The organism is Fodinicola feengrottensis (genome assembly GCF_039530045.1).
Lineage (GTDB): Bacteria > Actinomycetota > Actinomycetes > Mycobacteriales > HKI-0501 > Fodinicola > Fodinicola feengrottensis.
Genome location: NZ_BAAANY010000007.1, coordinates 134,086 through 191,756 on the forward strand (window position 1 = coordinate 134,086; position 57,671 = coordinate 191,756).

General features: G+C 67.3%; 49 protein-coding genes, 1 tRNA gene and 1 pseudogene (1 of these 51 running past the window's edge). 20 read left to right on the plus strand and 31 right to left on the minus strand.

Annotated elements, in window-relative coordinates; genetic code table 11:
- Positions 1-1,235 (plus strand): hypothetical protein (locus ABD301_RS08945; RefSeq protein ID WP_344308822.1); only part of this gene is annotated, 1,235 nt, incomplete at its 5' end.
- A gap of 45 nt (positions 1,236-1,280) precedes the next feature.
- Here the strand turns inward: ABD301_RS08945 and ABD301_RS08950 are convergent.
- The 7 genes from ABD301_RS08950 to ABD301_RS08980 all read right to left on the minus strand — a co-directional run bounded on the left by ABD301_RS08950 (position 1,281) and on the right by ABD301_RS08980 (position 8,198).
- Entirely contained in the window at positions 1,281-4,058 is a 2,778-nt protein-coding gene (locus tag ABD301_RS08950; RefSeq protein ID WP_344308824.1) for an ATP-binding protein, read from the minus strand.
- 3 nt (positions 4,059-4,061) lie between these two features.
- The gene (locus ABD301_RS08955; RefSeq protein ID WP_344308826.1) at positions 4,062-5,096 is read right to left on the minus strand and encodes a hypothetical protein; all 1,035 of its coding nucleotides are present in this window, start codon (positions 5,094-5,096) and stop codon (positions 4,062-4,064) included.
- Between the two features lie 220 nt (positions 5,097-5,316).
- Positions 5,317-5,814, minus strand: coding sequence for an HNH endonuclease (locus ABD301_RS08960; RefSeq protein WP_344308828.1), 498 nt, complete (start codon positions 5,812-5,814; stop codon positions 5,317-5,319).
- Between the two features lie 83 nt (positions 5,815-5,897).
- Positions 5,898-6,191, minus strand: coding sequence for a WhiB family transcriptional regulator (locus ABD301_RS08965; protein WP_344308830.1), 294 nt, complete (start codon positions 6,189-6,191; stop codon positions 5,898-5,900).
- Positions 6,192-6,230: 39 nt separating this feature from the next.
- A tRNA-Arg gene (locus ABD301_RS08970) sits at positions 6,231-6,302 on the minus strand.
- Between the two features lie 352 nt (positions 6,303-6,654).
- The gene (locus ABD301_RS08975) at positions 6,655-7,599 is read right to left on the minus strand and encodes a hypothetical protein (RefSeq protein ID WP_344308832.1); all 945 of its coding nucleotides are present in this window, start codon (positions 7,597-7,599) and stop codon (positions 6,655-6,657) included.
- A complete protein-coding gene (locus ABD301_RS08980) occupies positions 7,596-8,198 on the minus strand; it encodes a hypothetical protein (RefSeq protein ID WP_163573519.1) in 603 nt (200 codons plus the stop codon). Before ABD301_RS08980 ends, ABD301_RS08975 begins: the two co-directional genes overlap by 4 nt.
- Positions 8,199-8,337: 139 nt before the next feature.
- Here ABD301_RS08980 and ABD301_RS08985 point away from each other — a divergent pair, with 139 nt between their 5' ends.
- The gene (locus ABD301_RS08985) at positions 8,338-12,438 is read left to right on the plus strand and encodes a type IV secretory system conjugative DNA transfer family protein (RefSeq protein WP_344308835.1); all 4,101 of its coding nucleotides are present in this window, start codon (positions 8,338-8,340) and stop codon (positions 12,436-12,438) included.
- Between the two features lie 57 nt (positions 12,439-12,495).
- On the opposite strand, the gene ABD301_RS08990 is transcribed toward ABD301_RS08985, so the two are convergent.
- Positions 12,496-13,149: a hypothetical protein gene (locus ABD301_RS08990; protein ID WP_163573524.1), complete on the minus strand. Its 654-nt coding sequence runs from the start codon at positions 13,147-13,149 to the stop codon at positions 12,496-12,498.
- Positions 13,150-13,296: 147 nt separating this feature from the next.
- On the opposite strand from ABD301_RS08990, the gene ABD301_RS08995 reads away from it, so the two are divergent.
- On the plus strand, positions 13,297-14,010 hold the full coding sequence (locus ABD301_RS08995; protein WP_344308837.1) for a class I SAM-dependent methyltransferase: 714 nt from the start codon (positions 13,297-13,299) through the stop codon (positions 14,008-14,010).
- Between the two features lie 6 nt (positions 14,011-14,016).
- Here the strand turns inward: ABD301_RS08995 and ABD301_RS09000 are convergent, their stop codons facing one another.
- The 4 genes from ABD301_RS09000 to ABD301_RS09015 all read right to left on the minus strand — a co-directional run bounded on the left by ABD301_RS09000 (position 14,017) and on the right by ABD301_RS09015 (position 18,698).
- Complete coding sequence (locus ABD301_RS09000) at positions 14,017-14,391, minus strand: nuclear transport factor 2 family protein (RefSeq protein WP_344308839.1); 375 nt, start codon at positions 14,389-14,391, stop codon at positions 14,017-14,019.
- A 34-nt stretch (positions 14,392-14,425) separates the two neighbouring features.
- On the minus strand, positions 14,426-15,154 hold the full coding sequence (locus ABD301_RS09005) for a helix-turn-helix transcriptional regulator (RefSeq protein WP_344308841.1): 729 nt from the start codon (positions 15,152-15,154) through the stop codon (positions 14,426-14,428).
- Between the two features lie 95 nt (positions 15,155-15,249).
- The gene (locus ABD301_RS09010) at positions 15,250-16,992 is read right to left on the minus strand and encodes an ABC transporter ATP-binding protein (RefSeq protein WP_344308843.1); all 1,743 of its coding nucleotides are present in this window, start codon (positions 16,990-16,992) and stop codon (positions 15,250-15,252) included.
- Positions 16,989-18,698 (minus strand): ABC transporter ATP-binding protein, encoded by a 1,710-nt coding sequence (locus ABD301_RS09015; RefSeq protein ID WP_344308845.1) that lies wholly within the window; start codon positions 18,696-18,698, stop codon positions 16,989-16,991. The genes ABD301_RS09010 and ABD301_RS09015 overlap by 4 nt, the downstream gene beginning before the upstream one ends.
- Before the next feature lie 154 nt (positions 18,699-18,852).
- Between ABD301_RS09015 and ABD301_RS09020 the strand changes: the two genes are divergently transcribed.
- The 4 genes from ABD301_RS09020 (at position 18,853) to ABD301_RS09035 (ending at position 21,552) form a co-directional block, all read left to right on the plus strand.
- Entirely contained in the window at positions 18,853-19,158 is a 306-nt protein-coding gene (locus ABD301_RS09020) for a hypothetical protein (RefSeq protein ID WP_344308847.1), read from the plus strand.
- Positions 19,159-19,400: 242 nt separating this feature from the next.
- On the plus strand, positions 19,401-20,048 hold the full coding sequence (locus ABD301_RS09025; RefSeq protein WP_344308849.1) for a hypothetical protein: 648 nt from the start codon (positions 19,401-19,403) through the stop codon (positions 20,046-20,048).
- Positions 20,049-20,233: 185 nt separating this feature from the next.
- Positions 20,234-21,166, plus strand: a complete 933-nt coding sequence (locus tag ABD301_RS09030) for an NmrA family NAD(P)-binding protein (RefSeq protein WP_344308851.1) — start codon at positions 20,234-20,236, stop codon at positions 21,164-21,166.
- Positions 21,163-21,552 (plus strand): PPOX class F420-dependent oxidoreductase, encoded by a 390-nt coding sequence (locus ABD301_RS09035; protein ID WP_344308853.1) that lies wholly within the window; start codon positions 21,163-21,165, stop codon positions 21,550-21,552. The genes ABD301_RS09030 and ABD301_RS09035 overlap by 4 nt, the downstream gene beginning before the upstream one ends.
- Before the next feature lies 1 nt (position 21,553).
- On the opposite strand, the gene ABD301_RS09040 is transcribed toward ABD301_RS09035, so the two are convergent.
- Together ABD301_RS09040 and ABD301_RS09045 are read right to left on the minus strand one after the other, a co-directional pair.
- Positions 21,554-22,105 (minus strand): putative glycolipid-binding domain-containing protein, encoded by a 552-nt coding sequence (locus tag ABD301_RS09040; RefSeq protein ID WP_344308855.1) that lies wholly within the window; start codon positions 22,103-22,105, stop codon positions 21,554-21,556.
- A gap of 88 nt (positions 22,106-22,193) precedes the next feature.
- Positions 22,194-23,450, minus strand: a complete 1,257-nt coding sequence (locus ABD301_RS09045; protein WP_344308857.1) for an MFS transporter — start codon at positions 23,448-23,450, stop codon at positions 22,194-22,196.
- A gap of 329 nt (positions 23,451-23,779) precedes the next feature.
- On the opposite strand from ABD301_RS09045, the gene guaA reads away from it, so the two are divergent.
- The 3 genes from guaA (at position 23,780) to ABD301_RS09060 (ending at position 28,277) form a co-directional block, all read left to right on the plus strand.
- Entirely contained in the window at positions 23,780-25,342 is a 1,563-nt protein-coding gene (gene guaA / locus ABD301_RS09050) for a glutamine-hydrolyzing GMP synthase (RefSeq protein ID WP_344308859.1), read from the plus strand.
- Positions 25,343-25,468: 126 nt separating this feature from the next.
- On the plus strand, positions 25,469-26,893 hold the full coding sequence (xylB, locus tag ABD301_RS09055) for a xylulokinase (protein WP_344308861.1): 1,425 nt from the start codon (positions 25,469-25,471) through the stop codon (positions 26,891-26,893).
- Between the two features lie 577 nt (positions 26,894-27,470).
- Positions 27,471-28,277 carry a CDP-alcohol phosphatidyltransferase family protein gene (locus tag ABD301_RS09060; RefSeq protein ID WP_344308863.1) on the plus strand — a complete coding sequence of 269 codons (807 nt, stop codon included), beginning with the start codon at positions 27,471-27,473 and terminating at the stop codon, positions 28,275-28,277.
- 167 nt (positions 28,278-28,444) lie between these two features.
- On the opposite strand, the gene ABD301_RS09065 is transcribed toward ABD301_RS09060, so the two are convergent.
- From ABD301_RS09065 to ABD301_RS09085, 5 genes and pseudogenes are all read right to left on the minus strand, one after another.
- The gene (locus ABD301_RS09065; protein ID WP_344308865.1) at positions 28,445-29,692 is read right to left on the minus strand and encodes a phosphatidylserine decarboxylase; all 1,248 of its coding nucleotides are present in this window, start codon (positions 29,690-29,692) and stop codon (positions 28,445-28,447) included.
- Positions 29,693-29,745: 53 nt separating this feature from the next.
- Positions 29,746-30,528 (minus strand): alpha/beta hydrolase, encoded by a 783-nt coding sequence (locus ABD301_RS09070; protein ID WP_344308867.1) that lies wholly within the window; start codon positions 30,526-30,528, stop codon positions 29,746-29,748.
- A gap of 94 nt (positions 30,529-30,622) precedes the next feature.
- A pseudogene (locus ABD301_RS42345) lies at positions 30,623-31,048 on the minus strand (alpha/beta fold hydrolase); the annotation flags it as partial.
- Between the two features lie 12 nt (positions 31,049-31,060).
- Positions 31,061-31,363: a hypothetical protein gene (locus ABD301_RS09080; RefSeq protein ID WP_163570636.1), complete on the minus strand. Its 303-nt coding sequence runs from the start codon at positions 31,361-31,363 to the stop codon at positions 31,061-31,063.
- Positions 31,350-32,816 (minus strand): PspC domain-containing protein, encoded by a 1,467-nt coding sequence (locus ABD301_RS09085; RefSeq protein WP_344308871.1) that lies wholly within the window; start codon positions 32,814-32,816, stop codon positions 31,350-31,352. The genes ABD301_RS09080 and ABD301_RS09085 overlap by 14 nt, the downstream gene beginning before the upstream one ends.
- 182 nt (positions 32,817-32,998) lie before the next feature.
- Here ABD301_RS09085 and ABD301_RS09090 point away from each other — a divergent pair, with 182 nt between their 5' ends.
- On the plus strand, positions 32,999-34,225 hold the full coding sequence (locus ABD301_RS09090) for a PspC domain-containing protein (protein ID WP_344308873.1): 1,227 nt from the start codon (positions 32,999-33,001) through the stop codon (positions 34,223-34,225).
- On the plus strand, positions 34,225-34,887 hold the full coding sequence (locus ABD301_RS09095) for a response regulator (protein WP_344308875.1): 663 nt from the start codon (positions 34,225-34,227) through the stop codon (positions 34,885-34,887). Before ABD301_RS09090 ends, ABD301_RS09095 begins: the two co-directional genes overlap by 1 nt.
- On the opposite strand, the gene ABD301_RS09100 is transcribed toward ABD301_RS09095, so the two are convergent.
- From ABD301_RS09100 to ABD301_RS09125, 6 genes are read right to left on the minus strand one after another with little or no spacing between them, the layout of a single operon-like run.
- Positions 34,880-35,671 (minus strand): HAD family hydrolase, encoded by a 792-nt coding sequence (locus tag ABD301_RS09100; protein WP_344308877.1) that lies wholly within the window; start codon positions 35,669-35,671, stop codon positions 34,880-34,882. The genes ABD301_RS09095 and ABD301_RS09100 overlap by 8 nt on opposite strands.
- Complete coding sequence (locus ABD301_RS09105; protein ID WP_163570622.1) at positions 35,668-36,669, minus strand: SIS domain-containing protein; 1,002 nt, start codon at positions 36,667-36,669, stop codon at positions 35,668-35,670. Before ABD301_RS09105 ends, ABD301_RS09100 begins: the two co-directional genes overlap by 4 nt.
- 3 nt (positions 36,670-36,672) lie before the next feature.
- A complete protein-coding gene (locus tag ABD301_RS09110; protein WP_344308880.1) occupies positions 36,673-37,917 on the minus strand; it encodes an MFS transporter in 1,245 nt (414 codons plus the stop codon).
- Complete coding sequence (locus tag ABD301_RS09115) at positions 37,914-38,363, minus strand: adenylyltransferase/cytidyltransferase family protein (RefSeq protein WP_163570617.1); 450 nt, start codon at positions 38,361-38,363, stop codon at positions 37,914-37,916. The genes ABD301_RS09110 and ABD301_RS09115 overlap by 4 nt, the downstream gene beginning before the upstream one ends.
- 5 nt (positions 38,364-38,368) lie before the next feature.
- Positions 38,369-39,448 carry a tetratricopeptide repeat protein gene (locus ABD301_RS09120; RefSeq protein ID WP_344308883.1) on the minus strand — a complete coding sequence of 360 codons (1,080 nt, stop codon included), beginning with the start codon at positions 39,446-39,448 and terminating at the stop codon, positions 38,369-38,371.
- The gene (locus ABD301_RS09125; RefSeq protein ID WP_344308885.1) at positions 39,445-40,062 is read right to left on the minus strand and encodes a LicD family protein; all 618 of its coding nucleotides are present in this window, start codon (positions 40,060-40,062) and stop codon (positions 39,445-39,447) included. The genes ABD301_RS09120 and ABD301_RS09125 overlap by 4 nt, the downstream gene beginning before the upstream one ends.
- Positions 40,063-40,694: 632 nt before the next feature.
- On the opposite strand from ABD301_RS09125, the gene ABD301_RS09130 reads away from it, so the two are divergent.
- Complete coding sequence (locus tag ABD301_RS09130) at positions 40,695-41,954, plus strand: DUF222 domain-containing protein (RefSeq protein WP_344308887.1); 1,260 nt, start codon at positions 40,695-40,697, stop codon at positions 41,952-41,954.
- A 543-nt stretch (positions 41,955-42,497) separates the two neighbouring features.
- On the opposite strand, the gene ABD301_RS09135 is transcribed toward ABD301_RS09130, so the two are convergent.
- Both ABD301_RS09135 and ABD301_RS09140 read right to left on the minus strand, forming a co-directional pair.
- The gene (locus ABD301_RS09135; protein WP_344308889.1) at positions 42,498-43,946 is read right to left on the minus strand and encodes a M36 family metallopeptidase; all 1,449 of its coding nucleotides are present in this window, start codon (positions 43,944-43,946) and stop codon (positions 42,498-42,500) included.
- Between the two features lie 286 nt (positions 43,947-44,232).
- Positions 44,233-46,512: a glycoside hydrolase family 3 N-terminal domain-containing protein gene (locus ABD301_RS09140; RefSeq protein ID WP_344308891.1), complete on the minus strand. Its 2,280-nt coding sequence runs from the start codon at positions 46,510-46,512 to the stop codon at positions 44,233-44,235.
- A 237-nt stretch (positions 46,513-46,749) separates the two neighbouring features.
- Between ABD301_RS09140 and ABD301_RS09145 the strand changes: the two genes are divergently transcribed.
- Positions 46,750-47,913 (plus strand): macrolide family glycosyltransferase, encoded by a 1,164-nt coding sequence (locus tag ABD301_RS09145; protein ID WP_163570597.1) that lies wholly within the window; start codon positions 46,750-46,752, stop codon positions 47,911-47,913.
- 748 nt (positions 47,914-48,661) lie between these two features.
- Positions 48,662-48,874 (plus strand): hypothetical protein, encoded by a 213-nt coding sequence (locus ABD301_RS09150; protein ID WP_163570594.1) that lies wholly within the window; start codon positions 48,662-48,664, stop codon positions 48,872-48,874.
- Between the two features lie 39 nt (positions 48,875-48,913).
- Here ABD301_RS09150 and ABD301_RS09155 read toward each other — a convergent pair whose 3' ends face one another.
- Genes ABD301_RS09155 through ABD301_RS09165 form a run of 3 tightly spaced genes read right to left on the minus strand, consistent with a single transcriptional unit; the run spans position 48,914 to position 51,152 of the window.
- Positions 48,914-50,086: an ROK family transcriptional regulator gene (locus ABD301_RS09155; RefSeq protein ID WP_344308895.1), complete on the minus strand. Its 1,173-nt coding sequence runs from the start codon at positions 50,084-50,086 to the stop codon at positions 48,914-48,916.
- A 3-nt stretch (positions 50,087-50,089) separates the two neighbouring features.
- Entirely contained in the window at positions 50,090-50,824 is a 735-nt protein-coding gene (locus tag ABD301_RS09160; RefSeq protein ID WP_163570668.1) for a PIG-L family deacetylase, read from the minus strand.
- A gap of 55 nt (positions 50,825-50,879) precedes the next feature.
- On the minus strand, positions 50,880-51,152 hold the full coding sequence (locus ABD301_RS09165) for a chorismate mutase (RefSeq protein WP_279581656.1): 273 nt from the start codon (positions 51,150-51,152) through the stop codon (positions 50,880-50,882).
- Between the two features lie 296 nt (positions 51,153-51,448).
- Here ABD301_RS09165 and pcrA point away from each other — a divergent pair, with 296 nt between their 5' ends.
- Positions 51,449-53,866 carry a DNA helicase PcrA gene (pcrA, locus tag ABD301_RS09170; RefSeq protein WP_344308901.1) on the plus strand — a complete coding sequence of 806 codons (2,418 nt, stop codon included), beginning with the start codon at positions 51,449-51,451 and terminating at the stop codon, positions 53,864-53,866.
- Complete coding sequence (locus ABD301_RS09175) at positions 53,863-54,306, plus strand: HIT family protein (protein ID WP_279581655.1); 444 nt, start codon at positions 53,863-53,865, stop codon at positions 54,304-54,306. Before pcrA ends, ABD301_RS09175 begins: the two co-directional genes overlap by 4 nt.
- 162 nt (positions 54,307-54,468) lie before the next feature.
- On the opposite strand, the gene ABD301_RS09180 is transcribed toward ABD301_RS09175, so the two are convergent.
- The gene (locus tag ABD301_RS09180; protein WP_344308904.1) at positions 54,469-55,155 is read right to left on the minus strand and encodes a M23 family metallopeptidase; all 687 of its coding nucleotides are present in this window, start codon (positions 55,153-55,155) and stop codon (positions 54,469-54,471) included.
- Between the two features lie 429 nt (positions 55,156-55,584).
- Between ABD301_RS09180 and icmB the strand changes: the two genes are divergently transcribed.
- The 3 genes from icmB to sucC all read left to right on the plus strand — a co-directional run.
- Complete coding sequence (icmB, locus tag ABD301_RS09185; RefSeq protein ID WP_344308906.1) at positions 55,585-55,995, plus strand: coenzyme B12-dependent isobutyryl CoA mutase small subunit; 411 nt, start codon at positions 55,585-55,587, stop codon at positions 55,993-55,995.
- A 70-nt stretch (positions 55,996-56,065) separates the two neighbouring features.
- Positions 56,066-57,361, plus strand: a complete 1,296-nt coding sequence (locus ABD301_RS09190; RefSeq protein WP_344308908.1) for a hypothetical protein — start codon at positions 56,066-56,068, stop codon at positions 57,359-57,361.
- A 196-nt stretch (positions 57,362-57,557) separates the two neighbouring features.
- Positions 57,558-57,671, plus strand: the 5' end (the start) of a protein-coding gene (gene sucC / locus ABD301_RS09195) for an ADP-forming succinate--CoA ligase subunit beta (protein ID WP_344308911.1). The gene runs 1,053 nt beyond the window's last position; only the first 114 of its 1,167 coding nucleotides appear in the window; the start codon lies at positions 57,558-57,560; its stop codon lies off the right edge, out of view.

The window sequence follows — 57,671 nt, forward strand, 5'->3', positions numbered from 1 at the left end:
GGCTGAGCGGCACTGGTCTGCTGGCGCATTTCACCGGCGGCACCGCTTCGATCATCATCACCGGCATCGTGGTCTGGTTAGTGGCCGTGCTGATGCGTGCCCGGCGGCCCTGGCTCACCATTCTGACCTGCTGGTTGATCAACTTCGTGGCGGTCGGAATAGGCACCAGCCTGGCCCCCAACTACGCCCTCGTGATCGGCTGCGTGGCCATCGCCGGTTACCTTTACTGGCGGTCCGGCGCGCTGCTGCAGATCGTCGACAAGATGCGCGGCCAGGCGTATCAGAACCGTGTCCTGGACGATGCCTCGGACGCGCAGCGGGAGACCTTCGAACAGCTGCGCGGGGTCAGCAAGGACATGCAGCTGCTGTACAACCTGCAGGCGCCGGCCGACTTCGGCGCGGTGCTGCCGGTTGACGCGCTGGTGGTCGGCCCTACCGGCGTCTACACCGTTTTCGCCGTCGACGCCCTCGGTCGCGTACGGGTCAACGTGCACGCTCGCAGCCGGGTGTCTGTCGAGGGGCGGAGCATCGACAAGCTGCTGTACGACATCGCCTCCACAGCTTTCGCGATTTCCGAGGCGCTGCGGGTGGAAGTCACCCCGGTCGCGTCGATGGTCGGCGCCACCTTTCCGGCCGAATACCCGGGAATCATTCCGATCTCCACCTCCCCGAAATCCGCGAACGGGGTGGTCGAGCTGACTCTGCTCGACCCGCATTTGCTGGTGGATCGGCTTTATTACGGCGATTCCGTCTACACCACCGGCCAGATCGCGACGATCATCCACCGCGCCCGTGGCCTGCAGCACCGGACCGACGGCGGCAAGGACTACGTCCCGAGCCATGTGGACATCCGAAAATCCAACGCCCAGCGGGTACGCCCCACCGAGACTTTGGACGACAGCAGCATCCTGGACGAGGTGGCCGACGTTTTCTCGGCGACATCCACCGGCGGGGACGTGCATCCCACCGGCTCCCAACAGGACGATTACACGCCCGGCACGGAAGTTTCGTGGACCGACGACTCCGGCTCGTGGGATGGCTGGGTGTGTACGACCGGTGTCGTCGCGCTGGCGGACGTACCAGATGGGGCGTTGGACACCACCTTGTCGGTCGGCGACCACGTCGTGTGGATCGTGTCCAAAACCGAGTGGGAACGCGCCAGCGACGACCACCGCGAGCCCGACCCCGCCCTCATGCAGCCGGTACGCGTCAACAGCCTCCGCGCCAGCCACTAAACTCGCGAACGTAACGAAACGGTTCAGCACCGTTACCTTCGCGACCTAGGGGTGGGGAACGCCGTTCGCGCTGCCGTCGAATGAAGTGGTGACGTTTTCGAAGGTGTCCGATTCCAGGGCGTGCCGGACTGTCGACACCCAGCGCTGTGCGTACGCCCTTCCGGTCGGTGTCCAGTTTTGTGGTGGGTAGGCCAAACAAAAGGCGTGGACGAACGTGCAGAGCTGGTAGTCGGTGACGTCGGCGTCGTGGACCAGGCTGTGCGGCGGCAGGCCCGCGTAGTCGACGAGGTGGCGTACGAGCGAGCCGCCGGTGAAAAGTGCTCTCGCGCCGGCGGGGTCCGCAGACACCCGCGGTTTGCAGACCGGACACCAATGGCAGCGGTGCCGGGTCGGGTCATTCTCGACGGTTTTGGTCAGTGCGGCGGTGAGATCGGCCGAGCTGGCGGTGAATTCGCGGTGCCTGCGGCGGATTTCGTCGTCATCGGCGAGCGGCGCTTCGGGCCGGCCAAGGGCGGCGGCATGCTCGGCCCGTACGTCCGGAACCCGGATCGTCACGGCCTGCTCGAGATTGTGGTGGGACACCAACGCTTCGAACGGCCGCAGTGAGGCGGCAGCGGTGACCTGGTCGGGGTGCAACGACATCGTCGCGCCGAGCAGCCGGCGGTCGTCCTGCGCGACCGTACGATGGAGCACCTTCAGGTTGGTGATTTTGTACGCGTCCGCAGCGACCCGGCCGACCTGCTGATCGAGCAGCACATAACTTTGCCGGTATTTGCGGTCTTCGGCGAGCCCCTGGGCGATTCGCTCGGCGGCCGCGGACCGAAGGTCGTTGGTTGTTCCTGTCGTACGGGGAAAAACGCGGTGTGCCTCTTCCAGCAGCACGACATGCGGAGGATCTTGTGGCTGGCGAGCGAACCGGACGTGACCGCGCATCACGTTGATCAGCAGCAAAATCAGAAGAGACTGTTCTTTGGCGTTCTCGCCGACCGCGGCCAGCTCGAAGACCGTGGGCCGGCGCATCAGCTCACCGATGTCGAACGACTGGGCGCAGTCCAGGGTGGAGCCGCAGGCGCCCTCGGCCAGCGACTCCGCCCGCAGCCGGCCGGACGCGTCCAGGTTCGCCGCCAGCTCGCCGGCGTATCCGAGCATTTTCGTGACGTCGGCCAGCGCCGCGATGAAGTCGGTCAGCACCGGCCAGCGGCCCAGCAGCTCTCCCGATCCGCGCTGGTCGGCCTGGAAACCGAGCCGGCCGTACGCGGTGATCAGCGCCCGGCGATAGAGGAACGGGAGCGGGTCCCATAGATCGAAAGCGGCTTCGAAACAGGCCAGCAGGTTCGAAATGTGTGCCACCACCGACATGCCGTCGGGGACCTGGAAGGGATTGAGCCGCAGCGGCGCCACTGCCTCGTCTCCGACCGTGAAAATGACGAGGTTGTCGAAGGCCGGCAGGCTGGCCAGCCAGCGGTAGTCGTCCAGCGCCGCGCCGACCGGTTGAATCACCGCGAAGGGCAGCCGCTGCTCCTGGAGTTGCGTACACAGGTGCAGAGCCGTGTTTGTCTTGCCAGAGCCCGGAATTCCAGCGATGAAGCCGTGCCGAGGAAGGTCGCGGACGGCGAGCCGGACGGCGTTGCGCTCGTCCTGGAACCCGAGCAACACCGACGGCCCTTCGACGGGATCGGTCCGGCGTACGCCATCGCGCGGTGCCACCACCCGAAAACCGGGAAGCGCCCCCTCCACGGCCGCTGGCAGCTGGAAAAGTGTCGCTGCCTCCGTACGATCCACCAGCACTCGCAGCGCGACCAGGCCGTCGCGACCGCCGGCGACCCCGTCCGGCTGCCGATCTTCCCGCAGCGCTTGGAGAAGGACTGGATCGGGCGTGTCGATTGGCTGTAGTTCGGCGAAAGCGGCCGCTGACCGGCCGTGGTCGGTGGGTCGGCCGATCCGGAAACCGCTGGGCGCGGTGCGAAGATCGCGATCGGACGGCAGCAGCGCGCTCGCGACCGCCTCGGCGAGCCCGTCGTCGAAGGGCGCCGGCGACACCAGCGTGACGTCGAAACGAAAAACGGTGCCGGCGTACCGACGAAGGGCGTCCAGGAAGATCGGCTCGTACGTACGCGCGGCGCCATCGGGTGGGTAGCGGATCTGGCCGCCGAGATCGCCGGGGACCTGGAAGGTCTCCACCAACCGGCCGAACCGGGTGCTCTCGCTTTCCAGCGTCCGGCGCAGCGCCGGCGGTGCCGTGGTGGGCTGGAGCAGCACCGAAAGGACGAGCGGGTGCGGATGCCGGCGCAGTGTTTCCAGCATTCCCTCCCATCGCCCGGGCGTACGGGCGAAAGGCTGGATCGCCACGTACGTGTGCACGCCGGCGTCCGGTCGCTCGGGTTTCGCGGTGAGGACGCACTTCTGGATGACCGCGATGCCGCGCGGGTCTGGTGGGAAAGGCGCCAGGGTTTGGTGCAGCGCCGCGGCGTCGGGGATTTCGGCGGTGACGCAGTGATCCGGCACTTGGGTGAGGCGGGTGGTGAGCTGCGCCAGCCGGGTCGTCGCCTCGCCTTCGGAAGTGGCGTCGACCCGACCGAGCAGGCACGCTTCGATCTCACCGCGGCCGTTACCCGACCACCGCATCGCGACGACCGAGCCAGCGCTGGCGGCGGCCAGACTGTCCACAAAGGACGCCTGCTCGGCGCGCACCCGATCCCACCGCTGCTCGGGTGGGACACGGGCATATTCGGCTCGGCGGCTCAGATCGGTGGCGGCGACCAGCCTCACTCCGCCCCACGCCCGTACCCGGTCGCCGACCCGGGCGACGATTTCCGCGGCCACTACTCAGGACGGGTTTTGTGGCGGCCAACCCTGTTGACCCTGCTGGCCGGGTGGGGTGGGCAGCTGCTGGGTGGAGCCGGGTGCCGGCGGCGAATAGCCCGGCGGGACCTGGCCGGCGCCGCCGCCCTGCTGCGGATATCCGGCTGGCGGGTTCTGCGCTTGCTGGCCCTGGTTTTGCGGAACCTGGCTTTGCGGAACCTGGGCGCTGCTCAGCGCGGGACCGGACGCGGCGCCGAGCATTTGCTCGACGTCCGGAATTCCGGCGAGATCCCGATCCAGGGTGTCGCTGCCTGGGCTGATGCCGTAGATCGCGGCCTGAACCCCTTCCCGGAGCAGGCTGTGGCCGGTCTCCCGCAGCGCCCGGGTGTGCGAGTTTCGCAGCGAGGAACGAAAAGATGCGCCCGGCCCGAAGTTCGCGAACATGTCGCGGAAATAGTGTCCGATCACCACCACGGTAGAGCGCGATCGCCACATGTTCCAGCCGACGAAAAGGTCGGCGCCCACTTCCCGTACGACCATCACCACCTGGTCGCGCCCGTGTTTGATAGTCAGGAAATACTGCCCGGCGAGCTTGGCCGGCCGCACCTGATACGGGGTTTGCCGCTGCCGGGAAGCGCTCCAGATCCACCAGTACGACGAGCGCGCCGCGCCGCCGCGGCCCTCAATGAGCAGCGAATACTCCGCCATGGGCTCGCGGTAAGGCAGGAACAGTGTGACTATCGAGGCGATATAGAGCAGAACGGCCAGGATGAAGCACAACACCGAGAGTCCGCCGAATGGCGAAGGCGTGCTGATCGCGTACGTGCCACTGCCGGAAGTGAAGAGGCCGCCGATCGCGGAGAGCACGGACAGCAGGATGCCGAGGAAAAAGAATGCTGTCGCGCAGAGGAAGAGCGGCAGGATCCGGATCAGGTGGAACTGCAGTAGCGGCCAGGTGAGTGAGTCGTCCACCCACTGTTCCGGCGGGGTGTATTCGATTTTCCGGGCCCGGTAGTTGCCGTGCACGTCATAGAGCACCTGGTCGAATGGTTTGGTCATGCTTGCCCCCATGCCCCGGCGAGCGGATGGCCGCTGGCCGGCGGTCGTGACGTCCGAATGTCCAGGTGACCCTAACGGAGGGGCAAACTCACTGACAACATTCCGTGGTCAGCGTGTTACGCGGTCGAACCGTTCACCATAGCAACGGTCAGCAACCGCCGGCTGGGCTGGAAAAACACCTCGCCGCGGCCCGGAGAGTGCGGACCGCGGTGAGGTTGTTCTAACCCGCGAGTGCCAGGTAGGGCTCCCAGAGCGGGTCCGGCGCTGCCACCCCGATCACCAACCAGCCGGTGACCCGAGGCGCCACTGGCACCGTACGAAGCCGCCAGCCGAGCTCGGAGAGCAGCTGGTTTCCCTTGCGGGTGTTGCAGGATCCGCAGGCGGCCACGCAGTTTTCGAACCCGTCCTGGCCGCCGCGGGACCGCGGCACCACGTGGTCGATGGTGTTTGCCTTCTCGCCGCAATACGCGCAACGGAAACGGTCGCGTTGGAGCACGGCACGTCGGGAGAACGGTGCGGAATGTCTGTACGGCACCCGGACGTACCGGATCAGTCGTACCACTCGCGGGATTTGGTACGAACGCCGTGCGCTGCGCAGCTCGGTGTCGCCGCATTCCACGATTTCCGCCTTCTGGGCCAACACCAGGACGATCGCGCGCCGGATGGGTACGACGGTCAGCGGTTCGTAGGTGGCGTTGAGTACGAGGGTGGTTTGCACGGCGTTCCTCCTTTCTCAAGTAGACCTTGGGAGGCGGCGTCGGCGCCGGTGCTCTCTTTGTCCGGCGCCGACCTTCTTTTTCCTCAGGCGGCGGGCTTTCGTAGACCGCTTAATCCCCGTTTGGCGGGTACCGGCTGGCCGGCTTCGAAAAGCCGGCCGCCCCACACCCCCCACTCGCGGTGGCGGAAGGCCCACTGCCCGCAGGAGTCCGCGAGCGGACACCCAGCACAGACCTCGACGGCCCGCGCGTACTCGGCTGGGGAAATCGGATCGAAAATCTCCGGGTCCGGGTGGTCGCGGCACGCTCGTCGCGGGCTGTCCCGCGGATCCGGGACCTCCTGGATCGACTTTTCCCTCGCTGTCAGTGTTGCGGTCATGCCGGTCACCTCCTTTCTCGGCTGTGCATGGATTTCCGGTGCCCTCGGCGGGAATCGAACCCGCATTTCCGGTTTCGTAAACCGGCACTCTGTCCGTTGAGCTACCAGGGCAGCATCAATAGACGGTCGCGCGGTCGCGATCGTCTGTGGAGCAACAAAAAAGCCGCTCCGGAGATCCGGAGCGGCTGCTGGTCAGCGGTGGCTAGCTCAGCAGAAGTCGCTTCGGATTCGTCGCCAGGATGCATTTGTCACTGGCTGGGGCCAGATTCGACAAGCTCGTCCACTGGTATCCCGGTCGGTGACCGAGCATGGCGACGGGGCGCTCGAAGCGCTTGGTCGCTGATGCGTACGCAGTCACGGGGAATCAGTCCTTTAAGTCAGAAATCGAATGGGAGTGGGCGGTGCGTCCGGACAACTGTACCGCGACCAGGCCACTGGACAACAGAGTTTTCCCCAGGCCGCGTCAGTGTGGATGCTGCACCGGGTGTCGGGCGACCACCCGGCGCTGCGCGAGCTGGGCGTCACTGGCCATTCTCTGTTGCGGTGTGCCGCCTGATTTTCGTGCTCTTATGGCAGCCAGAGTGCGCTGGGCGCGAGCGTTGACCGCGATCGTACGCTGGGATTCCTCAGCGGAGAGCGGCACATTCGGCAGCTCCACCGCCGCTTCGCCGCCAGCATCGGGTCGGGCGTGTCGGCCGCCGCCGGACCCGGACTGGGCGGCGGGTTTGCGGGCGGTGTTACCGATGGCCGCACTTTCCACCGCGCGCGCCAACAACTCGTCCTGCGCGGTCAACCGTTGGTCCATTCGTACGATCAGCTCCTCGTTGCGGCGGAGCTGCTCGGCCTGCCGGTCGATGACGGCGGCCTGGTCGGTGATGATGCGGTGGTAGTTCTGCAGGGTCGCGTCCTGCCGGGCGATGATGTCGCCCTGCTGCTGGACGGTCTGCCGCAACTCGGTGACCTGCTCGGCCGGCACCTCGCTGCGCAGGTCGATCGAAGAGTCGGCCTCCTCCACGGCAGTGTCGGCCGGTTCGGTCGGGGCCGGCCGCTGCTCGAACCCGGCCGGCCAGGCCGACGAGACACCCGGCGGGTTGGCCGAGCGGGCGATTCGACCGAAGCTTTCCCGCAGCTCAACGCCCTGGGTGGCGGCCCAGGCAGTGACTGTCGGTGCCTGCGTCTGATACCCGGCGGCGGCCGGCCGGCCGACGATCCGCACAAAGATCTGGTGCACGCTCTCGGTCCGCAGACCCACCGGTAGGGCCTTCACATACTCCCGAAGCCCTCGTACCGACGTCATCGTCTTCTCGCCGATCCGTCGCCAGAGCGAGGGGGCAGCGACAGCGTGCCGTTTGTGCCGGCCGCGGGCGCCGAAAGGGGCACCAAAAGGGGCCGTGAATGGCGCGGTCACAGTGGCTCCAGAAAGCCACAGCGGGCTGCCACGATCATCGGAATGGCGGCGGAGAACATCTGCGCGAGCTCTTCGACGGTGAGGGGCTGCTCTTCCTCGAACTCCCGGTCGTACTTGACGATGTCATCCCAGATGGACGTGGAATTGTACGAACCACACCAGAATGTATAAACGTCCGGAATAACCTCCAGCAGCACCTCGCCGTTCTTTCCGATCCGGAACATTTCCGGCTCTTCGGCGGTGTTACCCAAACCCTCCGCGGTCGGATAAAGACGGTGCGTACGCAGGAATTCCAACGCTGACCCGCTGCCCGGCTCGTACTCGGCGAGGACGCGGCTGCTGATCAGCCGGTCTACCAGACCAGCGGTGCCGCTGCCCACGCTCGGCTCGGCGAGCTCGACCAGCCGGTCGCGGGTGAAGGCGAGGGTGGCATGCGCCTCGATGTCGGCGTGCGCGGTGAGCCACACTTGGTAGGCACCATGGGGGAGCGCGATGGACTCATCGGCGCGGAGCACCTCATAGAAGGCCGGCTCCGGGCCGCCGTCGATCCCAAACCGGGGGCCGTTGCCGAAGCCCACCGGCACGATGATCGTGGTCACCCGACCTCCCGGCTGTGCTGTACGCCTGACCAACCCACGGTATCAGCGGATATGCACTGGTCGGGTACAAACAAAGCACTCCGGACGGACCGGCCGGTACGCTGAGTCACACGGCGGGACGCGGGTGGGAAGGCAAAACGTGGCAGTTGACGACAAGAGCGAGGAACGGCTGGTCTGGGCTGTCGCCGGCGCGACCGTGCTGGCGATGCTGATCTGGGTGTTCGGGTTTCTGGTCTGGGATTCCGGTCAGCTGGCCGGACTGGCGGCCAACGGCAAGTTCCCGAACAGCACCCTGGGCGACGTGCCGGGACTGCTGCTCCACTTTTTCGGCCACCTCGGCGACCCGGCGCAGGCGTGGCCGGAGGTGGCCCGTCAACAGGTCGGCCCGACGATCTTGCTCTACGTGTTTCTGGCACTACAGCTCGCTTTCGTGATCGCGGTGATCGCGTTGGTGATCCGTTTGGTGCTGCGGTTCCGGCGGCGTCGCAAGAGCCGCCGGCTGCGCCTGGGATTCGCGTCACCGGGAGAGATCGACCGGCTGCTGTCCGCATCGGCCGTACAGAAGAAGGCCCCGTCCGTACGCCCGTCCCAGCCCAAGGCGCGGGCCGCCGAAGTGGGTTTCCCGATCGGCAAGGACATTCGTTCCAACAAAGAGCTTTTCGGTTCGGTAGAGGACGTGTTCCTGATCGTGGCACCGCCGCGGCAGGGCAAGGACGTGCATTTCTGCATTCCGTACACGATCGACGCGCCCGGTCCGGTGCTGATGACCTCGACCCGCGCGGATGCTTTTGGCGCCACTGTGTCGATGCGGGAAAAAGTCGGCCAGGTCTGGGTTTTCGACCCGAACAACATGACTTCCTGGCCGTCCCGGCTGCGTTGGTCGCCGGTCCGTGGCTGTGAGGAACCGCTGCGTGCGCTTTCCCGGGCATCGGCTTTCGTCGCAGGCGCCGGAGTTGGCGAAGGCGTCACCAACGCGAGCTACTGGACTGGCGTCGCGACCTCGATTCTGCGGTGCTATTTGCACGCGGCCGCGCTGGCCAATCGTACGATGGCCGACGTGGTGCGGTGGTCCACCCAACCGACCAACCAGGAGCCGGTGAACATCCTGCGCTGGGGCGAATCCCAGGGCCTCGCGGCGCCCGGCTGGGCCGGCGAGCTGGAACAGGCCAGCGCCGCCGATTCGGAGACCCGCGGCAACATGTGGAACGGCGTTCGCCGGGCGCTGGACTGCTTCGCCGACCCGTCAGTGCTGGCATCCTGCTCGCCGGGACCCGAGGAATCCTTCGACGTCCAGGCATTCCTCGCCGGCCGGAACACTTTGTACGTGCTGGGCAAGGAAAAGAAGGCCGGCAGCGTGGCGCCACTGGTGACCGCGATGATGGAGGACATCTTCGACCAGGCCCGGGCGATCGCCAGCCGGATGCCAAACAGCCGGCTGGACCCGCCGCTGACCGTCGAGCTGAACGAGGCGGCGCACATCGCGCCGATGCCGAACCTGCCCGGCTACATGGGCGACTCCGGTGGTTTTTCCATTGCCCTGCACGTCTATCTGCAGTCGCTGGCGCAGGCCCGGTCGCGCTGGAGTGAGGACGAGGCAGCGGTCATGTGGGACACCGCGGCCATCCGGGTGGTGATGGGTGGCTCCGGGCACGTCAACGACCTCGACGACATCTCCCGGCTTATTGGTGAGGTGGACGAAAAACAGCGCACCAAGACCCGCGGCAACGACGGCCGGTCGGTCTCGGTCTCCCAGCAGCCGCGGCGCGTTCTCACCGTGGACGAGTTGCGGACGCTGGAGTTCGGCCGGGCGGTCGTGGTGGCCCGGTCCGCGCGGCCGGTGGAGATCAAGCTGAAGCCGTGGTGGAAGCGTTCGGACGCGAACGAGATCAAGGCCGGTCAGCAGCGGGTCAGCGCGCTGCTCGCGGAGCCTGAGCGCCAGACGATGGTGTTGCCGGCCACCCAGCCCAAGCCGGCGCTGCTTGCCGGCGTGCCGCCCCGGCCGCTGCTGCCCGGGTTCGGGCCCGAGGTCGGGAGCGGCCGTCCGTACGCCCAGCCCGAAATCGCCACTGGCCGGCCGCACGACCAGCCGGAGTTGACCGCCGCGCCGGTGTCGGCCCAGCCGATGTCCGCCGCACCCGCCCCGCCGGCTTCCTTGATGGACGAGCGGGAGACGGCCCGGTTGCCGTATGCCAAGCCGCACCAGCCGCCAGTGGCCTATCCGGAGCCATCCGCCGCACCCGAGCTGGCGCCTGGCTGGGGCCCGCCGACGGACGGCCGGGCGCCCTGGAACGCCGAGCAGGAGGCCGCCGCGCAGGCCGCACGCGCGCAACAGCCCGCTGAGCACGACCATCAGGTGCCGGAGACTGGGACGTACGACCTGGCGCCTTCGCCGGTCGCGGATCGCGCTCCCGAGACGTACCAGGCCGAACAGTCGTCGCCTGTCGTTGCACCGCTGCCGTTCGCGGTCGTACCGCACAGCGTGGCGCCCGCTCCGGAGCCTGAGTCGTATCGTGCAGAGCCAGAGCCAGAGCCAGAGCCAGAGCCAGAGCCAGAGCCTCAGCCGCCGGCGGAGGCTGGCCCGTATCGCGTCGATCCGCAGCTGACCGCGGAGCCCCATCCCTACCGCGTTGACCAGCAATCGACCGCGGAGCCCAATCCCTACCGCGTCGACCCGCCTCCGTCGCCGTCGACGCAAGGTGCTGATCTGTACGGCGGTGCGGCCGAGCCGCAGCTTCCCTCGGCCGCGCTGCCGCACAGCGCTGGGCAGCCTGACTCGTACGCTGCCGAGCCCGAGCCGGCCGTTTCGTCGCCACCGTTGCCATCCGCCGTCGTGCCGCATGGTGTCGGTCAACCTGATCCGTACGCCGTCGAGCAGGAGTCGGATCTGCCGCCGGAGCTGGTGGTGCGGCCGCCGTTGCCGTCGACCGTCGTGCCGCACAGCGTCGCGGGGGAGTTTGACCCGTATCGCGTCGAGCCGCAGCCCGACCTGCCGCCAGAGCCGGTGGTGCGGCCGCCGCTGCCCTCGGCAGTCGTGCCGCACAGCGCGAAACCGGCGGGCAGTGACTCCCATCGCGTCGAGCCGCAGCCGTCGACCCCTGGCCCCTATCGGGTCGAGCCGCCATCCGCCGCCGCGCCGTCGTTGCCGTCGGCGGTCGTGCCACATCCCGTGGCGCCACCCGCGCAGCCGCCGTCGGAGGCCGGTTCTTACTGGCCAGAGACCCAGCCGGCGGCAGCGCCGCCGCTGCCATCCGCGGTTGTGCCGCATGCGGCGGCCGTTCAGCCGCCGAGCGTGGCCGAGGAGCCGGCCGGCAACGGGCTGCCGGGTTGGTTCGAAGAGCCTCCCCGGAGTCACCAGGCCGACAAGACTGTGGAATACCCGGTCGGGCATCCGGCAGCGCAAAGCGCGTGGCTCGAACAGTTCGCCGCAGCTCAGGAGACTGCTGCTCAGGAGAATCAGGCCGCGCCGGAACCTCCGGCCACCCCGCCCGTCCCAGCGGCTCCGCCTTTCCCGGTCGCGCAGTCGTACCCAGCCGCCCAGGCCAGCGCACCTCCGTACGCGGCTGGCCAGCCTTACGCGGCCGCCGCGCCGGCCGCTTCGCCGTTCCCGGCCAGCCAGCCCAGCCCACCGCCCCAGCCGGCCACTCAGCCGTACGCTGCCGCGCAGCCCAGCGGTCCGCCGTACGCTGCCGCGCAGCCCAGCGGTCCGCCGCAGCCCGCCGCTTCGCCAGCCGCGCCGCCGTACGTGGCAGCCCAGCCGCCGATGCCGCCGGCTGACTCCTCGATGGCCGGGCAGCGGACCCAGGAGATCGAGCCGCCGTACTGGACTCAGCCGCAGCCGGCGGCCGCCCAGCCGCAGCCACAACCTGCGGCTGGGCAGGAGCCGCCCTACTGGGCTGGCCAGCCGGCCGAGCAGCCCTACTGGCCAGGTCAGCAGCCCGCTGCGACGCACCCGGCCGGCCCGCCCTCCTGGCAGGGCGAACCAGCCACGTCCGGGGCACCGCAACCGCCCGCGCCGCAGCAGAAAAACGGGCCGGATGAGCACGAGGACACCCGGCCGTTCTGGTTCGGTCAGCCGGCTCCCGAGCCCTATCGGGTGGAGCCGCCCGCGCAGCCGCGCAGCGTCGACCCGTACGCGCCGCCGCCCGCCACCGACCGGCGCAGCGCCGATCCGTATCTGGTCGACCAGCGAGTGGTGCCGGCGCCGCCCTACCCGCCCAACAACAGCGAACCGCGAACCTGACGTTTTCGTGGTGGAAACGCCGAAACGTCCAGCTCTCAAGGTGCGTGGTCGGGAGGGCTAGTCGCCCTGGGTGGCGCCTTCGCGGTTGATGGCGGCGTTGAGTTGCTGGCGTACGTCCTCAGCCATCCAGTGGGCGAGGACGTGCGGCACGTGACCATCGCGGCAGGACGACAGCGCACCGGCCACCCGGCCCCGCGTCCGCTCCAGCATCTCGTGCCACTGGACCGGCTGCCCGGCGTCGGCTGACACGTCGTACGCCCGCTCGCGCGCCGAGAACAGCGCGGTCAGCTCCTCGACCGCGTCGCCGTGCTGCCACCAGCAGGGCAGGATCTCGCGCTGCAGGCTGTAGCGGTAGACGAGCCCCTCGACGAACCGCACCAACCGCCGCCAGGCGGTGCCGCGCTCCGGGCCGGTCAGGGTGGCCCAGTCGATCGACTTCGGGCCGTCCGGCCGGTTGGCCTGCTTGCCTTCGAGGTCGCCGACGCGCTCCAGCAGTTGGTCGATGACCTCCTGCTGCACCTCGATGGTGTTGATGAGCATCTGGTAGCCCGAACGCAGGTCCATCGGCGGCAGCGCGTCCTCGCTGACCAGCCCATTCGCGCTGGTCACGGCCGCCGCGGCCGAATCGGCGGGCGGCTGGGTGGCGACCGGCTCGAGGCCATTGGCCCACTCGCGGGTCGCTTCGCCCTCGGCGCCGTTCAGGCTGCTCATCGCCCTCCTCCCGTACGTCAGCGATCTTCCCGGATGGTAGCCGAAGCGGGGGTGTGTGGCGGCAGTTCCTGCCGCTGGGCCGCAACTGGCTCGCGTCGGCAAGGCACGTCCTGTAAGCACCTGACTGGGCTGGGTGAGGATGGGGAGATGGCCGACAGCCTGGGTGCGACCCCTCAGTACGAGTCCATTGCCGATGAGTTCCTGTCCCACGCGCGGGACGGCTTCTACAACGCGCATTACGACCGGCCCGCGTGCCTGCGGCTGCTGGCGCAAGTGCGCGGTCTGGACGTACTCGACGCGGCCTGTGGACCCGGTCTCTATGCCGAGGAGCTGGTCGTCCGCGGCGCGCGGGTGATCGGTTTCGACAGCAGCCCGCGGATGGTCGACCTGAGTCGCCAGCGCGTACCAGCCGGCGACTTTCGCGTACACGACCTGACCGAGCCGCTCGGCTGGCTGCCGGACGAGTCGATGGATCGGGTGCTTTTCGCGCTGGCGCTGGAATATGTCGACGACAGGGTGGCCATGCTGCGGGAATTTCACCGGGTGCTGCGCCCAGATGGCGCGTTGGTGCTGTCCCGGCTGCACCCGACCGGCGACTGGCTGCGGCACGGTGGCGGCTATTTCGACGTACGGGTCGTCGAAGAGACGTACAGCGGGGGGTGGAAACTGCGCTATTGGATGGCGCCATTGGAGCGTACGTGCGAGGAACTGCACCAGGCCGGCTTCCTGATCGAGCGCCTGGTGGAACCCGTGCCCGAGCCCGCGGTGCAGGCGCTGGATCCTGAGGATTACCAACTCCTGCGCCGCGAGCCACGCGGTTTCCTGGCTATCAAAGCCATTCCCGATCCCCGCCGAAGGTAACCGTCGTTAGGGGAGGGAGCGAGTGCCGGTGATGGACCACGCTTGTGCCACCCGGTCGCCGTCGATGCGCAGGATGTCGATGCCGGGCTTGCGCTCAGCTGCGTTGTCCTTCAAGAAATCGGCGACCCAGTGGCCGGTGACGTACCCACCGGCCGCGTCCACGATCGGGCCGACGACCGTGCGGTAGGTCAAGTTTTCATAGCGGGCGCGGAAGTCGCCGATGAACTTGGCCAGCTCGTACGGGCCGCGCAGTTCGTCCGCGGTCGGGATGTCCCGGCCGAAATGCACCTGGAAATCGGCGGTGACGAGTTTTTCGGCAATGTCGAGGTCGCCGTTCCAGAGCGCGGTCCAGTCGGTCCACAGCTGTCGTGCGTCGGTCATCTGTCTGATCCTCTCGGTTGGTGAGGACCAGGTTTCACCGCTTCGGCGACACCGTCCTGTCGGTGTTTACGGTCACTTCCATGCCGACCAACTGGTGCCCGAGTGCGCTCATCTCCAGCAGGTTGACCTCTCGGTCCCGGACCTGCTCGTCGAGCATTTCGGCGGCTCGGATCCGGTCCAGCCGAAAGCCGCGGACAGCCTCCCGGAGCCGGCACCAGGCCAGCAAATACCAGTGTGGATCGCTGCCCAGGAATCCCAGTGGCTCCACCAGTCGCTGCGAATCCACGCCATTGCGGTCCGCATAGCGCAGCCGCAACAATCGCCGCGAAGCCAGTGCCTCGTGGACCGGAGCAGGTGCGGCCGGTGGCTTTTGGGAAGCTACGAACACAATCCGGTCGGCCAGCGCGTGCGCGGACTCGAGATCGCCGGCCGGCATCACCGCGCGGACCTTCTGCAGGGCCGTACGAGCCGCCGATGCGAACGGTGTTCCGGTGAGTGATCGCAAGCCGATGGCGAGCGCGGTCGCCTCATCCGGGGTGATCGCGAGCGGTGGCAGCGTACGCTCGCGATCCAGCGCATACCCGCCGGACCTGCCCGCCACCGGATAAATCGGTACGCCGGACTGTTGTAGGGCGCTCAGATCCCGTTCGACGGTCCGCGCGCTGACCTCGAACCGCTGCGCGAGCCATCGCGCGCTGCGCGGCCGGGGCGCCACCGCCCGCAACTCCTCGACCAGCGCATAAAGCCGATCCGTCCGATTCACTCTGCGAGGCTATCCGGTGAGATTGCGGATCCTGGCAAGAATGGGGGATGCGGACAAACGGGCGTGACGGAGGATGAGGGCAAAACTGGGGACGGTTAGTCGGCGGCTTGCCAGGAGCGCCATAAGGACGCGTACGAGCCGCCGGCGGCGATGAGGTCGTGGTGGCTGCCGATTTCGCTGATCCGGCCGTTCTCGACGACGGCGACCCGGTCGGCGTCGTGGGCGGTCTGCAGCCGGTGGGCGATGGCGACGACCGTACGTCCGCGCATGACGGCGGCCAGCGACTGCTCCAGGTGGCGGGCCGCGCTGGGGTCCATAAGTGAGGTGGCCTCGTCCAACACCAGGGTGTGCGGGTCGGCCAGTACGAGCCGGGCCAGCGCCAGCTGCTGCGCCTGGCCGGGCTCCAGCGTCTGCTGGCCCGACCCGACCGCGGTGGCCAGGCCGTCCGGCAGTGCGTCCACCCACGCGTCCGCGTCGACGGCGACCAGCGCCGCCCGCAGCTGTTCGTCTGTCGCGGCAGGCGCGGCGAGCCGCAGGTTGTCCGCGATGGTGCCGACGAAAACGTGATATTCCTGCGTCACCAGCGCCACATGTGAGCGCAGCCGGTCCGGCGGCAGGTCGGCGATGGGTACGCCGCCGACCGTCACCTCGCCGGTGCGCGGCCGGGCGATGCCGGCCAACAGCCGGCCAATGGTGGATTTGCCGGCGCCGCTCGGGCCGACCACCGCCAGCCGTTCGCCTGGCCGGAGCTGCAAGGAAACATCGTGGAGGACATCTTTGCCATTGTCATAAGCGAAAGACACATCGGACAGTTGGATTTGTTCGTCGATCGGCTCCGCCGCGTCCGCCATCCGCGGCGCACGGGCCTGCGCGACTCCGACCACCCGTGCGAGCGCGGCCGCGCCGACCTGGACCTCGTCCAGCCATGAAATCAGCGAATCCAGTGGATCGTTCAGTGCGATCACATAAAGCGTGACGGCGGTGACCGCGCCAAGGCTCGCGACGCCCTGCGAATAAAGCCAGCCGCCCCACGCCACCGCGATCACCATTGGCAGCAGGAAAGTCACCTCAACGGTCGGATACCACCGAGTCCGCAGCCCCAAAGTGTATTTCTCCACCTCGAAAGCCGCCGCGATGTCGTTCTCGGACCGGCGAACCCGCCGCCGTGGCAACCGCAGAGCCTCGACCGTACGAGCGCCATCGACGGTTTCGTGGACACCGGCCAACAATCGCGCATATCGCGCGCGTTCGGCGAGATAGGCCGGAGTGGCGTGTTTGAGATACCAGCGGGTGGAAATCGACAGCAGTGGAAGAAGGATGAAGCAGGGCAGAAAAATCTGCCATCCGGCAATCGCCGCCGCGGCGATGGTCAACAGCGAGGTGACCACCGCGACCATCACTTCCGGGATGCCCGCTCGTACCACCCGACTCAACGCACCCACGTCGGAGGTGGCCCGAGTCAGCAGGTCGCCGGAGCCGGCTTTCTCTACTGTGGACAGTGGCAGCTCGGTCACCCGCTCGACGAATTCCTCCCGCAGTTCCGCCAGAACCTGCTCGCCGAGCGTTGAAGAACAGTAGTTCGCATATCGGATCAGGACGGTCTGGGCGATCAGGAAGGCGGCGAAAAGTGCCGCTATCGTGTCGATTCGCGGCACGGTGATGCCGGTGGTCACGCCGTCGACCAGCTCGCCGAGCAGCCGCGGTCCAGCCAACCCGGCGACCGCGGCCAGGCCGTGCAGCACCAGCATCCGCAGGATGCCACGCGGATGCTGGCGCATCAGCTGACCGGCGTAGCGCCGAGTGTCCACAGTGGACGCGATCGGCAACAAATGGCTCATGACGACCCTCGGGTGACGACGGTTTGGTACGCGATGTTCTGCCGCATCAACGCGTGATGGTCGCCAGCGTCGGCGCCGACGCCGCCGGCCGGCAGGAAGACCACCTCGTCGGCGGCGCCGGCGATCAGCGGGCTGGTGCTGAAAACCACGGTCGTCCGCCCGGAGCGCGCTCCCGCGAGCCGCTGGGCGATCCGGTGCTCGGTGTGCGCGTCCACCGCGCTGGTCGGCTCCAGCATGATGAGTACGGCCGGGTCAGCGACCAATGAGCGGGCCAAAACCAGCCGCTGCCGCTGCCCGCCGGAAAAGAACCGGCCCTGTTCCACCACTTCGGTGTCGAGCCCGTCCGCCAGCCCGGAAACCACGTCACCGGCATCGGCCGCCGAAATCGCGGCCAGGATGCGGGACCGGTCGGCCTGGTCGGTCGGGTCGAGTTCTTCGGCCAACGGGCCGGAAAACATGTGCGGATGCGGATCCGCGAGCAGGATAGTCGCCCGTACGTCCTCAAGCGCCAACTCGTCCAACCGGACGCCGCCGAACCGTACGTCCGCGTCCACATATCGCGCCAACCGCTCAGCCAGCGTGTCCGCGTCGGCTCGCCGCTCACACACCACCGCGGTGAAAAGTCCCGGTTTGAATTCGGCCCCGGAAACGGCATCCGTGAGCGTCGCGGTGGCCGGCTCCGGCAGCGGCACCGGGACGCCCGGCGACACAATGTCCCGCTCCAGCCGCAAAACCGCCACGATCCGTTTCGCCGCCACGTTCGCCTTCGTCAACACCTCAGCCATTTCCGCGAAAGTCCGCAGCGGCAGGACCAGAAAGGCGGCATACGCGTACGAGCTGACCAGTTGACCGGCGGTGATCTGGTGAGTCACCGCGAGCCGGGCGCCCAACCAGGCGATCAGCACAGCGAAAAGCCCGGGCAACAGGATCTGGGTCGCTTCCATGGTCGAGGCGACCTTCGCGACCCGCACGCCGGCGTACCGCACTCGCTGGGAGGCTTCTCGGAAGTTTCGTACGACCAGTGTTTCGCCACCGATGCCGCGAAGAACCCGCAGGCCCGCGACCGTGTCGGACGCGATGGTCGCGGTGTCACCGAAAAGCTTGCGCTGCTCGGCCTGGCGGCGCTCCAGCAGCCGCATCATGGGTCCGACGATCAGCATCAGGATCGGCGTACCGATGACCACGACGATCCCGAGAATCGGCGTCGTCACCACCATAAGTGTTGCCACACCGAAGAAAGTCAGCACAGCGCCGGCGGTACGGTTGGAAACCTCGTACGCGTCGCCGATGTGTTCCATGTCGCTGGCGGTGACCGCCACCACCTCGCCGGTGGAGATCCGTCGCGGCAGCACCGCGCCGAGCCGGGCCGCCTGCTCGACGACCAGCTGCTCCACCCGGTACGCGGCGGAAAGCCAGCTGGAGACGGCGAACCGGTGTCGCATGATGCCGGTCGCGGCCTGCACGAGGCCGGCGACCAGTAGGACGGCGACCCAGCTGGCGAGGGCTTTCGGGCTGTGCCGTGCGAGGCCTTCGTCCAGCGCTTTTCCCAGCGCCAACGGCATTGCCGCGGCCGATCCCATCCACAACACGCCGAAGGTCATGCCGCCGGCCGAAATGCCGGCCTGCTGGCGCCACATCCACAGCAGAAACCGGGCCGGCGAGCTCAGTCGCGGCCTACCGGCATCTGGATGGGGAAAAGTGCGCACGTATCAACACGCTACGGCCGCGGCCGGTTTTTGTCCGAACGATTTATTGGCGCAGGACCGCGATGTCAGCAGTTTGCCTGTGACGCCGAGTCCAGCCGTTTCGTCGCGGTCGCCAGACGATACCTTGCGGTGAGTAGTGCGAGAGTGACATTCTGTGCGCGTGTACGGGGACGACGAGCGCCTTCGTCGCATGCTGGAGAAGGCTCGCCAGCAGCGCGAGCGCTCCGAACGGGAGACCCCGCCGGACGTCCGGCGGGTTGGCCGTACGTCCACCGGCAACCCCAGCGAACTCTACGAACACGCCAAGCCACGGCCGCCCGCGAACGCGCCACCAACCCACACCGCCCACTCGGTGCAGCGGGCGCGCTTTGTCCGAGCGGAAAAGGCTGAGTATTACGAGCTCATCGCGAGAACTCTCGAAGAGGCGGGACAGTTGTGGTCCTTGGCCAGCGAGGCCTGATCCCCGCACTGACCAAGGGCGCTGCTCCGGCGGGGCAAGGTGGTCCGATCAGATGATCAAGGACCCGGTGAATGCCTGTGATGGACGACATGTGGTGATCATGGAATTTTGGTGATATGTCACGTTGGAATTAACATCAATTCCTTGATCAAGAAGGATTGTACGAGTCGCTGAGAAAACGCTGCGCTTATGCGTACGGCGAATCGTTGCTTATGGCGGCGTAGACCTGACACGCTTGTCGGGTGAATGACGACGAGCTCTCGAAAGGTGACTTGGACTTCGACCTGTGTGTCTTGGGCGATGCGCTGACCAGCTGGCACCAGGCGGTCGACGCTGGTGAACAAACCCCGATTGGCCGGATCGCGGTCTGCTCCGAGGTCGGCGAGCCGCTCGTCTCGGTGGCGCTCACTGACTGGCACGTCGATCGACTGTCCGGTTACCTGGTCGGGGAGTGGGCCGGGCTGCGGCTCGCGACCCCGGTCGTGCTCGTCGAGCTGCTGGAGAAGATCGTTGAGCCGGCTGGTGACTCCGAGGAGATCATCGGCTTCCTCGCCATCGACGACTCGTACACCACCTGCCGTCACCTGCTCGCGCTCTGTCCGCGCGGCGCCGACATCCTCGCCGAGATGCTGGGAGTGAGCGCCGCTATCGCGACGATCGAGCGCAAGGAGACCCGCTCAGCCCATGGCCGGGTGGTTTTCCGGCCCGGCAGCCGGGTACGGGTCCTCACCGGGCTGCAGGGCAGCGGCCTCGGCACGGTGTCCCGGGTGCGGACGACCCTGAAGGTCGGCACACCGGAGCTGTTCGTCTACGACGTACGCCTCGACGACGGCCACGGCGAGCTGCTCCGGTTTACCGCCGACCGGCTGGAAAACCACGTCCGCCGTTAGTGCTCCTTGGTGTCTAAAACTCAAGACAAACGTCAGAGTTTTGGACACCAAGGAGCACTAGCCGGTTCCTCGCATGTCAGGCCAAGAGAGCGGCTCTCTTCTGGGGAAGTCGTGAAGGACCGATTCCTTTCCGGGAGCCGAGGAGTCTCTTCTGCGTAGGCATTGACCATCGATGGGAGTTGGGCATGGCAGGGGACAGGGTTGTCGCTGTCGTAGGCGCGACGGGGAAGCAGGGCGGTGGGCTCGTACGGGCGATCGCCGCCGATACCGCGGGAGGGTTCGTGGCGCGGGCGCTCACCCGGGATGGGAAGTCGGAGGCCGCTCGTCAGCTCGCGGACCTGGGCGTCGAGGTGGTGGAGGCGGATCTGGACGAACCGGCTTCGATCGAGGCGGCGTTCGCCGGCGCGTACGGGGCCTATTGCGTGACCTTTCCGTCGGCGGGTTTTGGGCCGGAGAAGGAAATCGAGCACGCTCGTACGATGGCAGATGCGGCTCATGGGAATGGACTCGCGCACGTCATCTGGTCGACTTTGGAGGACACCAGGGATTTTGTGTCGTTGGACGACGAGCGGATGCCCACATTGCTGGGAAAGTACAAGGTGCCGCCGTTTGACGTGAAAGGCGAGGCGGACGCCGTTTTCGCAGAAGTTCCGACGACTTTCCTGCGTACGACGTTCTATTGGGAGAACATGTTCTTCCCTGTGCTGGGGCCGAAGCGGGACACCGATGGCACACTCACGCTCACTTTGCCCCTCGGTGGCGCGAAGCTGGCGGGGATCGCGGCTCAGGACATTGGCCGGTGTGCGTACGCGATCCTGCGGCGCCCGGAGCTGATCGGCGAGACCGTCAGCATCACCGGCGAAAATCTGACTGGGACCCAGATGGCTGCCGCGCTGACCGCTGCACCGGGAGAATCGGTACGGTTCAAGGACATTGCGCCGGCTGATTTTCGTGGGCTCTTCCCGGGAGCCGATGCCATCGGGAACATGTTCCAGTTCTACCAGGATTTCGAGGACACCTGTATTGGTGCACGGGACCGGCAGGTGGTGCTCAGGCTGCATCCCGGTTTGCTGGGTTTCGCGGACTGGCTCGTACTGAATTCCCAGGTGATGTCATGACCGCGGTGCTCGATGAGGTGGCCCGTGAACTGGTCGACGGAAGAAATGTCGCGACTCTCGCGACCGTCAACCCCGACGGCCAGCCGCAGTTGTCGATTGTCTTCGTGAAACGGGAAGACGATGTGGTGATCTTCTCGACGCTCGCCGGCCGGCAGAAGACGCGCAACATGTTACGCGACCCGCGGGTCACCGTGCTCATCGTCAATCCTGCCGGCGGGTACGTGGAAATTCGCGGCGCTGTCGAAATTGTTGACGATCCAGAGAAACTCCTGCCCAAGGAGATGTATGCCAAATACATGGGCGGCGTTGAGCCACCGCCGGAGCCCGAGGTCGAGCGGGTGATCGTACGAGTGAAGCCAGCCAAGGTGGTCCGCTTCTCGCCCTGAATCAGGCGTCGGCGACGGCGGTCCAGAGGTCGCCGAAACGGCGGGCGAAGCCGTTGGTGTCGACGTCGATCTCGGCGGTGAAGTCACCGGTGCCGTAGCGCCAGCGGTCGAGGCCGATCCGTTCGTACGACTGTTGTTGCAGTTGGAGTTTCATTTCCGGGAAACGCAGGCAGACGGCGTTGACGTTGGCGCGCAGCTCCAGGTCGTCGGCGTGGCCACGGGTGAGTCGGCGGATCGGGAACGTCTTGGTGCTGGGGCTGAAGCCGAGGTCGATGTCGACGCAGCCGTCGAAAGCCGGGGTGTCCTCGCCACTGACGAACCAGTGGCCCTCGCCGTCCGAGGTCATCACCACCGGCAGGTGATGTTCGGAGACGACGGCGACCGACCGGGTCCGCCAGCCGTAGTCCAGGTCGATCCGGTAGCGCAGGTGGGCGGGCTTGCCTTCCATCGGGATCAGCACGACGCCGTTGAGGCGGTGGCCGGCGTCGGTGATCGCCATTTCGCAGTATTCACTGCTGGAAAACCAGTCACCCCGCCACAGGATCGTTGCCATTCAGCCCCCCAAGCGATCACGTTGCGCGGTCGGTGCCCCAGCGCGACCGCGCACCGTAGTGACCTGATGATAGGCGGTTATTGTTGATCTACGTGGCGGACTTGGGGGATATCTCGCCGGCTCCGAAGGTGATGCCTTTCGCCTCCTTGCCCACCGCGGCCAGCAGCGTGACGATCAACAACACCGGAATAATGGTGACTGCCAGCGCAAACGGGTAACCGTACGAAGCCGCGAGGGCTTGCTGGATGGGCAGGTTCAGAGCCGCGATCAGGTTGCCCAGCTGGTAGGTGACACCGGGATAAAAGCCGCGAATCTCGTCGGGGCTCATCTCGGTGAGGTGCGCCGGGATCACACCCCACGCGCCCTGGACCACGAACTGCATCAGGAAAGAGCCCAGCGCCAGCGCGCCAAGCGTGGTGGAGAAGGCGAAAAGCGGCACGATCGGCAGTCCGACCAGCGCGGCGATGATGATCGTACGGCGCCGGCCCAGTCGTTCGGACAGGCCGCCGAGCAGGGTGCCGCCACAGATCGCGCCGATATTGTAGATGATCGCGATCAGGATCGACTGGTTCGCGGAGTAGTGCAGGCCGGCCTTGAGGAAGGTCGGATAAATGTCCTGGGTGCCGTGGCTCATCCAGTTGAAAGCGGTCATTAACAGGATGAGATAGACAAAACGCCGAAGGACCTTGATGTTGAAGAACACCTTGCCGGGCGTGACGCTGGTTTGTTTGACGCGCTCTTTCGTACGCTCCCAGGCTTCGCTCTCCTTGACCTTGACCCGCAGGTAGAGCGACAGCAGCGCCGGCAGGATGCTGAAGGCGAACAGGCCGCGCCAGCCCAGAAACGGGTTGATGATGAAGAAAGCGACGGCGGCGAGCAAGTATCCGACCGCGTATCCCTGCTGCAGCAAGCCAGAGTAGAAGCCGCGCTTCTCGGTCGGGATCTTTTCCATGGCCAGCGCGGCGCCGAGGCCCCATTCGCCGCCCATGCCGATGCCGTAGAGCAGCCGCAGGATCAACAGGATCGTGAAGTTTGGCGCGAACGCACAGAGAAAACCGACGACGGAGTAGAAGAGCACGTCCACCATCAGCGGCAGCCGGCGACCGGCCGAGTCCGCCCACCGGCCGAAAATGAAGGCGCCGACCGGTCGCATCGCCAGGGTGGCGGTGGTCAGGAACGCGACGGTGATCAGCGAGACGTGGAACGTCGTGTGGATCTCGTCGTACACCAGAACCACGATGAAATAGTCGAACGCGTCCATCGTCCAGCCGAGTAAAGCGGCCAGAAACGCGTTGCGTTGTTCGGGAGTCAACCCACGGGCCTGCTGCACTGGGGAAAGGGACACGTCCCACCTCTCGCCGACGACAAGGCGACGTTAGGGCCCGTAACGCCGGAGCGCATCCCAAACTTTATTTACCTTTCGACAGGCTTTTCGTCAGAAATCCCTCGATAGCCGCCTTGACCTGCGATGCGTACCGGTCGCCGAGCAGGAGGACACCGTGATCCGAGCCGGGGAAGATCAACACCTACTCGGTGCCGAGATCCGCGTCGGCCATCATGAGCAGCGGGGATGCGATCGTGAGGGCGGCGATCCTCGTTCGAGTCGGGGACACCGGGGCAGCTTAGAATGGGCCCCACCGGCCGCAGGTGGTCATTCGAGAGGATTCGAAAGTCTTGAGCACCCAGCCGACCGACCGACCGGTTCTGGTGGTGGACTTCGGCGCGCAGTACGCGCAGCTGATCGCCCGCCGGGTCCGGGAGGCCCGGGTCTACTCCGAGATCGTGCCGCACACCATGCCGGTCGCCGACATGCTGGCCCGCCAGCCGGCCGCGATCATCCTGTCCGGCGGCCCGTCGAGTGTCTACGCCGACGGCGCGCCCAGCGTGGACCGTGAGCTGCTGGCCACCGGGGTGCCGACTTTTGGGATCTGCTATGGCTTTCAGGCGATCGCGCTGGCGCTGGGCGGCACCGTCGCGCACACCGACAGTCGGGAATACGGGCGTACCGAGCTGAAGGTCACCGCGGCCGACTCGGCGCTTTTTCACGGGCTGCCGGCGGGGCAGTCGGTGTGGATGAGTCACGGCGACGCGGTCACCGCGGCGCCGGCCGGCTTCCGGGTCACCGCGGCCACCGACCGAGTGCCGGTGGCCGCATTCGAGGACACCGCGCGGGCAGTCGCCGGCGTGCAGTTCCACCCGGAGGTCATGCACACCGAGCACGGCCAGGCCGTGCTGGAGCACTTCCTCTACGAGGTGGCCGACATCCGTCCACAGTGGACGACCGCGTCCATCGTGGCCGAGCAGGTGGAGGCGATCCGGGCCCAGGTGGGCGGCAAGCGAGTGATCTGTGCGCTGTCCGGTGGAGTCGACTCGTCGGTCGCCGCCGCCCTCGTACAGCAGGCCGTCGGAGACCAGCTGACCTGCGTTTATGTCGATCACGGTCTGCAGCGGTCGGGAGAGTCCGAGCAGGTTGAGCGGGACTTCGTGGCCGCCACCGGGGTCAACCTGAAGGTGGTCGACGCGAGCGAGCAGTTCCTGTCCGCGTTGGACGGCGTCTCCGATCCAGAGACCAAACGCAAGATCATCGGCCGCGAGTTCATCCGGGTCTTCGAGCAGGCCGCCCGGGAGGTTGTCGCCGACGACTCGGTCGACTTCCTGGTGCAGGGCACGCTCTATCCGGACGTCGTGGAGTCCGGCGGCGGCGCTGGTACGGCGAACATCAAGAGTCACCACAACGTGGGCGGGCTGCCGGACGACCTGCAGTTCGCGCTGGTGGAGCCGCTGCGCACGCTGTTCAAGGACGAGGTCCGCAAGGTTGGGCTGGAGCTGGGCCTGCCGGAGGCGATCGTCTACCGGCAGCCGTTCCCCGGCCCGGGCCTGGGCATCCGGATCGTCGGCTGCGTCACCGCCGAGCGGCTGGAGCTGCTGCGCGCGGCCGACGCGATCGCCCGCGCCGAGCTGACCGCGGCCGGGCTGGACCGGGAGATCTGGCAGTGTCCGGTGGTGCTGCTCGCGGACGTGCGATCCGTCGGGGTGCAGGGCGACGGCCGTACGTACGGCCACCCGATCGTGCTGCGACCGGTGTCCAGCGAGGACGCCATGACCGCCGACTGGACCCGGCTGCCGTACGACGTGCTGGCCCGGATCTCGACCCGCATCACCAACGAGGTGCCAGGGGTTAACCGGGTCGTGCTCGACGTCACCAGCAAACCCCCAGGCACCATCGAGTGGGAGTAGCCGTCGTTACAATCGGAATCCGATTGTCACGACCGGGGCGGGCTGACCTGCGGGTCTGTTTTTGGCTGTGACAATCGGATTCCGATTGTGACGACAGGCGCGAGTTCGGCGGCGAAGGGGTGTGCGGTGACGCTGGTAGCCGGGGTCGACAGTTCCACCCAGTCGACGAAGGTCCTGGTGGTCGATGCGGCGGACGGCCGAGTCGTACGCACCGGTGACGCGCCCCACCCGGACGGCACCGAGATCGACCCGACGGCCTGGTGGCATGCGCTGGCGGTGGCGACCGAGGGCGGGCTGCTCAACGACGTGTCGGCGATCGCGGTCGCCGCGCAGCAGCACGGCATGGTCACGTTGGACGGCGAGGGCGAGGTCGTACGCCCGGCGCTGCTCTGGAACGACCTGCGTTCGGCTCCGGACGCGGCCGATTTGATCAACGAGCTGGGTGGCCCGGATCGGTGGGCGTCGGCGGTTGGCTCGGTGCCGCTGGCCAGCTTCACTGTGACCAAGCTGCGCTGGCTGCGCCGATCTGAGCCGGACCTGGCTGACCGAGTGGCATCGGTGATGTTGCCGCATGACTGGCTGACGATGCGGCTGACCGGCGCCGAGCCGACCACTGATCGCGGGGACGCCTCCGGCACTGGCTACTTCGACCCAGCGACCTCGCAATACCGCCCTGAGCTGCTCAAACAGGCCTTCGGTCGGACGCCGGCCCTGCCCCGAGTGGCGGCTCCCGGCGAGGTGGTCGGACAGACCGATCGGGGTGCGGTGATCGCGGCCGGCACCGGCGACAACATGGGCGCGGCGCTCGGGCTGGGGTTGGAGACCGGAGACGTCGTCGTCTCGATGGGCACGTCAGGGACCGTTTTCGCGGTCGCCGAGCAGCCGAGCGTCGACCCGAGCGGCGCGGTCGCCGGGTTCGCCGACGCCACTGGCCGCTGGTTGCCGTTGGTCTGCACGCTGAACGCGGCCCGCGTACTGGCCGCCGGCCGGCACCTGCTCGGCGTCGAGCCGGCCGAGTTCGACGCGTTGGCGCTGGCCGGTCCACCCGGCGCCGGTGGCCTGACTCTCGTCCCGTACCTGGAGGGCGAGCGCACCCCGAACCTTCCGACGGCGTCCGGCCGGCTGGTCGGGCTGCGGCTCGCGAACACCACTCGCGAGCACCTGGCCCGCGCCTTCGTCGAGGGCATGCTCTGTGGGCTCGCCGACGGCCTGGACGCGCTGCGTGCGCAGGGCGTGGCGCCCAGGCGGCTGCTGCTGACCGGTGGCGCGGCCCGTTCGTTGGCCGTGCAGGAGATCGCCGGGAGCCTTTTCGATGTGCCTGTGGAGGTGCCGGAGCCGCTGGAGTACGTGGCGATGGGAGCCGCTCGGCAGGCGGCCTGGGCGGCCTCTGGAGCCGCTGCCGCACCGGCCTGGCAGGTCCGCTCCCGCGCTGTCGAGGCGGCTCCACAGCCGGACGTGGCTGGAGTCGTACGCGAGGCGTACGCGTACGCTCGCGACCACCTCGCCGCCGAATTGGGCTGGGCCCTGTCTGGTTATTGCGGCGGGCGATAGCCGAGCCCAGGAGCCGCCTGGCGGCAACGCGGGAAAGCCCCCATAGCGCTGCTATGAAGGCTTTCCCGCGGCACCACCAGCCGACTCCTGAATCTCGACTCTCATCCCACCGCAATAACCAGACAGGACCCAAACCCGGCCTCACCCGGTCGAAACTCAAAACGCATAGTCGCCATGAGTGCAAGCCCATTCAGGCAGCCGGCAGGTGTCGATTGGGTGATTGTGCCGTTACGTCCCGCCTACTTAATCGTGTCAGAGTCCGAATTTGGTCTCGTCCTACAGAGTGATTCGGTGGTCCACCGGGTACGTAAGCTCGGTCGGATATGGCATGGTGGTCAATCGCACCTGGGCGTCGCGCCGACCGGCGAACTACGACGGACCCAGGCAGGAGGACGTAGTGCAAGCACGACCCTGGCGTCGGGGCACGATAGACCGCCCCAGACCGTTGGGCCGGCGGTGGACGCGGGGGCTGCGTCGAAGTGGCGTCTTCGCCCGGCGGGTTTTGATCCGCCGGCCGGGATCTGGACGACCGCTTAGCGGCTGGAGCCTCATCCCACCGCGGGGCGGTGGTGCGGCGGTGCTCGAACGGCCGGCCGACGCCCTCGTCGAGCCCACCATAGAGAAGGTCCCCGCGAAGGCGATCAAACCCGAGCCCGAGGTGGACGCACCGGTCGTCGTACCGTTGCTCCCCGGCCCTCAGACCGTCGCCCGCAAAATCAAGTTCGGCCTGGTCACGGCCACGTCGATCGCCAGTCTGGTGTTCGGTACGAGTGCGGTGCTGGTCGCCTTCAGCGGCTACTCCCGGCTCGGCGCGCTGCTGCTGATCGGCTCGGTGGTCTGCGACGGCCTGGACGGCCCGCTGGCCCGCAAGTTCGGGGTCGCGACGCCGTTCGGCGCGCAGCTGGACTCGCTGGTCGACATGTGTTCCTTCGGTGTCGCGGCTCCGGTCGTGAGCTACGTGTGGCTCACCCACGCCGGTGCGCCGATCTTCCTGGTCGCGCCGTCCTGCCTGCTGATCGCCGCCGGCGCGGCACTGCGGTTGGCCCGCTTCAACGTGTCGCCGAAGAACTCGAAGTATTTCTGCGGCGTGCCAACCACCCTCGCCGCCGGCATCCTCGCGATGTTCGCCCTGCTGGTGCGGAACCCGGCCACGATGTGGTGGTTGTCGCTGCTGGTCGGCATGCTGGCGATCCTGATGGTCAGCACCTTCCCGTACGCGAACCTCACCCGGGTCCTGCGGCTGCCACCGTGGCTCTGGCTGGGCGTCGTCGCCGGCGTGGTGTTGATCGACGCCACCGTGACGTTCATCGCCGTGGTGACCGTGTATCTGGTGTCCGGCCCGCTGCTCTGGATGCGGCAGCGGCACGTACTGGCTTCTCGGTAGTTTCCTGCCTACTCAAGGCCGTTTCCTGCTGCTGGGGGCGGCCTTGAGTGCTGTCTGGGGTTCTGCGGTCTCGGGGGGAGTTTTCGCCGAGCGTGGGACTTTGTTCCACGCTCGGCGCCGCACTCCTCGACGCGCTGGAGCGTACGGGTCGACACGCGGGAGATGGGTCAGATCCAGCGGGCGATGATGGTTTCGGCGCCGGTGACGCGGTCGCCTTCGGCGACGGTGGGGTGGGCGGAGTCGGCGGGGAGGTAGATGTCGGTGCGGGAGCCGAACCGGATGTGGCCGAACTTTTCGCCGCGGGACAGCAAAGCGCCGGGGCGGGAGCGTTGGACGATGCGGCGGGCGATCAGGCCGCTGCGTTGGGCGACCACAACTGAGCCGTGGATGGTGTCCAGGACGGTGTATTTGCTGTTGTTGTGCTCGGCATTGGGGTGGCGGGCGTCGGCGTAGCCGCCGGGTTCGTCGATGACGGCGGCGATGCGACCGGCGACTGGGCTGCGGTTGACGTGGACGTCAAGGACGGACAGGAAGACCGCGATCCGCAGCCAGGAAGTGTTCGACGTGCCGAAGCGGTCGTCGGAGATCTCGTCGACGGAAAGGACGACGCCGTCGGCGGAGGAGACGATCGCGTTGGCTTCGGCGGCCTCGTCTGGGACCAGCCGGCGCGGGTCGCGGAAGAACGCGGCGACCGGCAGCGCGGCGGCGGCCGGGATCAGCCAGAACGGGCGCCGGAAAAGTCGCTGGGTGAGCAGCGCGACGCCGGCCATGGCGGCCACCGCGACGACGCCGTCCACGTCAATGCGCATGTCGCGGGTGACCGGCACCCGGGTTGGTGTGTACGCCGGAGCGATCCGGCTCGCCAGCGCCACCGGCGGCTGACCCAACCGCAGGTGATGCACCCGCAGCGGCGGGAACGCCGCGAAGACCGTCTCGGAGCGTACGGCGCAGGCCTGCGCCAACCGGCCGATCTCGGTGCCGGCCCCGCCGGGGGTGGGCGGGCCGAGCGGGGTGGCAAGACTCAGCACCCCACCCGGCACCAGCTTCTCCCGGGCCTGCTCGATCACCTTGTCGGTGCCGGCTCCGTCGCCGGAGATCGGCTCGGCGATCACCACGTGGTCGTACGACTCGATCTCGGCTGGCACGTCCTCGTCCAGCACCTGGACCCGGCCGGCCAGCCGGGCCAGCGATCGCTCGCTGGTCAGCCGGCGCCGCAGCCGGTCGTTCCGGTCGGTTCGCGGGCTGGTCACCACCAGCCGGTCGGTCGGCATCAGGTGGTCGAGCACCCGGTCCACCACTCGCGGGTCGATGCCGATGACCAGCACCCGCTTGGGTTCCGGGTGTCGGGTGACCTCGCTGGTGAGGGTGGCCGCCGCGGTCCGGCTGAGCGATCGGTTACGGACAGGAGTGATCATCGGGGCCCTCGCCAGTCGGAAGCGTCTTCCCGACGAGCATAGGGACCGTCGGGTCAGCCCGTCGCCGGCGGATCGATCCGCGGGCAGTGCGTACCCGGCCGCGGAGTGGCCAGCGTCGTCAGGTACGTGTCGACGGCGGCCATCACGCACGGGTGCAAGTACGTCCCGTGGCCGCTGCCGTCGTACGTCAGGAGCACCGAGTTCGGGATCTGCTGGTGCACGTCGACTGCCCATGCGTACGGGGTGGCCGGATCGTGCACGCTGTTCACCATCAGGATCGGCGCGCTCCCGCGGACGGTGAGCCGGTGTTGCGGGTTCTGGACCGCGATGGCGGCGCCGAGACATCCGGTGACCGAGCTCCAGGCCAGTATCGACCGATGCATGTGCGGCGCGATTTGTTCGAGCGCGCGGCGATAAAGGTCCAGCTCCCCGAACCCGGACACCGACATCGGCCAGTCCTCACAGAAAACCGCCTGGAACGGATTGCGGACCAGGGTGCCCCAGTTCACAGCGGCCCTGGTCCGGCCAACCGCCTGCGGGAGCGGCTTTCCGTCTCGTAGGTCGGCGAGTTCCTCAGCCTCGAAGCCAAAAGAGGAGGCGTCATAGAGCGTGCCCTGTACGTCCTGAAGGAGGTCGGTCGGACTGTATTTCTGTCCCGGGTCGAAAGGATCGGGCAGGTCGCCTTTTTCGGCTCTGGCATAGAGATCGTCGACCACCTTGCCGACATCGTCGCCGTGCAACGCGCACCCGGTGGTACGTCCGCACCAGGCCGCGAAGGCGTCGAACGACCCTTCGATGGACGCGGTCTCGGTTTCCAGGAACCGCCAGGTTCCCACGCTGTGGTCCATGTTGCTGTCCAATGCGAGGGCCCCGTACGTGCTGTGGAAACAGCTCGGCATATTGCTCGCCCATCAGAGTCCCGTACGAAACTCCGTAATATGTCAGCTTCTGCTCACCCAGGGCGGCTCGGATCGCGTCGATGTCGCGGGCCACGCTCGCGGTGTCGACGTGGTCGTAGGACGGACCGGTGGTCTGCCGGCAGCTGGCGGCCTTCTTTTGGTTGTACGCCAGCAGTTGCGCGTACTCTGTGGGAGTGGCTGGAACGACCGGGTCCGGGCCGGCGAGGGCGTCCGAGTCACAGGTCACCGGCTGGCTTTTGTTGACGCCTCGGGGATCCAACCCGATCAGGTCGAAATGTTCGCGGATATCAGCGGAAAAGAACTCCGGGGCCTGTTCGACCCAGGCGACTCCGGGCCGCTGGCGAGCAGGCCCATAAGGACGTACGAAGTGGAGACGACCCGCACTATTCGCTGAGTGAATAGTGCGGGTCAAGCCGTTGCGGGCACCTCGGCCCAAAGGTGCATTCGGTCAGTCGCCGATGACGGTGTCGTCCTCTTTCTTGATGAAGTCAACGGCGGCGGGCTCGGTCGGTACGACCGGCTCGGCCGGGATGACCGCCGGCTGGATGACCGCCGGCTGGATGGCCGTGCGCCGCCGCGGCACCGCGGTCATCAGCCCGACCGCGCCGATCACCACCAGGGTGATAGCCACTGCCAAGGTCACCGGCACCTCGCTGGCCTGGAAGATCTCGTAGATGCCCCACCAGGCGGCGCCGGCCAGGAAGAGCAACCCGAAGATCAGCGACAGTGCGTCGGTCTCATGACGTTTCACGGATGATCTCCACTTCTCCGGCGCCCATCGAGACGCTCAGGGTCAGCGACCCGCCGCCCGGACCGTCGGTGCCGTTGTCCTGCAACTGGGTGTCCACGTTGACTCCGCTGTTCTCTCTGCCGAACAGTTGTGCGCTGCCGGCGGCGACCTTGCTGGTCAGCTGTACGTCAACGGTCTTGGGGAGAAGCACCCGCAGCGAGCCGGTGGCCATGTTCACGTCGGTGCTGACCTTCTGGCCGTCGAAGTTGACGTCCCTCAGGTCGAGCGTGGCATCGCCGTACTGCCGCTGGTAGTCGGGCCCGATCTGGCTGGCCGCGACCGGCCGCCACACGATCGGGTCGACCTGGCCGTCGTGAGCTCTGATTTCCGGCCCGGCCGAGCGCGCTGCGGCGCCCAGCGCCAACACGAGGCAGAGCAGCAACCCGATCGGAATCAGCCAGCGGGCCCGTCCCAAGAAGGTGCCGACGAGCAGGCCGGCGCCGATCACCGCGAGCGGGATCGCGAAGTATGCCGTCCAGTCCAGGCCGGTGGCCCACTGCACCAGCGCGACCAGCCCGACCGAGATCACCGCGAGACTGAAGGTGATCCCGCCGAGCGCCGACCTTTCCTTGGGTTTCTTGGGTTTGGGCGGCACCGGCGGCAGCGGTGCGGTCGGCTGGCCGCTCGCGAAGGGGCCATGTGGTGCGTACGGCTCGTGGTACGTGGGCGGGGCCGCGCTGACCGGCGGCAACGGGGCCGTGTCGCCGGTGCTGGCCACGGCGGAGGTGTCGATCCGCGCGGTGACGTGATCCGAGGGCTGCTGGGCCGCGACCGGTGGTTCGGTCGCGTACGGCGGCGGTGTGTACGCGGGTGGGGCGGCGGCCGCCGGGGCACCGGGGACGCCGGCCACCGCCGTCTCGGGCTGCGCCACCGGCGGGCGGCGGAGCAGCATCGCGAGGCCGAAGAGACCCGCCGCGACCAGCAGCACGACCCGGGCGCCGCCGGACAGCGCGATGATGCCCAAAATGGTGGCGGTGAGCATCAGCAGGACCGTCCAGGCCGCGTTCAATCGGGACCGGCCGCGGCCGAACAGGGCCTCCACTGGCGAGGTCTCGTCGTCCTCATCCGCCAGTACGAGCATGCCGACCACGTAGAAGAGCACGCCGATGCCGCTGAAGAAGAAGAGCACCCCGAGGATCACTCGGAACAGCAGCGGATCGGTGCCGGTGGCCCGGCCGAGGCCGGCGCAGACACCGAAGAACAGCCGGCCCTCTCGAGGCCGGGTGATCTTCACCCGGTCCGAGAACGAGCCCGGCCGGGGGAACGGCCCGGTGTACGGCGGGCGGGGTGGCGGCCCGCCTGGCTGGTTTCCCGGGCCGAACGGTGTTCCGGGGCCGGGTGGTGTTCCCGGCCCGGGCGGTGCGAAAGGCGGCGGGCCGGGTGGGCCGGCTGGCGGGGGCGTACTGCTGTCCATGACAACCATGGTCGCCGCTGACCGGCCGGTCCACTATCGGGTACGACCCTGAGCCGACCCTGAAAAGTGTGGTCCCGCAAGATCCGTGGCTTACCCGGTATCTGGCCGTACGGTGAGGTGTGACCATCGGTGAGGACGAGCCCGCGCGCCCAGAACGGAGTCCTGAGATCTCGCTCCCCAGCATGTCCGCCGAGCTGCCGCTGACTTCGGATCAGCCGCGGCTCTACCGGCAGCAGCGCGGCTGGCTGTTGGCCGGTGTGGCGCGCGGCCTGGCTGAACACCTCAACGTGCCGGTGGTCGCCGTACGGATCGTGTTCGTGGTGCTCGCGATCGCGCTGAACGGCCTCGGCGCACTGCTCTACCTGCTTTGGTGGATCTTCGTACCGGTCGCGCCGCTGCCGGCCGACCAGCCGCGGCCGCGCCGGGACCTCGGCCAGCTGGCGGCTTATCTCGCGCTTGTCGTGGGGCTCGCCGTGGTCGCCGCCGGCGTGGGCTGGCTGGCCGATGTGTGGGTGGTGCTGCCGACCCTCGGCCTGGTCGGCGGCGCGGCCATCATGTGGCATCGCAGCGACCCGGACCGGTGGCGCCGGTGGGTGCAGCGGCTGCCCGGACCGGCCTGGGTCGAGCGGTTCGCGACCGGCCGCGGCTGGGTGGTGACGGCGGCCCGGATCGGCGTCGGGCTGGGCCTGGTGCTGATCGGCATGATCGGCTACCTGGCCGCCGCCCGGCAACTCCAGACCCTGCAGAACGGCCTGGTGTTCGGCCTGGTGCTGCTGGTCGGCTGCGCGGTGGTGGTCGCCCCGCTGCTCTGGCGGATGTTCGCCGAGCTGCGGGCCGAGCGCTCCGAGCGGATCCGGTCGCAGACCCGCGCGGACCTCGCCGCGGTCGTGCATGACCAGGTGCTGCACACCCTCGCGCTCATCCAGCGCAACGCCGACGACTCGCGCGAGGTGAGCCGGCTCGCCCGCGGCCAGGAACGGCAGCTGCGCAACTGGCTCTACAAGCCGACCGGTTCGCCGGACGAGCGGCTGGCCGCCGCGCTGGAAGCCGCCGCCGCCGAGGTCGAGGACACGTACGCGGTCAGCGTCGACACCGTCATCGTCGGCGACTGCGCGGTCAACGAACACGTACAAGCGCTGGTGCAGGCCGCGCGGGAAGCGCTGGTCAATGCCGGCAAGCACGCGAAAGTGCCGACGGTGTCGCTGTATGCCGAGGTCGAGGACGGCACGGTCAGCGTGTTCGTACGGGATCGCGGCACCGGCTTCGACCTGGATACGGTTGCCGATGACCGGCACGGCGTGTCCGGGTCGATCGTGGAACGGATGACCCGGCACGGCGGCAGCGCCGAGATCCGCACCGCACCGGAATCGGGGACCGAAGTGAGACTGAAGATGGGACTGGCGCGCTGATGGTGGAATCCGAGACCCCGACCTCGACCCCGCGGGTCTTTCTGGTTGACGATCACGCGATGTTCCGTGCCGGCGTGAGAGCAGAGCTCGGCAACTACGTGGATTTGGTCGGCGAGGCTGGCACGGTCGCGGAGGCGATCGCGACGATCCAGTCGGTCAAGCCGGATGTCGTGCTTTTGGACGTACACATGCCAGACGGCGGTGGACGGGCGGTGTTGGAGGCGGTCCGCAAGGCCGACGCGAGCATCCGTTTCCTCGCGTTGAGCGTGTCCGACGCGGCCGAGGACGTGATTGGCCTGGTACGGGCCGGTGCCCGCGGCTATGTCACGAAAACCATCTCGGCCGCCGAACTCGCCGACGCGATCCGCCGGGTCGCCGACGGCGACGCGGTGTTTTCCCCACGCCTGGCCGGATTCGTGCTGGACGCCTTCACTCAGAACCCGACCGCGCCGCTTCGGGATCCCGACCTGGACCAGCTCACCAACCGCGAACGCGAGGTGCTGCGGCTTCTAGCGCGCGGTTACGCGTACAAGGAAATTGGTTCGGAGCTCTTTATCTCGGTGAAAACCGTGGAAACCCACGTCTCCAGCGTGCTGCGCAAACTGCAGATGTCGAACCGCTACGAACTCTCCCGCTGGGCCGTCGACCGCCGCCTCATCTAACCTTGGCGAGCCAGGCGTTAAGAGCCGTCGCGAGGCCGTCTTCGGCGACGGTTCCGGTCACGGTGTCGGCGACCGCGCGTACGGCTGCGGGCGCGTCGCCCATCGCGACGGCGTGCGCTGCCCAGGTGAGCATCTCCACGTCGTTATTGCCGTCTCCGGCGGCAAATGTCGCGTCCTGCGGGATGTCGAGGCGTACCCGTAACCGTTCCAACGTCGTCATTTTCGACACTCCGGCGGCCACCGCGATCAGCCACGGCCGGTCGTGGTCGAGGGTCATGGCGACTTCGGGCAGCGCGATGTGGGAGAGCCGCTGGCGTACGTCCTCCAGCGACCTTGACGGCCACCACGCGGCCAGCCGTGGCGCCCAGCAGTCGGCTATTTCCTTGCGCGGTAAGGGGATTTGCCGGCCGGTCAAGGCGCCGTCCGGGAACCGGCCGCTGACGTGGTTTCCGACGCCGACCACCTCTGCCGCGTAAAGCGCGCCAGGCGCTTGCCGGTCGAATGCGGCCAAAATCAGCCCCAGCGAAACCGGTTGGATGTGCAGTGCCCGCCGACTGCTCACGTCCAGCAGTACGGCGCCGTTTGAGCACACCGCGAATCCGTTTGACAGAGCCAAATCCTCGACTACGGGCCGGACGGCGAGGGCCGGTCGGCCGGTGGCCAGCACGACGTGGTCGCCACCTTCGACGACCGCGCGGACCGCCGCTCGTACGCGTGGGCTGACCGGTTGCCGACTGGTCGTCAGCGTCCCGTCGATGTCGAGCGCGACCAGCCGTCCGGTCAATAGTCGACCCGGCGCATATACCGGCGAGTCGTGAGGTCATGCCCGCGTGCGGCGGCGAGGAAGTCGACGACCCGCCGAGCCGCACTGCCAAGCCCGATGACCCCCAGTTCGGCGCGGTCCGCTGGTCGTACGCCCGGCAGCGACATCTTCCTGCTGTCCAGGACGGCCACGTTTCCCGAATAGTTTTCGGCGAACCGCCACACGCGTTCGGCTGCGGCGCGACTGCCGTCCTCGGCCAACAGGACGAGCACCGGCGTGCCGGGTTCGACGGCTTCGAACGGACCGTGGAAGAAAGTGGTGGCGTCCACCGCGGTCGCCGGAATCCATTGCATTTCCTGGAGATAGCAGTGCGCGAAGGCATTTGCCACGCCGAGCGACGGTCCCGCACCAACGACATAGGCCATCGTGCCGCTGTCCAACCGGCCGGCGATCTCGGTCGCGGCGGCGACGACCTCGTCTTTGGCCGTACGTAATGCGAGGGGGAGCTTCTCGAACACCGTGGTGTCGCGATGGGCCAGCGACCGAGCGAAAAGCTGGAACAGCAGCATTCGCGACTCCACGATCGCACTGTTACTGCAGTAGGCGAAAGTCTCGTGGGCGACCTCGGCGAGCGGGCTGGCCTGCTCGCGGGTGATCGCCGCGACCGTCGCGCCGGCTCGCCGAGCTAGCCGCGCGGCGTCGATAGTTTCGTCGGTATATCCCGAATGTGAAGCCGCCACGACCAGCGTACGACGGTCCAGGCGGCGGGGTGGTGCGGTCGCGAAGTCGCCACCGGTGCACCGCCATGCAGGCAGGTCACTCGCATTGTCCATAAAGGACAGTGCTGGCCAGGTCGCGTAGTAAGATGCGCCACAGCCGACAAAATAGACGCGCCGAAAGTCCTTCCCGCGGACGAATCCGGCCACCGATTCCCGCTGCGAGACGACATTCTCCAGCGCTGAGACGTAATCGGCCGGCACCGCGGTGACCGGTTCGACGATGCGGTCATTGACAAGCAAGGTTTACACACTCCTGGGTGAGTCTAGGGTCGCGAGTGAGCTCCACCGGACGCTGGCCGCGCCGAGCCCGAGCAGCCCGGCGGCGAGCACACATCCGGCCGCGACTCCCAGCCAGTCGCCCAGCCAACCCCACAGCGGCGACGCGACTGCCATGCCACCGTGGAAAATAAGCTGATAGACCGCGAGGCCGCGGGCTCGCATCGAGTCGGGCAGAAGCAGCTGCATGCTGGTGTTGAACGTGGACAGCGCGGTGAGCGTACACATGCCCGCGACGATCAGCGCCGGCATCACGACCGCCGCCAGCGGCACAAAACCGACCACCAGCAGGGCCACCGCGAAGCCAGTTCCGGCCAGCATCAGCAGCTCGTTGGGGCCGTATCTGGCTCGTACGTGTGGCAGCACGAGCGCGCCGATCGTCGCGCCCAAGCCAAAAGCACCGACCAGGACGCCGTAGCCGGCCGATCCCCAGCCGAAGTGTTGGCGCGCGACCACCGGAAGGTAGGGCCAGATCACGCACGAGGCCGGTACGAACAACAGCACCCGCAGCAGCACCCGGCGCGCCGGCGACGACCGTCGTACGTACGAGATTCCCTCGGCGAGCGCCCGAAACAGGCCGCTGGTCCGGCTCGGGGTGAGGTCGGCCGGGCGTCGCCACAGTGTCAGCACCACGACCGCGCCGACGAAAGATACCGCGTTCAGGCCAAAAGTCCAGCCGGCGCCGGCCACCGCCACCAGCAGGCCGCCGATCGCCGGGCCGACGATCCGGGCCAGGTTGACGCTGGTCGTGTTGAGGGCGGCCGCTTGGCTGATCAGGTCGCGAGGCACCAGTTCGGGCTGGATGGCCTGCCACGCCGGAGCCATCATCGCCTGCCCGCAGCCGAGCAGAAAGGTGAATGCCAGCAGCGAAATCGTGGAGAGTCCGCCGACCAGAGTGAGGAGCGCGAGAGCCCCGGCGACCACCAGCATGACCAGTTGGGCGACCAACAACAGCCGACGCCGGTCCAGCAGGTCGGCCACCGCGCCGGCCGGCAGCACCAGCAGGAACATCGGCAGTGCGGTGGCCGTCTGGACGACTCCGACCAGTGCCGAGCCGTGGCCGGCCACCAGCCACTGGGCGCCCAGGGTCTGCGCCCAGGTGCCGATGTTCGAGCCGAACTGGGCGATCCAGAGCAGCCGGTATTGCCGTACGAGCAATGGTTTCCAGGGCGACACCTGAGTCCGCTGCCGCGGCTGGACGGCGGTGGTCATCTGGCCTGCTCGGAGACTGGCTGTTCGCCGCGCGCGGCCGGCACGGTGGGTGCCGAGCGTTCGACGATCGTCTCGATGGTCGCCGTGGTCGAGATCGAGGCCGTACGCGGCAGGTAGATCACTCGGCAAATGTCGGAAAGATGGTCGAAACGGCCGGCCCAGTCGTCGCCCATCACCAGGATGTGAGCCTGTTGTTCGAGAATGTAGCGGCGTTTCTCCGCCAGTGAATGCTCAAGGAAAACCCGGTCCACCACCGAAAGCGCTGACACGATGCGAACCCGATGCCGCTCGGGGAAGACCGGTGGTCGCGACTTTTTCGCTATCGTGAGCCGATCCGTGGAAATGCCGACGACCAGCGGGCCGAAGGTCGCGGCCCGCTCCAGGATGGCCAGGTGTCCAATGTGGAAAAGGTCGAAGGTGCCGAAGGTGATGACGCGGTCGACCATCGCGCTCACCACGGCCGCGCGGTGCTGCCGTCGAGCCGCAGGCCCAGGATGCGTACGCGGTCAGACTCTTCGGTCCGACCGGCGGTGGCCAGCATCGCGGACAGCTCCAGGCGAGCTGCCGGGTCGCCGGCCAATGCCTGCTTTCGCAACGAAACTTCCGGGTCAGGGTGTTCGGAAACCGCTGCGGCATAACGATAACGTGCCGCGGTGTCGCCGGTTTCGGCCGCCGCTTCGAGCAGATCGACGTCATCGAGCCCGGCCAGCGCGAGCAACGCGGCCGCGTCCGCGGCCCGTCGCAGCTGGTCTTTCGCGGCATCGGGGTGGCCGGCGCTTTCGTACATCCGCGCAACAGCGTGCATTGAGGCGGTGTCACCGGCGTCCGCTGCCCGCTCGGTGAATTTTTGGGCCCGGTCCAGCTCATCGGCCCGCTCCGCCTGTGCCGCCAGCCGCCACCATCGCCCGGGTGAGCGGCGCACCACCCGCTCTGCCTCGGCCGGCCGGCCGGCGTTTTCCAGGCAGCGCGCCCATTCGTGCGTGGCCGCCGGATCACCCAGGTCGGCGGCCCGGCCGATCAGCTCCCGAGCCTCGTCGCCCGACCCGGCGCGGCTCAGCCGTCGAGCCAAGGCCAGCATGGCTGTGGTGTCACCGAGCGCGACCATTTTCCGTAGTACGCTCATCGCCTCGCTGGGCCGTCCAGCCGCATCCAGCCGCCAAACCAACGGCGGATACGTCTCGGCCGAGGAATCGAGAGAAAACGCGTGCCACCACAATTTCTCGGCTTCGTCAAGCCGGTCCGCTCGCTCCAACAAGCCGGCGAGTAGGACGGCGACCGCTGGATGGTCAGCGAAATCCCGCAAAACGTCTTCGGCCTGACCGAGGTCTCCTGCTCGCTCGTGGACACCGGCCAGTTCCACCGCCGCGTTCGGGTCGCCGGCCGTCGCCCGGGACAGCAGGACGTCGATCGCCTGATCGCGATGACCGGTCCGCTCCAGCAGCCGCGCGAGTGCCATCCAGTCGCCGGCCTGCTCGTACTTTTCAGTAGCCAGCTGGAAAAGACTCCGAACCTGCGCTTCGTCGCCGGTCATGCCACCAGCCCCGACGGCATCGCGCAAGGAACGTCAACAGCGCTGACGACCCGTTTTTCCCTTAACACCGGCTGCAGGTGATCCCAGGTGAGGTAGGCCTCGGTCGGCCAGGTCGGCCCGTACGCGTCGTCCAGGTAACGCCGGGCGGTCGGCTCGGTGACCCCGGACAGCGTGAGCGGTCCAAAGTCATAGCGGTGAAAATGGCCGTACTCGCCGGGTAGGAAGAACTGAGTGGGAAACCGCCGAACCATGCCGTCGTGGGAGAAGACCATGGTTCCGTCCGCGCGCGAAGTGAGCGGAAAGATATCGGTGAACGGATAGCGCGGCCGGCCTTCGGACACCAACGGCCGGCCAGTCAGCGGAAAGACCTTGAAATGCGCCAACGTGCCGCGACTGACCCCGAAACCGCGGGCCCGCAGGTAATCTGGTGCCCACCGCTGGATTCGCGGGAAGAACTCGTGGCCGGCGCCAACGTCGCCGTCGTCGTCCCACGGAATGAGACCGCGATGGCGGACCGCGCCGAGCAACGTACCGCCGAGCATCGTGTACGGCACTTCCAGCCAAGTCAGCAGGTCGTCGACGACCTCAAGCGTCCGATAGACGTGATCCACCACCCACTGACTGGACCGCGGAAGCGAATTCTCCTGTGGAGCCAACGCCGAAATACCCCGTTCACCGATAACTGTGCACTGAAAGCCGAGCGGTAAAGAGGCTACATGCCAATATGCAACGTTGGAATTCACTTTTGTCACAACTTTGAAGAGCCCCCACCAAACTGATGACTTTCGTCATCCCCACGCCCCCTTTACCATCAAGTTGGTCAACTTTGTACAAGACCCAGCCCCGTCCGGCGCCATCGGCCGCCAGGTCGATGTTGTCGCCCTCCGGCAGGGGCGTCGGTCTTACTAGGCGGGGGTGTTGTAGTGGACTTTCCCGGTCGTGGCCGATGGGCTGGTGATACTGGAAGAGCGACGAATATTCCGCCTCTGTCGCGGCAGCAAAGAAGACCGGTTCGGTGGTGTACGTCGCCCGACGAGGCCCTGGATCAGGTCCGATTTTCACAGTGGCACTACGTGGGGACGAATGGGCCTCATTACCGCTTCGTAGGAAACAAGCAGTTGAGTATCGGGCGCCAGAGCGTGCTCTGAAACAGGGGTTTTCCACAGGGGGTTAGGTGGTCCGTTTCTTATCCACAGAAACGAAAACTGGCACCCCGACTGTCGGTAGCGGCCGGTAAAATCGGGTTATGAGCAGAAAACGAAGGCGACCGCAGTTCACCGACCCAAACATGCAACCGTGGCGGACCATGCCACCGAGCTGGGTTCCTCTGCAGATGCTGGAGGAACTCGACCGGTACGGCCGGGCCGACGCTGATACCGCGCTGGCCGCGGTCGAGGCGCTGGATAAGGTGATTTCGTATACGCAGGCGATGCAGATGCGGTTCATGGACCGCTTCACCAACGCCCGCCCAGCCGTGGGCGCACCCTTCTCCAAATACGCGGCCGGTGAAATCGCCGCATCCCTGACCTGGAGCCTGTCAGCGGCTCAGAAACGGTTGAATTTGGCGTACCAACTCGTCCACGAACTCCCCGGCACCATGGCCGGGATGTCCCACGGTCACCTTGACTTGCGCAAAGCATTCACGTTCGCGGACCAGGTCGGCCACCTCTCACCCGAGGACGCTCGGAAAGTCGAAGAGAAAGTGCTACCCGGCGCCGATTCCAAGACGCCTCGATCGATCCGGGACAGGGCCCGCCGGGAGGTCATCAAAATCGACCCAGCCGCTGCCGAAGCGCGTCGCAAGAGGCTGGTCTCGGAGAGGCGAGTGGAAAAGCAGCCTTGCGAAGACGGGATGGCTCTGCTGGGCGCTTTCCTGCCAGCAGAGTCCGCGGAGGCGATCTACCGTCGCATCGATACGATCGCTCGCAGCCTTAAAACCAAAGACGAGTCCCGCACCATGGACGCGCTACGCGCCGACGCCCTCACCGATCTCTGTCTGGGCGTGCCGAGCAACGTACGCACCAAAATCGAACTCCGCGTCGACGCCACCACGTTGATGGGCCTGGACGACAACCCCGCGATCCTGAGTGGATACGGGCCGATGACCGCGCAACGCGCCCGCGAACTCGCCGGCGACGAAAACAGCGAATGGTACCGAATCCTCACCGACCCCGTCAGCGGTGTCGTGATCGACCACGGCCGTACACGCTACCGCCCTACCAAAGCGCTACGCGACCTGGTCAACGCACGCGACCAACGATGCTGCGGACCGGCCTGCAACCGGCCGGCGGCGACCTGCGAGTTCGACCACACCATTCCCTTTCGTGATCCAGCAGGGAAGACCGCGTACGACAGCGCCGGACCGGCATGCAAATTCCACAACGACATCAAAGAACACGGCTGGACCGTCACCCAACCGACGCCGGGCCATTTCCTTTGGACCAGCCCCACCGGTCGAACGTACGACGTCACCCCCAACGACGAATACCCACCACCACCGTTCTAGCGGTTGGAAGGGCGCCCGGTGATCCCGGGTTCACCACATCCAGCGAGAGTCGCTGGGTCAAGCACGTCTACTGCCAAGACGGGGATGTCATAGTGGGCTTTCCGACGATGGTGGGCCGGATGCGGTTGTTGAAGTGGAGCATCCGGCGATCGTCAAGGCCGCGAAGAAGCGGGTTCTGTGATGCATTTCGACAACGATGCGCCGATTCGATCGGACTGTCACAGCGGCACCACCTGGGCCCGACAGGCCAGACCCCGGTGGTGGAGAAGCCAGGTCAAGCAACCTCCCACACCATCAAAATGCTCTTCCGCCAGGCGCCAGAAACACAGGGCGCATCGGCAGTAGCCACAAGAAAACCCCGCCCCACCACCGGTCTTTGGTGGCGGGGCGGGGTTTTCTTGTGGCTGGTAGACGAGACGCCGCACCCTCGCAGTCACGGCTTTAACCAGGGCGCTCATCTCTGCAGTCACACCGCTTTTAACGAGTGTTCTCGCTTCCGCAGTGCACACTGCTCTTAACCAGGGCGCACTCCACAAACCCGAGCTACGTGAGGATTTTGCGTTTGACGAAGAAGGGCCGGATTTTGGCGGCGGTTTGTTGGCCGTACAAGGCCCTCGCGGTGGCGACGACGTTGTTGGCGGCGGCGGCGAAAGAGGTGTCGGGGGCGTAGTAGAACTGGGACTGGATGATGAGCTTGTCGGCCTTCTGGCGGCCCAGGGTGCGGTTGATCTCCCACAGCGCGGCCGACCAGATCTCGCCGTCGTCGTGGACCTCGCCGGTCTTGTCGTCGGTCGTCTTTTTGGTGTCCAGGCGCCGAATGCAGTGTGGGGCGTCGGTGTACGAGGTGGAGTCCCAGTCCATCAGGCACGCGGGGTCGAAACCCTTGCCGTTGGGCAGCGAAAGGGTGCCGGCCAGGTAGTCGCCGAAGCCTTCGCCGATCGCGCCGGCCTCTTCGCTGGCACCAAAACCGGGCACCTGGTCGTCCTGGACGGCGTGGCCGTATTCGTGCTGCACGACCTCGAGGTCCTCGGCGTCGTCGACGCCGCCGGTGCCGGTGGTGATCTGGTCGGTGCTCGGGTCGTAGAACGAGTTGTCGTCCGGAATGCCGTCAGTCAGGAGGTCCTGCGGCTCGGCGTTGACGTCGGTCAGGCCGAGGCTGCGGATGTAACGCTGGGCCACGGTGACCGCGTAGTACGCCGAAACCTGCTCGAATCCGGGCTGGTTGCGCTTGAAGTTGAACAAGTGCGTCTTGGAGCTGACCGCGTCGGTGTTGACGATTTTCGCCCATTTGCCGACCAGGTGCGTCGGGTCGGTCAGATCGGTCAGCAGCTTGAACTTGTACGCCTTCTGAATCGCCGGGTAGTCGGCGTCGTCCTGGTCGGTCAGCGATTCGTTTTCCAGCGCTACCACCGGGTTCGGGTCGAACACCTGGCCGATCGCGTCATAGTTGTCCGACAGCGGACTGACTTTCAGCGTCTGCTTGGTGGTGGCGTCGACCAGCGTTTCGATGCTGCCGCCGGCGCCCCGGCTGGTGACCTGCCAGACCAACCGCGAGCCGGCGCCGCCAATGACGCCCAGCTTGGTGGAGACCGCGGTTTGGGTGGCGTCCGTACGACCGCCTGTTTTGTTGACGGCACGAGCAAATTTCGTCGCCGCGGCCTGTGCGGTCTGGGCTGCCTGAGCGGCCGGCACGGTCGCGCTGGTGGTCACGTTCGACGGCACCTGCTTGCGCGCGTCGGTCACTGAGGACACCCGCCCGGAGCGGTCCAGATGTTTGGCGTACCAGCCGTTGACGACCGGCAGGCCTTTGTACGTCTGCTGGAACCACTCGTGGGTGCCCAGCAGGGACGTACGCGTCTGGATAAGGCTGAGGCCGTCGGCGGTGGCCGGGGCGGCCGCCGCCGGCAGCCCGGACGCGACCAGGGTCGAGGTGGCCAGCGCCGCGACGAGCGCGACTGAGCGCACTCTCCGGCGGACAACGGGTGGACGCATGCGGTTTCCTCTCGGATGCGAACAAGTATTCGCACCCTACCTAAACCACAGGGGTAGTAAAGGCACATAAATGACTCTTAAGGTGAAGGCCCTCTTCTCCTGCCCGATCCGGACGGCGTCGCGGGCGTGACGCCGGCGGGACCGGGGTGTGCGCAGGAGAAGAGGGCCCTCTGGTGGCGGCGGGGATGGGAAGTCCCCGCTCGCCGGGATCAGGTCGGTGAGTGGTGCCCGGCGCCGGCCACCCGGGTTGAGCGGATGGCCGGCACCGGAGTTGGGAGATTCTTGGTTACCGTACGGTGAAGTCGACGGTCTGCGTGTCGGTCATGACCTGGTAGCCGCCGGGCAGCACGGTGGGCACCGCACCGCCGTCCACGTCCCCGGGCGTGACCGCGAGCTGTTTGGCTGCGATCGGGACGGTCACCGTTTGCGATGCGCCGGCCGCGAGCGTCACCCGCGCGAAGCCGACCAGCTGCTTGTTCGGCATCAGCACCGGACTGACCGGCCGATGCAGGTAAAGCGGGATCACCGCGGTGCCGGCTCGGGACCCGGTGTTGCTGACGGTCACGCTCGCGGTTGCCGTGCCATGGCGCGAAATCGTCGGTGTCACCGCGAGGCCGGAGGTGGTGAATGTGGTGTACGACAAGCCAAAACCGAAGGGATAGGCCGGGTCGTACGTGTTCGTTCCGTTGGCTGGCAGCGTCTGATACGACATCGGCTCGTCGCTGGCGACCTTCGGCCACGACACCGGCAGCTTGCCGCTGGGGTTGGCGGTACCGAAAAGCACGTCGGAAACCGCGTGCCCGCCCTCGGTGCCAGGCAGCCACGACTGCAGGATCGCGTTCGCGTCGGCGATCGAGCCCAGCGCCCGCGGCCGGCCGGTCATCAGCACCACGATCACCGGCTTTCCGGTTGCCTGCAACGAATCCACCAGTTGCTGCTGGGCCGGGGTGAAAGCCGGGTCACGTACGTCCCCGGGCCCTTCCGCGCCGGCTTTTTCACCCAGCACCACGACAACCGCGTCCGCGCCACTGGCTTTGCTGACCGCGTCGGAGGCAGTTGGCGCGTACGTGATCCGATCGCCGGCGACTTCTTTCATCGCCTGCAACGGTGTCACCACCGGCGGCTTGGGGGAGTTGTCGTCCGGCACGCCCTGCCAGCCGATCGTCCAACCACCCATCTGCTGGGAGAGGTTGTCCGCGCTGTCACCGGTGAGCACGATCTTGGAGGTCGCCGGGTTCAGCGGAAGCACGTTGTTCTGGTTGCGCAGCAACACAATCGACTCGGTCGCTGCGGTACGGGCCAGTGGCCGGTCGGCGTTGTCGACGGTTTTGTTGGCCGTACTGGCATCCACGTACGGGTGCTCGAAAAGGCCGAGCTTGAATTTCAGGGTCAGGATGCGGCCGACCGCCTGGTCGATCCGGGCCCGGCTGACCGCGCCGGACTGCACGTCCGCGAGGAGCCCGGAGGTGAAGGCGTGCGCGTCCGCCGGTTCCATCGCCATGTCGACGCCGGCGTTGACCGCCAGTGCTATCGCCTGCGGGTACGTGGAAACCAGGTGATAGCTGCTTTGCAGTTGCGCGATGTCATTCCAGTCGCTGCACACCACACCGGTGAACCCGAGCCGGTCCCGCAGTTGGGTGGTCAGCATGTATTTCGAGGAATGCACCGGAATGCCGTTAACGGAACCGGAATCCGGCATCGCCACGTCCACGCCCGCGTTTATTTGGGCGGCGAAGGACGGCAGGAAAATGTCCTGCAGGTAGCGGACCGGGAGCTGTGCCGGCGTACGGTCGTGGCCGCTTTGCGGTTCGGAATAGCCGGCGAAGTGCTTGGCGGTGGCGGTGAGTTGCCCGCTGGACTGCAGGCCGGTGACCGTACTGGCGGCCAGCGCGCCAGCCAAATACGGGTCTTCCGAATACGTTTCGTAGTAGCGACCCCAGCGAGCGTCCCGGGAAACGTCTGAGACAGGCGCGAAATCCCAGTTCACGCCGGTGGCGACCATCGCGTTCGCGGTGGAAACTCCGAGCTGGCGGGCCAGCGTCGGGTCCCAGGTCGCGCCGACGCCGATCTGGTGCGGGAAAATCGTCGCCCCGGCCACGTCGTTGTGCCCGTGCACCCCGTCCGCGCCGTAGATGATCGGGATGGGCAGCCGGTTGTGTGTCAGCGTGTAATGCTGGATGCCGTTGATCGTGTCGGCCCAGTTTTGCGGGCTGTTATCGGGGAAAGCGCCGTCCCCGCCACCTGACAGGATCGATCCGGCGTGGTTGGTCACCAGCACGTCGGCCAGGCACGAGTCGACCAGCGGCCCGTTGTTGTAGTCGCAGTTCCCGCGCAGCTTGCCGACCCGGATCTGGACCATCTGGCCGACCTTCTCGGGCAGCGTCATCTTGTGCAGCAGGTCCGCGACGCGCGCCGCGACCGGAGCCTTGGCGTCTGTGTACGCCACCGGGGCGGCGGTCGCGCTGCTCCCGCCGCCGGCCGCGAACCCGGCTCCGACCAGCGCCAGCGCGGACACCGCGGCGGGCAGGAGCAGGCGTCTTTTCGGTAACCCAAATTTGCTCGGCATCGGGTCTCTCCCGCGAATGAAGATGTGTGCACTGGGCGACCGGACTCTGCAACAGTGATCTAGGTTACGTCAATACCTGACGAAAAATCGGGCCTAATGTCGGTTTTTTCGTTCGAGTCCTGAACGTAGTTTCCGTTCGGGCAAGATCTGCGGACATTAATTCATCAGGGGTTGAATTATTGCCCTGGCGTCCATAGGCTCCGCACGGAGGCAAAATTCACCGTGGAAGGCGTACATATGTCCAAGCACTACCTTTTCACCAGCGTGTCCGCGTCCGGGCACCTCAACCCGACCCTCCCGCTGGTGCGTGAGCTGGTCGACCGCGGTCACCGGGTCAGCTACGTGACCGACGCCAAGCGCCGCGTCGAAGTCGAAGCGGCCGGCGCGACCCTGGTCCCGACGGTGTGGGGCGGCGTCGACGCGGGCGGCGCATTGACCTTCGGGCCGGAGATGGTGCTCGGCCGGATCCGCCACCTGATCGCCGAAACCCGGGCCAGCTACCCGGTCCTGATGGAACGGTTCGAGCGGGACCGGCCGGACGCCGTCTGCTTCGACATCAGCACGCTGCTGGGCCGTGTCCTCGCCGAGAAACTGGCCGTACCAGACATCACGCTCGTCCCGGTTTTCGCCGCCAACGAACATTTTTCGCTGTTCAACAGGATGCTGCCGGTGGTCGACGAGGCCACCAGGGAGCAGATGATGGCGGAGCTGGGCGAACTCGCCACCGAGCTGGGCCTCGCCGCCCTCCCGCACCCGGTGGCCGGGCCGCCGTCGGACCGTACGATCGTCTTCATCCCGCGCGAGTTCCAGCCGGCCGGCGACACCTTCGACGACCGGTTCAGGTTCGTCGGGCCGTTGGTTGGCCAGCGGCCGGACCGCGGCGACTGGCAGCCACCGACCCAGGGCCGGCCACTGCTGTTCATCTCGCTCGGCACAGTTTTCAACAACCGCCCCGATTTCTTCCAGATGTGCGTGGCAGCCTTCGGCGACGGCAAGTGGCAGGTCGCGATGGCCACCGGAGGCGTCGACCCGGCGCTTCTTGGTGACTTGCCAGCGAACTTCGACGTACGCCCAACCTTCCCGCAGACCCTTGTCCTGCAGCACGCCGATGCTTTCCTTTCGCACACCGGCATGAACTCGACAATGGAATCGCTGCTCTACGGCGTACCGCTGGTCGCGGTGCCGCAACAGCCAGAACAACAAGCCAACGCCGAGCGCGTCGAAGAACTCGGCCTGGGCCGCCGCCTCGTCACCGACGACATCACCGCCACCATGCTGCGTACGGCCGTGGACGACGTCGCCGCCGACCGCGGCATCCGCACCCGACTGGACGAAATGCAAGCCATCATCGCAAAAGCCGGTGGCGCGGTGGAGGCGGCGGATTTGGTGGAGGCTCGGTAGTCTTTTGCATTTTCTTTTGGATTTTCTCTTGGGCTTTCTCTTGGGCTGCGTCCCCGGCATCCGAGTCGGCTGAGGGGGACTGCGTCGAGTCGCGGCTTGTGTTGAGTGGTGTTGTCGCTCGTATCAACTCTGACTGTTGCGAAACGGTGGCCTTGGCTAGGGCGGTGTTTGCTGCGGAGGTGAGCGCCTTGGTTAAGGGCGTTGTTTGCTGCGGAGGTGAGCGTCCTGGTTAAGGGCGTTTGCTGTGAGGGTGCGTCGTCTCGTCTACCAGGCATGAGAAAACCCCACCCCGACACCAAAGGGCGGTGTCGGGGTGGGGTTTTCTCGTGCTTACTGCCGATCCGCCCTGTATTTCTGGCGCCTTCGGCGCGGGCGCCGTCGACTACGGCTACGAGAGCCGGTCCTCAGACCCTGCAAAAACCGCAGGGTCTGAGGACCGACGCCCCTGCCGGAGGGGCGACAACGTCGGCCTGGCGGCCGATGGCGCCGGACGGGGCTGGGTCCCGTCGAAGTGCGCCAACTGTGGTTTAACCGTGCTGTCCCGCACGGGGTGAGAACACGGGCTGGTTCCGTCGAAGTTGGTCAACTTGGTTGTGAACGTGACGGTCCCATTGAAGTTGGGATGCGGGATCGTTCCAGAAATGGGGTGCGGCGGGGTAGGGGGTGGCCGAAGGTGTGCCCGTTGGGGCGAGGGATGTGTCCCCGCTGGCCGGTAGGCCGGACTGGTCTTGGTTGTCATACTTTTGTGATGGCGTACGAACGGATCCCTCGCGACACCCCGATTGCCCGGGGTTCCCGGATCCAGCTGAGCGGCCCGCGACCTGTCGGCTATCCGGGCCTGCGCCCTGGACGGGCCACCGACGAGCCGCGGCAGCTCCTGGGCTTGCAACGGGTCGCGGTCAACATCGCCGCCACCCTCATCGCCAGCCCCCACCCGGACGACGACCTTCCGCGAGCTTGACGTTTTTGTCGTCGACACGACGAAAAACCCGGCGGCGGTTTAGCCTTCGTACGTGAGGTGTTCGGCCTTGTCCAGGGCCAGCGCGAGGGCGCCGAGGGCTTCGGCCCGCTCGCCCAGCGCGGCCGGTACCACCTCGGCGGTGGAGGCGGCGCTGGGAATGGCATAGCGCCGAAGGACCGTACGCATCGGATCCAGCAGCATGTCGCCGGCCTCGACGAGCTCGCCGCCGACCACAATGACCTCCGGATTGAGCAGGTTGGCGAGGTTGGCGATGGCGACCCCGATGTGCCGGCCGGCGTCGGCCAACACGCGCGCGCAGCCAGCGTCCCCGGCCCGGGCCCGCGAGATCGCCGCCGGCAACGTCATCGGCCGCCCGTAGGCCTGTTCCAGCAACCGCAGCAAAATTGGTACGCCGGCCAGCATTTCCAGGCAGCCACGGTTGCCGCAGCGGCAGATCGGCCCGTTCTCGTCAATGGTGGTGTGGCCGATCTCGCCGGCGGTACCGGCCCGGCCGCGGAACAGCTCGCCGGCGATCACCAGGCCGGCGCCGATGCCGGTGGATGCCTTGATATAGGCCGAATCCCGGCGCCCGACGCTGGCGCCCCAGGTCATCTCGCCAAGCGCGCCGAGGTTCGAGTCGTTGTCCACTACCACCGGCAGATCGAGCCGCTCCCGCAGCGCGTCCTCGGCCCGTACGCCCACCCACGCCGGCAGGATCGACGACGAGCCGACCAGGCCGGTCCGCAGGTCCACTGGCGCCGGCAGCCCGACGGCGACCGCCGCGAGTTCGTCGCGACTAGCGTTGATGCTGGTCAGCGCGTCGTCCAGCAGCCGGATCGCGGTGTCCAAGCCGGCTGCGGCGGTCAGGTCGGTGGCCAGCCGGACGGCCCGCTCGGCCAACACCGGACCGCCGCTGCCACCGCTCGTACCGACCACGACCCGCAGGTGCCGGTGGTCGACGTCGATGCCGGCGGCCAGCGGACCGCCGCCCAGGCGCACCCGGTTCGCTCGCCGGCCGTTGCTGGTCGCCACGCTGACCTGCACGGATCCGGCCGCGGTGAGGGTACGTACGATCGCCGACACGGTCGCCGGGGACAGCCCCGTCCGCCGGGCCAGGTCAGCTTGGCTGGCTGGCCCGCGGCGCAGCGCCTCCAGCACACGTCGGGTGTTGGCGGCCCGCAGCGACGCCGTCGACGCGGGGATGCCGGCCATCGGTCAGCCGGTGCGCAGGACGATGAAGGACTCGGCCTGCCGGCCTGGCCCGAGCCCGAAATCGGCGGCGCGGGTGGTCGAATACCGCCGGATCCGGGCTTCCATCGCGTCCGGGTCGGCCATTTGCGAGACGTGTGACCGTAAAGCGGCGATCTTCGCGTCCATGGCGTCGGTGATGTCCACCCCGAAATCCGGACCGGGAGCGTCCATCAGCCACAGTTCGCTGACCGTCCACGGCTGCAGACCCTCGGCGAGCAGCTCCGGATGCGCGAAAGCGTTGCGGGCGTCCGGAAAAATCGCCGCGAAGGCGGCCTCGCCGACCGCCTTGTGGTCCGGGTGGGCGGTGCCGAGCCGGGAGTAGTCGCGCTCGATCGCCGGCGCCAACACCCGTTCCGGGCGGACCTGCCGGATCACCCGGCTGAGGTCCCGGCGCAGCTCGTGCGTGACGTAGACGGCACCGTCCATATAGCCGTCCAGGAACCGCACGTCGGTGACCCCGACAGCGGCCGCCGCGGCGCGCTGCTCGGCCTCCCGGATCCGCGGGATCTCGGTCCGTGGGGTGTCGTCGAAACCACCGGCATCACCGCGAGTGACCAGGCAATAGGTCACCTCGACGCCGGCTTTGGTCCACTGCGCGACGGTGCCGGCGGCGCCGAAGTCGAGGTCGTCGGGGTGGGCGGCGATCGCGAGCACCCTGCTGATGTCGTCAGCCGGCGTGATCGATGGCGGATATGTCATGTCGCCGAGCGTACTGGGGCTCACCACCCCTGCCGAAGGTAACGACGTGGCGTGGTTACAGCGGGCCGCGGCCTGATTCCAGCACGAGCATGGCCACTCGTACGCCGATGGCGCCGAGGCCCCTGCGGTAGCGCTCCAGGATCCGCTGTTCGCGGGACAACACCAGCCGGGGGCCGCCGGCCGCGCGGCGGGCCTTGCCGACCTCGCCAGAGATCCGGGATCGCTCGTTCCAGAGCTCGATGATCGCGGCGTCGATCTCGTCGATGCGTACGCGCCACTCGCCGATCTGGTCATCCGGCGTGGCGGTGGTGGTGGGCTGGGTGGTCACGGTTGCTCCTGGGGTGAGGTTCCGGCTGCCAGCCTCGGACATGAAAAAAGCCCCGGCTGTCAGCTCGGGGCGAGTGGTCTGGGTAGCGCGATCAGTCCACGGCGGCCGAGGCTCGGACGCCGTAGAAAAATCGGGTGTGCTGCGAGTGCATGCCGCTAGTCTGCCACGGCGATGGCCGTTTGTGGAACCGTCGTCCCACACTTCAAGATCCACCCCAGCAGCGCTGTGGCGCTAGGGACGAAACACCCGGCGCCGGTCGAACGTGTGTTCAGCGTCGGCGCCTACACTGGGGCACGATGAGTACCCTTTTCGACGTTCAGGTACCCGCCGGTGAACAGCCCGCGAAGCGGCGTCGCGGCGGGCTGGATCCTGACCGTCTGCTGGAGGGGCTGAATGACGCCCAGTCGGCCGCGGTCACGCACGCCGGCAGTCCGCTGCTGATCGTGGCCGGCGCTGGGTCCGGCAAGACCCGGGTCCTTACTCACCGGATCGCCTATCTGCTGGCCGCCCGCAATGTGCACCCCGGTCAGATTCTCGCGATCACCTTCACCAACAAGGCCGCCGGCGAGATGAAGGAGCGGGTCAGCGGGCTGGTCGGCAATCGGGCCCGGGTGATGTGGGTGTCGACGTTCCACTCCGCGTGCGTGCGGATCCTGCGCGCGGAAGCCAAGACGATCGGCATGAAGAGCAGTTTTTCCATCTATGACGCCGATGATTCCCGGCGGCTGATGACGTTGGTGGCCCGCGAGCTGGATCTGGATCCCAAGCAGTATCCGGCTCGGGCGTTGACCGGCAAGGTCAGCAACCTGAAGAACGAGCTGGTCGACCCGGCGGAGTTCTCGGCCCGGGCGGCCGGTGCCGCGGACCGCGCGCTGGCCGAGGCCTACACGGCCTATCAGCGCCGGCTGGCCGAGGCGCACGCGATGGACTTCGACGACCTGATCATGACCACGGTCAACATGCTGCGCGCCTTCCCGGCGGTCGCCGAGCACTACCGGCGGCGGTTCCGGCACGTGATGGTGGACGAATATCAGGACACCAACCACGCGCAGTACGCGTTGATCCGCGAGTTGGTCGGTGGGATGCCCGAAAAGCGCACGGTCGACGGCGATCTGGTACGCCCGCAAGCCACCGAGTCCGACGAGGAGGACCTGCCGCCGGCCGAGCTCTGCGTGGTCGGTGACGCGGACCAGTCCATTTATGCGTTCCGTGGGGCCAGTATTCGCAACATCATGGAATTCGAGCGGGATTACCCGAATGCCCGGACAATCCTGCTGGAGCAGAATTACCGCTCCACTCAGACAATCCTTTCCGCGGCCAACGAGGTCATCACCCGGAACACCGAGCGCAAGCCAAAAAACCTCTGGTCGGATTCCGGTGATGGCGAGAAGATCCGGCTTTACGTGGCGGACAACGAACACGACGAGGCGGCCTGGGTGGCCGGCGAGGTGGACCGGCTGTGCGACGCGGACCAGACGCGGCCCGGCGACGTGGCGATTTTCTACCGTACGAACGCACAGTCCCGGGTTTTCGAGGAAATCTTCATCCGGGTCGGGTTGCCGTACAAAGTGGTCGGCGGGGTGCGGTTCTACGAGCGCAAGGAAGTCCGGGACGCGCTGGCCTATTTGCGGGCGCTGTCCAATCCGGACGACACGGTGAGCGTTCGGCGCATCCTGAATGTGCCCAAGCGGGGCATCGGCGATCGTGCGGAGGCCTGCGTGGCCGCGCTCGCCGACCGGGAACGGATCTCTTTTGGCGCGGCGCTGGAAAAAGCCGCGCAGGCGCCGGGCATCTCGACCCGCGCGATCAACGCGATCGCCGAGTTCACCGCGGTGATGTCCAACGTACGAGCCAAAGTGGAGACCGAGGCGCCGGCTGAGCTGCTGGAGGAACTGCTTGGCTCGACCGGCTATATCAGCGAGCTGGAGGCGAGCACCGACCCGCAGGACGAGTCCCGGGTGGAAAACCTGCAGGAACTGGTCAGCGTGGCCCGCGAGTTCGCCGACCGGGCGGCCGCCGCCGGCGATCCGATCACGCTGGCCGGGTTCCTCGAGCAGGTGGCGCTGGTCGCGGACGCCGACTCGGTGCCGGACGCGCCGGAGGATGGTGAGTCCGGCCGCAAGGCCGGCATGGTCACTTTGATGACGCTGCACACCGCGAAGGGCCTGGAATTCCCGGTGGTGTTCCTGACTGGCCTGGAGGACGGCGTCTTCCCGCACCTGCGCTCGCTCGGCGACGCGAAGGAGCTGGAGGAGGAGCGCCGGCTGGCGTATGTCGGCATCACCCGCGCCCAGTCCCGGCTCTACCTGTCCCGCGCCTTCACTCGTACGGCGTGGGGCCAGCCGCAGTACAACCCGCCCTCGCGGTTCCTGGAGGAGATCCCGGCCTCGCTGATCAACGTGGACCGGGAGGAACCGAGCCGGGCCGAGCGGTCCCGGTGGAACGGCAGCAGCGCCCAGGAGAAGCTCGCGAACCGGGGCATGACCTCAACGTATTCTCGCCCGACCCGGTCCAGAGCGGCCTCGGCCGGCCCTGGAGGTCGGGAGGTTCCGGTGCTCGATGTCGGCGACCGGGTCACCCACGACAGCTTCGGGATGGGCACCGTCGTCGGGCTGCGGGGCGTCGCTGAGAAGCAGCAGGCCGAGGTCGACTTCGGTTCGAACATCGGGAGGAAATGGCTGCTGCTGCGGTTCGCCCCGCTGGAGAAGATTTGATCGACTGCTACACCTGCGCCCAGGAAGCTGGGCTGGCGACCGCGCCGCCGCGCGAGCGGATCGCGTACGACGACCACTGGCGGGTCGCGCACGTCATTACGTCCTCGCTGCCCGGCTGGCTCGTGCTGCTTCCGCGCCGGCACGTGACCACGGTCGCCGAACTCACCGACGACGAGGCCGCCGCGCTGGGCAGCTGGCAAGTGCGGGTTTCCCGTGCCTTGCACGCCGAGCTGGGCTGCTCCAAGACATATGTCGTGCAGTTCGCCGAGGCGGCCGGCTTCAGCCATGTCCACTTCCACCTGGTGCCGCGGCTGCCGGACCTGCCATCCACCCAGGTGGGTCCGAAGATTTTCGCGCGCCTCGGAGTGGCCCCCGACCTGCAGGTTTCCGAAGCCGACATGGACGCTCTCGCGGCAGGTCTAAGCCGCCGTCTCCGCTAGCCGCTCGTACGTCCGGAACGCGTCAGCCCTGGGTCCACCGATCCGGGTGGCGGAGGCGTACTCACCGGACGTCGGTCGGATCGCGGCGAGAGCTACCAGGATTCGCTGGCGTTTGAGGCGTACCCGAAGGGGTAAACCTGCCGCATGGGAAGCGACGGCGGGCTAGAGGTTGCTGTCCTCGCCGTCCTTGGCGAGGTCCAGGCCGCGGGCCTTCATCCAGGGCATCGGGTCGACTGCCTTGTCGTCGATCCGGACCTCGAAGTGGCAGTGCGGGCCGGTCGAGTCGCCGGTGCTGCCGACCAGCGAGATGACCTCGCCGGCGGTCACCTTCTGGCCTTCGTGCACCAGCAGCTTGGAGTTGTGCCCGTAGCGAGTCTTCACGCCGTTGCCGTGGTCGATCTCGACCAGGTTGCCGTAGCCGCCATACCAGCGGGCGATGCTCACCACACCGTCATTGGAGGCGTGGACCTGGGAACCGTACGGCGCGGCGATGTCGACGCCGGCGTGCAGGACGCCCCAGCGGATACCGAAGAGCGAACTCAACGGGCCCTGCGCTGGCTTCAGCCAGGTGACACTCGACTTCGGCTTGGGAGCTGCCGTACGAGCCTGCGAACGGGAGGCGCGGTCGTTGCCGCGGGCGTTCGCTGAGCTGACACTGGAGGACGCGGTGCTGTTCTGGTGCACGTCGACGCCGGGCGGACCGGAGGCGGTGATGTTGGCAATGGCCGGAAGTGCGCCACCGGCACTGAACGCGACCACGCCAGCACCGACAACGGCGCTGGTCACAACGATCGCGTACCGACTGCGGGTGTCAATGGTCGCGCGGTGGCGGCCGTGATGACGTGCCATGGGTTTGCGATGGTGCACGTGACACCCTTCGTTCCACGCCCGGCCGGTGTTACAGCTGCCAGCCTGGCCTTTTCACGCGCGGCACCGCGGAGTTAACCGTCTGAGCCGGGGGAAGTCGCGCTGCCGATGCTCTGTCTCGGCACTGGCCGACCCTAGCACCCACTTTTTCGGGCGCCCCGCGCCCCTGTCGGCGTGTCCGAAAATTCACGTCGTGACCTGCGATATCAGCACGTCGGGGCGGCCATTCGAGCGATGATCATCGGCCATGCGGCGGGCGTATGGCCGATGGTAAGAACGCACTCGTACGTACGCACGCGGCGTTGCCGAATGTGGCCAACGCCATTAGTCGCACATCGTTGCGTTGAACGACCGTTAAGGGTGCGGCCAGAGGCATTAAGCTGACCGGAAGAACGAGCTGGGAGGTTCGCGATGGCCGGACGGATCCGGGTGGTGGTCGCCAAGCCGGGGCTGGACGGGCACGACCGGGGAGCGAAGGTGGTCGCGCGGGCGCTGCGTGACGCCGGGATGGAAGTCATCTACACCGGCCTGCACCAGACGCCCGAGCAGATCGTCGAGACGGTGATCCAGGAGGACGCGGACGCGGTCGGGCTGTCCGTCCTGTCGGGTGCGCACATGACGCTGTTCACCAAGGTGACGGATCTGCTGAAGGAGCGCGGCGCGGACGACGTGGTGGTGTTCGGCGGCGGGATCATCCCGGACGGGGACATCGCCGAGCTGCAGCGGCTCGGAGTGGCCAAGATCTTCACGCCGGGTGCGGCCACTATGACCGAGATCGTCGAGTGGGTAAGGGCGAACGTCGCCTCACCGGCCCCCGCCTGACCCTTTTGTCGCGACGGCAGTGGTTCGGCAGTGCGTAGCGGGACAATTCATGGTCCATAAGGAGTGGACTATGGCTGTCTCGGGGAAACAAGTCGACCGCACCGACCTTCCATCCGACCTGCCGGTGGTGCTGACCCGGATCCGGCCTTTCGGGGGCCGAAGTTCGGGGATCGCGCTGACGGTGGCGGTCGTGTTGGTGGTGAGCCAGTTCCTGTGGACCGGGGCGGCAGACGCTCTGTTTTATGGGATAGCAAGCATCTTGCCGCGGGTGGTGATCGTGGCCGCCGTCGTGCTGATGGCGCTGGGGCGGGGGCTCTGGCGGCGTCGATGGCCGATCGGGCCGATCTTCGGCGCCGACTCGCACGGGATCTGGTGGCGGCAGCGCCGGTGGCTGCTCTCGGTCAGCGTCTCGTGGCTGCCCTGGTCGGCTGTCACGTCCACGGACCTGGGAGCGCGTTGGTACGGCCGGCGGGTCTTCGTGGTGGAAACCTCCACGACTCCGTCGAGGCTGGTCATTCCGGTCGCCGGTGTGCGGTGGGATGGGATTCCGCTTCGTTATGGCCCCGCCTGGCACGCAGCGTTGGGAGCACTCAGGGGCGGTCAGCTCAGTGCGAAGCCGCTGGTGACCGATGCGTACGAGCAACAACCTGTGACGGACCTTCCGCGTCGCGACTTTCCAGTGGTCTTGATGGCGCGCTTCACCGGAAATCGCGGTCCGCTGATGGCCGGCGGCGCCATCCTGTTCGGCGCCCTGTTCTTCGGTGGCGGAGTAGGTCTGCTGTCGCTGGTCGACCCGGTCATGCTGCCAAGAATCGGGTTTCTGGTAGTCGCCTGCTTGGTCGTGACTGTCGTGGTGACCGCGGCGACGGTCGCGGTCCGGCGCGGCTCGCCGCTCCCGACCGCCGTTTTCGCCGCTGACGAGACCGGCGTCTGGTATCGGTCCTATCTCGGGGGCCGCCGGTCGCCGCTGCGGCACTGCCGCTGGGCCGACATTGGCTGGATCGGCGAGCGCAGGTCCGGGCCGACGGTCAGCCTGGTGCTCGGCGCGTACGGCCGCAGGTTGCCCGGCGCCGGCCCGTCTGGCCAGGTGCGCATCGACGTTTCCGGCGCGCGGTGGCGGGGCGTGGACGCGCGTGGCGCGGAGTATCTGCCGGGTCTGCAGGCCCGACTGCACCACCTGTCCGGCGGCCGGACGCCAGTTTTCGCCCCGCCTCCCGCGACCCTGATGCGCTACCCCACAGCACCCGCCCAGCGGCCAGTCGACGCCCGCACTATCGAACCCATCGCTGCGCAGTCGGCGCCCGGCTCGTACGCACCGCCAGTGGACGACTGGGCTCGGCCAGTCGACCCGCCTCACTCGCACTGAGAACCATTTTCGACGTACCAGGGCCGCCCGAAGCGGCCAAGGCGACGGGTGGCCAAAGACCTGTGGCTGAGTGCGATCGGCCACACGAGGGTGGTCACGTGTCGAGCAGGTCACGCCGGGTCGATAGTCTCCGGAACAGTCCGTACACCCCACTTGTACGGGCCTGTCACCGGCGAGAAGACGAGGCGGTACGGCAGTGGATCTGTACGAATACCAGGCGCGGGACCTGTTCGCCAAGCATGGCGTCCCGGTGCTGGACGGGGCGGTCGCGGACACCGCCGAGCAGGCGCGCGAGATCGCCGAGAGGTTC

Bases quoted from the DNA above. Each gene is read 5' to 3' on its own strand.
- ABD301_RS08955 (WP_344308826.1), bottom strand. From the start codon at position 5,096: ATGACCAAACCATTCGACCAGGTGCTCTATGACGTGCACGGCAACTAC.
- ABD301_RS08965 (WP_344308830.1), bottom strand. From the start codon at position 6,191: ATGACCGCAACACTGACAGCGAGGGAAAAGTCGATCCAGGAGGTCCCG.
- ABD301_RS08990 (WP_163573524.1), bottom strand. From the start codon at position 13,149: ATGAGCAGCCTGAACGGCGCCGAGGGCGAAGCGACCCGCGAGTGGGCC.
- ABD301_RS08995 (WP_344308837.1), top strand. From the start codon at position 13,297: ATGGCCGACAGCCTGGGTGCGACCCCTCAGTACGAGTCCATTGCCGAT.
- ABD301_RS09000 (WP_344308839.1), bottom strand. From the start codon at position 14,391: ATGACCGACGCACGACAGCTGTGGACCGACTGGACCGCGCTCTGGAAC.
- ABD301_RS09010 (WP_344308843.1), bottom strand. From the start codon at position 16,992: ATGAGCCATTTGTTGCCGATCGCGTCCACTGTGGACACTCGGCGCTAC.
- ABD301_RS09030 (WP_344308851.1), top strand. From the start codon at position 20,234: ATGGCAGGGGACAGGGTTGTCGCTGTCGTAGGCGCGACGGGGAAGCAG.
- ABD301_RS09035 (WP_344308853.1), top strand. From the start codon at position 21,163: ATGACCGCGGTGCTCGATGAGGTGGCCCGTGAACTGGTCGACGGAAGA.
- ABD301_RS09040 (WP_344308855.1), bottom strand. From the start codon at position 22,105: ATGGCAACGATCCTGTGGCGGGGTGACTGGTTTTCCAGCAGTGAATAC.
- ABD301_RS09065 (WP_344308865.1), bottom strand. From the start codon at position 29,692: ATGATCACTCCTGTCCGTAACCGATCGCTCAGCCGGACCGCGGCGGCC.
- ABD301_RS09085 (WP_344308871.1), bottom strand. From the start codon at position 32,816: ATGGACAGCAGTACGCCCCCGCCAGCCGGCCCACCCGGCCCGCCGCCT.
- ABD301_RS09090 (WP_344308873.1), top strand. From the start codon at position 32,999: ATGTCCGCCGAGCTGCCGCTGACTTCGGATCAGCCGCGGCTCTACCGG.
- ABD301_RS09095 (WP_344308875.1), top strand. From the start codon at position 34,225: ATGGTGGAATCCGAGACCCCGACCTCGACCCCGCGGGTCTTTCTGGTT.
- ABD301_RS09110 (WP_344308880.1), bottom strand. From the start codon at position 37,917: ATGACCACCGCCGTCCAGCCGCGGCAGCGGACTCAGGTGTCGCCCTGG.
- ABD301_RS09115 (WP_163570617.1), bottom strand. From the start codon at position 38,363: ATGGTCGACCGCGTCATCACCTTCGGCACCTTCGACCTTTTCCACATT.
- ABD301_RS09120 (WP_344308883.1), bottom strand. From the start codon at position 39,448: ATGACCGGCGACGAAGCGCAGGTTCGGAGTCTTTTCCAGCTGGCTACT.
- ABD301_RS09130 (WP_344308887.1), top strand. From the start codon at position 40,695: ATGAGCAGAAAACGAAGGCGACCGCAGTTCACCGACCCAAACATGCAA.
- ABD301_RS09135 (WP_344308889.1), bottom strand. From the start codon at position 43,946: ATGCGTCCACCCGTTGTCCGCCGGAGAGTGCGCTCAGTCGCGCTCGTC.
- ABD301_RS09140 (WP_344308891.1), bottom strand. From the start codon at position 46,512: ATGCCGAGCAAATTTGGGTTACCGAAAAGACGCCTGCTCCTGCCCGCC.
- ABD301_RS09145 (WP_163570597.1), top strand. From the start codon at position 46,750: ATGTCCAAGCACTACCTTTTCACCAGCGTGTCCGCGTCCGGGCACCTC.
- ABD301_RS09150 (WP_163570594.1), top strand. From the start codon at position 48,662: ATGGCGTACGAACGGATCCCTCGCGACACCCCGATTGCCCGGGGTTCC.
- ABD301_RS09155 (WP_344308895.1), bottom strand. From the start codon at position 50,086: ATGGCCGGCATCCCCGCGTCGACGGCGTCGCTGCGGGCCGCCAACACC.
- ABD301_RS09160 (WP_163570668.1), bottom strand. From the start codon at position 50,824: ATGACATATCCGCCATCGATCACGCCGGCTGACGACATCAGCAGGGTG.
- pcrA (WP_344308901.1), top strand. From the start codon at position 51,449: ATGAGTACCCTTTTCGACGTTCAGGTACCCGCCGGTGAACAGCCCGCG.
- ABD301_RS09180 (WP_344308904.1), bottom strand. From the start codon at position 55,155: ATGGCACGTCATCACGGCCGCCACCGCGCGACCATTGACACCCGCAGT.
- icmB (WP_344308906.1), top strand. From the start codon at position 55,585: ATGGCCGGACGGATCCGGGTGGTGGTCGCCAAGCCGGGGCTGGACGGG.
- ABD301_RS09190 (WP_344308908.1), top strand. From the start codon at position 56,066: ATGGCTGTCTCGGGGAAACAAGTCGACCGCACCGACCTTCCATCCGAC.